Genomic DNA, 57671 nt, shown 5'->3' on the forward strand with positions numbered 1-57671 from the left:
ACCGTTTGTGAAGCTCTAATTCATGAATGTTTTTATTAGCTGATTCTACCTAATTGCTGGGATCTTGAGGAGTCCAATTTGACGAAGATGAATAGCAAAATGGTAAATGCCCAAAGAGAAGAACCTCCATAACTGAAGAAAGGTAATGGGATTCCTACAACAGGGAATAAGCCTATGGTCATGGCAATATTGATCATAAAGTGAAAAAGTAGAATCGATATCACACAATAGCCATAGATCCTTGAAAATCTATTTTTTTGCCTCTCAGCCATGATCACAAGTCTAATCAGTAGCGTTACAAATAGCCCAATTACAACTAAGCTACCTGTCCAGCCGAATTCTTCACCAAGGGTACAGAAAATAAAATCAGTATGTTGTTCTGGTACGAAATCAAACTTGGTTTGAGTGCCTTCCAGATAACCTTTTCCCATCAATCCACCAGAACCAATGGCGATTTTGGATTGTGTCACATTCCACCCCACACCCAATGGATCAATATTAGGGTTGAAAAGAACCATGATTCGGTTTTGCTGATGCTCAGGGAGCTTGGATACCACAAAGTCAATACTGTAGCTATAGGCTATCATTCCCAAACCAATCAAAGAAAAAGCCAGCACCCTTTGCCAGGTCTTTTTTCCCATTAGGATAAGAATAAGCATGATCACAGCAATTCCTAGGGCCAAATACAAATTGTTTTCGATACCAAGAGATAAGAGTGATAGTGCTATAAACCCAATTCCAAGGATGTAATATTTTTGAGGGAATCCCTCCCGATAAAACATCAGGAACATGGAAAAATAAACCATTGCTGTTCCTGTATCCGGTTGAAGTAGGATTAAGACAACAGGGAGGAAAAGTATACCAAATGCCTTTAACTGGTCATTGGTTTTAGTTAAGTCAAAAGTTGGCCTTTCCATGACCTTTGCGAGGGCTAAGGCAGTTGCCAATTTTGCAAATTCTCCTGGCTGGATTCTTAATGAGCCTACACCTATTGATAGAACCTGTCCATTGACTTCCTTCCCAATAAAAGGAGTGGCTATCAATATCAGGATAAACAACATGTAAATGTATAAAGAGAGATTTTCAAAAAATCTATAATCTGCAACCATGATCAAAATGATCAGGACTACCGAAATACCAATTCGCACCAATTGTTGACCTGAATTGATAGACATGTCAAACATGCTTTGAGGAGCTTGGCTATCATAAACCGCAGCATAGATGTTGAACCAGCCTATAAAGACCAATGCAAAATATATGACAACGACTAGCCAATCTACTCGGCTTATTTGTACATCTGTTGAACCCCTCATTTAATAAATAAAGTTGCCGGCTAATACGTAATCTTGAAGTTCTGGACGGGTGATATCACCCTTGATGTATTTTTCAATCATCAAAGAAGCGGTACTTGCTGCAGCACGTCCACCCCAGCCAGCATTTTCTACATAAACCGCGATGGCGATTTTTGGATCATCTTTGGGTGCAAAAGCTACGAATACAGAGTGGTCTTCACCATGTGGATTTTGAGCTGTACCAGTTTTACCTGCAATGACCAAATCTTTAATGATTGCTCTTGTTGCCGTTCCGTAAAGGGCCTCAGCCATGGCATCTTGCACCATGTCAAAATGATGTGCATCAACTCCTACCTCGTTTTTCACTCTATATTGAGCTGGAATCTGACTTGGATCCCCATCTACTGCTTTGATAAGGTGAGGGGTATAGTAATAGCCTTTATTTGCAAAAACAGCTGCCAAATTTGCCATTTGCAAAGGGGTCACCTGTAATTCTCCCTGACCTATCGATAATGAGTAAATAGTAGAATATTTCCAACGACCTTCTCCATAGAATTTGTCATATAATCGACTGGAAGGGACATCACCTCCTTTTTCACCGACAATATCAACTCCCAATCTACCACCAAGTCCAAACTTTAAGACCTTTTCTCTCCAGTCATCCAAACCAATCTCTGTGTCTTTGAAGGTATTGCTCGATACTTCTCTATTGATCATCCGACGAAATGCCTGATGGTAATAAGGATTACAGGAGTTTCTAATTGCCCCAAAAAGATTGACAGGGGAGGGGTGATTATGACAGGCGACTAATGATTTGTTGCAGGCAAATGTTGTTTCCGGAGTAAGAATTCCATCTTGAAGCCCAATAAGACTTTGAACGATTTTAAAGATAGATCCCGGAGGATACATAGCCATAATCGGTCTATTGAATAAAGGTTTTTGAGGGTCTTTGTTCAATCGGGTATAAGTTTTTCCAAATTCTGAACCGGTCAAATCATTAGGATCATAGAAGGGAGCAGAAATCATGGCCAGGATTTCTCCTGATTTAGGCTCAATTGCAACGACGGAGCCAGTTTTACCCTGCATCAGCATCTCACCGTAAAGCTGGAGTTCTCTATCAATCGTGGATGTAAGATTAATGCCTGCTACTGAAGCCGTATCATATTCACCGTCCTTAAAAGGTCCTTTGTCGATTCCTCGTACGTTGACCATTTTATATTTTACGCCTTTTTCTCCTCTTAAATCATCCTCATAAAATCTCTCCATTCCACTAAGACCAACATAATCTCCTTGTGAATAGTAGTGAGCGGAATCCCGTTCCAATTGACGGGCATTGATTTCACCAATATACCCCAAAGCATGAGCTGCAATTGGTTCCGGATAGGATCTGACAGACCTAGTCATGATGAAAAGACCTGGATAATCAATTAAAAAGTCCTGCATCTTTGCAAAATCCGTAGTAGAAATTTGCTTGATCAGGGGAGATGGTTTTACGGAAGAATATTTTTTGGCAGCTGTGTATTTTTCAATCAAATGCTCTTTGGTGATGCCAAATAGATTCAAAAATCGTGTGGTGTCCTCAACATTGAACTCCTTCGGTACGACCATCAGGTCGAAAATGGGATTGTTATAGACCAATAGCTTCCCATTTCGGTCATAAATCAAGCCTCGATAGGGATGATCCACTACCCGTTGGACAGCATTTCTTTCTGCCCTCTTCATAAAGCTATCGTCCAATACTTGGATGGAAAATAACTTGGTCAGAAGAACAAATCCTACCAATAAAATTAAAATGATGACAACAACCGGTCTTTGATCGTTCATTAAATCCCCCTCTTGCGTTTAAAGAACAGTAACTGTACAAGTATAGCCAAAACGAAGGTTAAAATCGAGGAAAAAAAGCTTTTGTTTAGTACGCCAAATAGACCAGCGGTTCCCCATTGATCTATAAGGAAAAAGGCCAAAGAAAATAAGAAGATCAGAGGCATGGCATAGGTGAAGTACCAGCCGATTCCCATTTCTTTCAAATCTGGATCTGTACTATCCACATACCCTCCTGTAGGGCTTATGATTTTTAACCAATAGGGTCTAATGAAGCCTATCAAAGTCGCTGCCGCAGTATGAATTCCTAAGGTGTCGTAAAAGATGTCTACGATAAAGCCTATTCCAAAACTGATCAAAATCAAAGGAATATGTGAAATTGTCACTGGAATGGATAAAATTATCAAAAGGTAGATAAAGCACAGTGCTACCCCGAACAATGCCAAGTTTTTCAACAGTAGGATTTGAACCAAAATAAGAACAAATGCCATCAGCAAGAAGGATATAATAACTCTAATATTCATTGATTACCTCCGCTTCTTGTTGAAGTGAATCTATTTCTGGTAGTTGTGTATTCTCTACCAAATAGACATAATTAATACTGCTGAAATCTGAGCTTAAAGTCACAGTGATATCCAAATGGTTTTGGTTTTCGCCAGGTCCCACAGCTTTAATGACTCCAATAGGAATTCCTTCAGGGAAAATAGAGCTAAAGCCAGAAGTTACCACCGTATCTCCAGCCTGGGCTTTCACATGACGGGGGATATACAGCATTTTAGCTTCATTGGCTAATCTACCATCCCAGTTGATGGAGCCGAATACCTCAGAAGTTTTAATTTTTGACGAAACCAACATTCCGGTATTCAATAAGGATATGGCAACCGAATAGTTTTCGGAAACGGTTTTGATTCTACCCACTACACCGTCCTGGTTAAACACACCCATTCCTACCTTTACACCATCTTTTGCTCCTTTATTGAGAGTTAGGTGGTTTTGTGAGAAGCGCAGTGTTTGACTGATGACTCTTGCACTTTTGAATTTAAATGTCGCTGCAAAGGCTGAATCTAATTCGAAAGTGACAGAATCTGTTGGAGGATTCAAATTGGTAAGCGCTTCCATCAAGGCTGCGTTTTGTTCAATCAATTTCTGATTGGCTTCAGCCAATGAGAAAAAGTCCACAACATCTGATTGGGTTTGAAGAATCGAACCGGTCACTGCGGTGGATGAATTGAAGAAAGCAGCACCCTGAGGAGAATTATTGGCGACAATCATCCAGATTGCCACCAATTCAAGCAAAACAAAAAGAAGAAAAGACCTTAGACTATAAAGGAATTGAAGGATGCGTAGCATTCAGGGTTTAGGTCATCAATACGGTTCTGAAATTTTGTACGTTTTTCAAGGCGGTTCCGGTTCCTCTCACTACCGCTCTCAATGGATCTTCGGCAATGTGAATTGGAAGCTTGGTCTTTTGATGAAGTCTCTTATCCAATCCTTTTAGTAAGGCCCCACCACCTGTTAAGTGAATCCCATTGTCATAAATATCAGCAGAAAGTTCCGGCGGAGCGATTTCTAATGCCTTTAGAACTGCTTCTTCGATTTTGGAAACAGATTTGTCTAATGCAAAAGCTATTTCTGAATAGGAAACCTTGATAACTTTTGGGATACCGGTCATCAAGTCACGACCTCTGATTTCGTAATCCTCAGGAGCCTCATCCAATTCAGTTAAAGCAGATCCAATCGCGATTTTTACTTTTTCAGCAGACCTTTCTCCAATCAAAAGGTTGTGCTGTCTTCTCATGTAATCCAAGATGTCCTTAGTGAAAGTATCACCAGCTACTCGGATAGATTGATCAGCTACGATTCCTGAAAGTGCAATCAAAGCAATCTCAGTAGTACCCCCTCCGATATCTACGATCATGGAGCCCATAGGCTTCTCAATGTCAATACCGATACCAATAGCTGCTGCGATTGGTTCGAAAATCATGTAAACCTCTTTTGCCCCAGCATGCTCCGCGGAATCACGTACGGCTCTTTTCTCTACCTCGGTGATGCCAGAAGGGATACAGATCACCATTCTATGGGACTGAGGAAACATTCCTTTTTTCTGACCAGGGATCATTTTGATCAATCCTCTGATCATTTGCTCAGCCGCGTAGAAATCTGCGATCACACCATCCTTTAGCGGACGGATAGTTTTAATGTTTTCATGGGTTTTCTCATGCATGTTCATCGCTTCACGACCAACGGCAAGGACCCGATTATTGGTTTTGTCTATTGCAATAATCGAAGGTTCGTCAACGACGATTTTGTCTTTGTGAATGATAAGGGTGTTAGCGGTACCCAGGTCGATGGCAATATCGCTTGAGAAAAAATCAAATAATCCCATTTTTTACTGATTGGAGTTTTGTATTTGAGGTTTAGGGTTTAATATAGCAAAGTTGAATGCTTATTAAACGGGGGTCGGCAAAATTATTATGTTCATCCCATAAAATGGAGTGATTGCCGATATTTTTTGAAGATTATTTTAATATAGAAATTCTCGGTGGCTGAGTTTTTGATATTTTAAACGAAAAGTCACAGATTTTACCCCTCAAGTGCTTTAAAGTCATTTTCTTGATTTTTTGGATCAATTGTTTTTAGAATAAAATTATTTTACCTTTGTGCCGTATTCGAAAGTTTCTAGAGGGGACACCAAGTCCCCTCTTTCATTATGCATACTATGTCGGGTTTAAAAGAAACATTGGCGGAACTAGTGGAAAAGCATCTTCCAGATGCAAGTCACTTCCTTGTGGAGTTGTCTATGGGCACCAAAGGTGAACAAACAACTCTTAATATTTTGATCGATGCAGACCAAGGTGTCACCATCGATACATGTGCCAAAGTCAGCCGTGCAGTATCTGATGAAATAGAGGCCAAAGAATTAATCGATAATGCTTACAGGATTGAGGTTTCCTCGCCTGGAGTGGATTATCCTTTGTCCAGCAAACGACAATATCAAAAGAATATTGGACGTACTCTGAAAGTAAGTTTGGAGGAGGGCAAAGAGGCCAAAGGGAAACTGACTAATGTGACGGACCAGGGAATCGTTTTGCTGGTCGCTAAAAAGGAAAAAGGTAAAAAGGCGACTGAGGAGGAAACCTCAATCCCTTTTGAAGACATAAAAAAATCAGTTGTACAAGTATCTTTTAAATAAATAAAATGGATGCCAAAGTCTTAATAGAATCCTTCGCTGAATTTGCGAGATCTAAAAATGTGGATCGACCTACAATGATCCGTATTCTGGAAGATGTTTTTAGAGCGATGATCCGTAAGAAGTTTGAAACTGATGAGAACTTCGACGTGACGATCAATGCTGATAAAGGAGACTTGGAGATTTTCCGTATTCGGGAAATTGTAGATGACAACTCTGAGGACATCTGGGATTTCGACAAGATCAGCTTTTCTGATGCTCGTAAAATCGAACCAGATTTCGAGATCGGTGAAGAAGTGTACGAAAAGATTGAGTTGGAAGAATTTGGAAGAAGAGCTGTGCAGATGGCTCGCCAGACTTTGATCCAAAGAATTAAAGATTTGGAAAAAGATATTCTATTCAACAAATACGAAGAGCAAGTAGGAGAGATCGTTTCAGCTGAAGTTTATCAGATTTTGGGACGTGAGATCCTTTTAATAGATGGAGAAGGTAATGAATTGATTCTACCTAAAGGAGAGCAAATCCCTAAGGATAGATTCAGAAAAGGAGATACCGTGAAAGCAATCGTTCACAAAGTGGACATGATGAACGGAAATCCAAAAATTATCCTTTCTAGAACATCTCCAGTATTTTTGGAGAGACTATTTGAAAATGAAGTTCCTGAAGTTTACGACGGTTTGATCACTATTGTGAAGATCGTACGTGAGCCAGGAGAGAGAGCGAAGGTAGCAGTTGAGTCCTATGACGACAGAATTGATCCAGTAGGAGCATGTGTGGGGATGAAAGGATCCCGTATTCATGCTGTTGTTCGTGAGTTGCAGAACGAAAACATTGACGTGATCAATTTTACAGACAATTTGGATTTGTATGTTTCCAGAGCTTTGAGCCCTGCAAAAGTGACTTCAATTTCCGCAAACGAAGAGACGAAAAGAATTTCTGTGTTCTTGAAACCAGATCAAGTGTCTCTAGCGATCGGAAAAGGCGGATACAATATCAAATTGGCAAGCCGATTGGTAGGATATGAAATTGACGTATTCCGCGAATTGAATGAGAATGAAGAAGAAGATGTGGATTTGATCGAGTTCCAAGACGAGATCGACGCATGGATCATCGAAGAGTTGAAGAAAACCGGTTTGGATACAGCCAAGAGCGTTTTGGCACTAGGTAGAGAAGATTTGCTTAGAAGAACCGAATTGGAAGAAGAAACCATCGATGAGATTTTCAGAATTCTCAGACAAGAATTTGAACAATAATGGGATAAATGCCCAGATAATTACCCAATTTTAAATAAGATTTCGAAAGAGGTTTTTGCTTATGTCAGAAGAAAAAATGATGCGATTAGGCGCTTTAGCTAGAAAACTCAACGTTGGTACGGCAACCATCGTGGAGACTCTGGCGAAAAAGGGCTTTGACGTGCAGGACAATCCGAATTCCAAAATCAGCATGGAGCAGGTAGGTATGCTGAACAAGGAATTTAAGTCCTCTGCACTTGAAAAGGAAGAGGCTTCCCACCTCTCCATAGGGAAAAGGCATGAAACTGTCTCCTTGGATCCAGAACCAAAACCTGAATCTAAGCCAGAGCCAGCTCCTGCTCCAGAGCCAGCTCCAGCACCTAAGCCAGAGCCAGCTCTAGCACCTGCGCCTGTACCTGAGGTCAAAAAAGAAGAACCAAAGCCTGCTCCTGCTCCAGAGGCTAAGAAAGAAGAGCCTAAACCTGCTCCTACTCCAGAACCTGAGAAAATTTCTAATGAAGCTCCTAAGCTTGGAGGAATCAAAGTTCTGGGTAAAATAGATTTGAATAAAAAGCCTAATCCGGCTCCTAAACCTGCGGCTCCTGCGAAGGCTCCAGAGGCAAAAGCATCACCAAAATTTGAGGGGAAAAAAGCTCCTCATGCTCCAAGACCTGAAGCAAAATCTGCCGATAAACCTTTCAAGCCGAAAGAAAAGCCATTTAATGCACCTAAAACTGAAAAACCTGCTCCTCCAAAAGAGGAAAAGCCGGCAGGCAATGAAGTAATTGCTGCTAAGGCTGATTCTTTGAAAGGATTGACAGTATTGGGTAAAATTGAGTTGCCGGTAGAAAAGCCTAAGAAAAAAGGTGGACCTGTGGCATCTTCTGATGAAAGAAACCGCGATAAGAAACGTCCTAGAAAACGTATCGATAAAGGTGGAAATCAAGGAGGAAACAGAAACCAAGGAGGAGGAAACCAAGGAAATCGCGGTGGAAATAACCGAGGTGGAAATAAAGGAGGTAATCAGCAGAGAAATCAGAAAGCTGAACCTACCCAAAAGGAAATCCAAGATCAAATCAAACAGACTCTTGCGAGACTTCAGGGTAAAAACTCAGGAGGGAAGAAGAGTAGAAGAGATAAAAAAGCTGAGCGTGAGCGCGAGGTTGACGTAGAAAACGAAGAAACAAAAATCCTTAAAGTAACCGAATTTATTTCGGCAAACGATTTGGCGGCCTTGATGGATGTGACTGTAAACCAGATCATTTCTGCATGTATGTCATTGGGTATGTTCGTTTCTATCAACCAGCGATTGGATGCTGAAGCGATTACGATTATCGCTGATGAATTCGGTTATGATGTTGAGTTTACCAAAGATATCGAAGAGGAAGCTGTAGCGGTTGAGGAAGAAAATCCAGAAGATCTTGAAGAAAGAGCTCCGATTGTTACGATCATGGGACACGTTGACCACGGTAAAACTTCCTTGCTCGATTACATCCGTATGTCCAAAGTTACTGCTGATGAAGCAGGGGGGATTACACAGCACATCGGTGCTTACGACGTAATGACCAAAACAGGACATAAAATTGCTTTCCTAGATACTCCAGGTCACGAAGCATTTACAGCGATGCGTGCCCGTGGCGCGAAGATCACTGACGTTGCGATTATCGTGATTGCAGCTGACGACAGCATCATGCCTCAGACGAAAGAAGCAATCAACCACGCTCAGGTAGCGGGTGTACCAATGATTTTCGCGATCAACAAAGTGGATAAGCCAAATGCTAATCCTAATAAGATCAAGGAAGAATTGGCAAATATGAACCTATTGGTAGAAGAGTGGGGTGGTAAATACCAATCTCAAGATATCTCTGCCAAGACTGGTCAAGGGGTAGATGAGTTGCTTGAAAAAGTATTGCTTGAATCTGAAATCCTTGAGCTGAAAGCAAATCCTAATAAAAACGCCGTTGGTTCCGTAATTGAAGCATCCTTGGATAAAGGACGTGGATATGTGGCTACCATGATGATTCAATCCGGGACTTTAAAAATTGGAGATGTGATGCTTGCTGGTCAGCATTATGGTCGTGTAAAGGCTATGTTTGACCACAAGGGTAAAAAATCGAAAGAAGCTGGTCCATCGACTCCAGTTCAGGTGTTGGGTCTAAGTGGTGCTCCTCAAGCAGGTGATACTGTGAAGGTTTACGATTCTGAAAGAGAAGCGAGAGAGATTGCAAACTCCAGAGAGCAAATTCAGAGAGAGCAAAGCTTGCGTACTAAGAAGCATATTACTTTGGATGAAATCGGTCGTCGTTTGGCAATCGGTTCATTTAAGGAATTGAATATCATTATCAAAGGTGACGTAGATGGATCCGTAGAAGCACTTTCTGATTCCTTGTTGAAGCTTTCTAAGGATGAAGTGAAAGTTAGCATTATCCATAAAGGTGTGGGTCAGATTTCTGAATCCGATGTCTTGTTGGCTTCTGCTTCTGATGCGATTATCCTAGGGTTCCAAGTTCGTCCTTCTGCAAATGCGAAGAGATTGGCTGAGCAGGAAGAAATCGAAATCCGTCATTACTCCATCATCTACGATGCGATCAACCAGATCAAGGATGCAATCGAAGGTATGCTTGAGCCAGAGTTTGAAGAAGTGATTACTGGTAATATCCAGGTGAGAGAAGTCTTCAAAATTTCTAAAGTGGGTACCGTTGCTGGTTCCTATGTGACTGATGGTTACATCACTAGAAAGAACAAGATCCGCGTGATCCGTGATGGTATCGTAATTCATGAAGGTGAAATCGATCAATTGAAGCGATTCAAAGATGATGTAGCTGAAGTGAAAGCTGGTTATGAATGCGGTATCTCTATCAAAGGTTTCAACAACATCCAAATCGAGGATACTATTGAAGGCTATGAAATGAGAGAAGTGAAGAAAAAGAAATAATTTCTTCAGATAAATTTAGAAGAGAGGAACGGTGAAAGCCGTTCCTTTTTTATTTTCATGCCATGATAGAAGCTGTTCAGGCGGTTTTGGTTTTTATGCTAGTTTTGGCAATCCTCAATCTGATATTAGGTTTGATTAAGCCTGTGTGGGTTCTATGGTTTTTAGATAGGTTTCATAGACTTAAAGTAATTCAAGTTTATGGGGTATCAATTATTCTGATAACTATAATTTTATTTTTCATAAGATTGATTTTTTGAAATTATATATGGTAAAAATTGTTTCTATCGATTATTTGTCTGTAATTTCAGCAAAATTGCCTTTTTGAGAAAACTGATTTCCATATCGCTTTTGCTATGTTTTGCCATCTATCACTTTGGCTATTATGCGTTTTACTATTCGCATCAATACCAAATTGAATCCAATTGGCATGATAAAATTTATAGCAGTTTGGGTGTTGGTTTGGAAGAGAGAATCATGGAAGTTCCTTTGGCAGCTCCTTACATGGCAAACCAAGAGGAGTTTCAAGCAACCAATACCCGTTTTGAAAAGGATGGAAAATACTTCCGTGCGATCAAGCAGCGATATCAAAATGATACGCTACAGATTGTTTACGTTCCGGATACCGCTAGAAAGACTCTGGAATCGACTGTTCAAAAATGGATTTCATTGGTTACTGAGGATGATTTCTCAGGAGAAAATTCCAATTCCATGCAATTAAAGGTATTTGTAAAAGACTATGTAGAATCACAGTTGATAGACTTCGTAGCTATTCAAGAAGTGATTTCAATACAGCATCAAGGGTTTATTTTTTCGTCTTACAAGAGTCCTGTTTTTCAACAAAATCCACCACCTCCGCAGGTAAGCTAATAGATTTCTGAGTCAAGCACTTTTCTGGATTCTTTGGATTCCAGCAAGGAGTGTATTCTATCTATTTCATTCAAGATTGATTCTTGGATGGTTATCTATTTCGCTTTATCAAATGAAAAAAATACTACTATCAGGTTTGGTAGCAGCAAGTTTAATGTTGCTTCCAGCACTTTCCCATGCACAAGGGTGTGTGGCTATTCGTCAATTTTCCGGCCTTGGAAATCCCTTAGGCCAAGGAAATATTCTTGAAAAAGGAGAATGGAATATTTCTGCCAATTACCGCTACTTCAAGTCATTCAGACATTTCAGGGGCTCACATGAAGAGCCCAATCGGATTGAAGATGGTACTCAGGTAATCAACCATCAACATGGAGTAGACTTCAATATTAGCTATGCTTTTTCCGAAAGGTTGTATGGAATTGTTTCACTTCCTTTCCAATACAATGAAAGAAGCTCTCTCTATGAGCATGGCCGAACCGAGCGCCATACCACCTATTCCAAAGGGTTTAGTGACATGAGAATCGGAGCTGGTTATTGGTTGCTGTCTGGTGAAAAGGCTAAAAAGGGAAATACTGCTATCGGTTTTGGTTTGAAGTTCCCAACCGGGGACTACGCTGCTACGAGTACTTTCTATAATCAAGGAGATGAAGGTGTGGAACAAATCAAAACAGTCGATCAATCCATTCAATTGGGAGATGGAGGTACTGGTTTAATCATTGATTTTCAAGGGTTGTGGAATATCACCGGTACTTATTTCTGGTATTATGATGGATTCTACATGTTCAACCCAAAAGAAACCAATGGTACTCCCACCAACAGAAGAAGAGAAAACGAAGCCATCATGAGTGTGCCAGATCAGTATGCCGTTCGAACTGGTGTTTTCAAGTCATTTGAAAAAATACATGGACTAGGGATCTCATTAGGTGGTAGAGTAGAAGGAATTCCAGTGCATGATGCATTTGGGGGTAGCGAAGGTTTCCGTAGACCGGGTTATATCATATCTGTCGAGCCAGGAATTAGCTATATGAAAGGAAATGTCACGGGTACTTTGAATGTACCGATCGCACTTTACCGAAATAGAACCCAAAGCGTGACGGATATTGAAAATTCAACTCCAGACGATGTGGTTCATGGAGATGCTGCTTTTGCAGATTATTTGATCAATTTCTCATTGGCTTGGAGAATCCCTAAGAAAGCTCCTAAAGTTTTCAATTCACTTTAAGAAAGGTTTGTCATGGCTTTGAAGGCCTAAAAAAATCAAAATGAAAAGATATTTAACGAACCTGACTGGTGTTTTAGGCATCATTCTCGGGTTTACTATAAATGCATCAGCCCAGTCTCCGACGGATGAATTGATGATGCCAAAGAATGAATTTTGCCTATTATTCAACTATGAATATGGAGAGTTTAATCAATACTGGGAAGGAGACTTTCTAAGAAAAAATGAAACCATAGCCACGGTTCAAAGAAAGACAGCTATGCTGATGGCAGCATATGGGATAACAGAAAAACTGGATGTATATGCTGGTTTGCCTTACGTTTCTACAAACTCCACTACACCAAACGGGGGAAAGTTTGCTGGAACTTTCGGAGTTCAAGACCTTTCCATCGGCTTGAAGTACAAAGCTTTGGGAAATTCATCTGACAAGGGAGATTTTTCCCTGTATGGTTCGGTTTTGTTTTCCTCCCCTGTTTCTAATTATCTGTCGGATTACCAGCCCTATAGTTTAGGGCTTGGCACTCCACAAATTGCTTGGAGAGGAATTGTCCACTATCAATTGAAAAATGGATTTTATGGTAGGGGAGCAATTGCTTATGTGTGGAAAGGCTATACTGAGGCAGAGAGAACCTATTATTATAATGATGGAAGCTACTACACTCCTTGGATGGATGTGCCTAGTTCCTGGAATTTTGATTTGGCTTTGGGCAAATGGTTTTTCCAAAATGCGCTTCGAGTAGAGCTTTCTGCAAGTAATCAGACATCCACATCAGGTGACGACATTCGACCTTATAATGCACCTCAACCTACAAATAAAGTTGACATGACACGGGTAGGAGCTTTTGCTCATTATTATTTTCCAAAAATCAAAGGACTTGGAGTTCTTACTTATTTCAATCAAAACGTAGCTGGAAGAAATGCGCCTAAAATGACCTCATTTGGAGTTGGAGCGACTTATCAGTTTGGATTTTAAACAACAAGTCATGAGAAAATTATACAATCTTATCTATATAATACTTCCCTTAGCGGTTTTGTTTTCTTGTTCGAAAGATCTTCGGACTGAGTTGGAATATGAAAATTATGTCTTTTCATCTTTGGATGAAAATGGTGGAGATTGGACTCCGATATTGATTTCCAGCGGTTCAGAAATAACAATTTCTGAACCGATGCCTATTAGTTCTTCGGAATACCAAGCAGAATTGAAAGATGTGAAAACCGCAATTGCAACAATCACCTCTCAACAGAAAAAGAACCTTGCTCATTGGACCAATAACCCCGTCGTTCGTTGGAATGAGATCGCTCTGGAATTAATTGCAAAGTATAATTTAATACCGGGACCAAATGAGGATGGATCCTATACTTTGCCAAATCCCAACAACCCAGAGGGACCACCTGTTTTCCCTTTTTCCCACCCCCCTTATGCAAGTAGGGCCTTAGCTTATATGTCAGTAGCTCAGTTCGACGGGTTGATTACAGCTTGGCACTATAAGTATCAATACAATCGAGCCTCTCCTTATTTGCAGGATTTGGAAATCGAGCATGCCTATGAGGAAAACCCTATTCCTTCCTACCCGTCAGATGGAGCAGTGGTTGCTGTTGCATCTGCTGAAATACTAAAAGCTATGTTTCCTTTAGAGGTTGAATATTTGAATTCTAAGGTGAGTGAACACTTAGAAACTTTAATCTTGTCTGGAGAAAATGTCCAGAGTGATATCGATGGGGGAGTAAAAATAGGTGAAGAAATTGCCGCTTTGGCATTGACAAGGGCTTCTACTGATGGGATGAAAAATGCCCAAACCTCAAAAGCTGTATCTGACTCTATTGCTAATGCTGCTTTTGAACGATTTGGTTGGAAATGGATCAATCAAGAGGCGCCCGTAAGGCCAGTGGGTTTGACACCGCTTTTTGGTAAAGTGAAAATGTGGAATGTTCCATATGTAGAAGCTATTCGGCCTCCTGTACCACCTACCCCTGGTTCACCAGCATACGAGGAAGATGTAAAAATTCTCAAGGGCTATTTGGCTGAGCATAGCGAAGAGTATAGAAGAATCGCCAATTTTTGGCAGGATGGTTTGGGAACCTATACGCCTCCGGGTCATTGGAATGAGTTTGCAAATGATTTCATAGTCAAAAATAAGTTCAATACGCTTCGATCTGCAAGGACGATGGCTTACATGAATATGGCCATTATGGATGCGGGAATTAGCTGTTGGGATGCGAAGTATTATTACCATTACCCACGTCCTATTCAGACTATTGAAGGATTTGAAACCATAGCGGGCACACCAAATTTTCCTTCTTATACTTCTGGTCACTCTGTGTTTTCGGCAGCAGGAGCTGAAGTTCTAGCATATATTTTTCCTGATGAAGCAGACAAAGTGAGAGGATGGGCCAAAGAAGCCGCTATCTCAAGAGTTTATGGAGGAATCCATTGGACCTTTGATGCCACAGTTGGTACTACTCAAGGAATCAATGCCGCACAATATTCTATCGATCGGGCAAAGATGGATGGAGCCGATAATTTTTAGTAATGTAATCAGAGATCAGAGAGCCTTTGCGGGTTCTTTGATCTCATTTTTTATACTTTTTGTAGCCAAGACCATTAGGGAAATAGCCAAAATGAATAAAAGAGCGGCTATTAGTGAAAGTACATAAACTTGATCTTGGAAGTTTTTCCAGGCAAAAAGCCCCAAAGAAGCCAAAGTTACGGTAAACATGAAAAACATAGGGATAGTCACAAATAGGGCGTTTTGCTTTTTGCGAATCATCCAAACTGCGATTGTTAAGAGAGCCAATGCCGCTAGGAGTTGATTGGCTGATCCAAATATCGGCCAAAGTGTGGTGAATCCGCCTGAAAGAAGTAGCAGGATTGAGAAGATGACTACCAAACTGGTAGAGATATACCTGTTTTGAGCGATTTTTTTTGCTGCTGGTTGAGGAAGGTCTTCGAAATATTCTTGTAAAGTAAATCGAGCAAGCCTAGTGCAGGTGTCCAAGGTAGTCAATGCGAAAGCAGAAACGGTCAAGGCAACGAATGCCACCGCAAATTCTTCCGGAATCCCAAGAGTAGAAATCATTCCGCCCAATCCGGTAGAAAAAAGAGCGACAGGCCCTTCTCCGGCAAGTCTTTCCATGTATTCGCCTTTTGTCAAAACCACCACAGCGCCAACGGAAATGATTGCCAAGAACGATTCAATTAGCATGCCTCCAAATCCGACAACTTTCGCATCGGATTCTTTATCCAATTGCTTGGAAGTGGTTCCTGATGCTACCAAAGAGTGAAATCCACTAATTGCACCACAGGCAATCGTCACGAAAAGAACAGGGAAAATATACCCGAGATTTTCTGTGGAAACCGTGATTTCATTGCTCATTTTGATTTCTGGATTGGCAATGAAAACTCCCAAAATGGCAGCGATCATCATCCCATAAAGCAAAAAGCTGTTGAGATAGTCGCGTGGTTGAAGCAATAAGCTTACAGGAGTTACAGATGCTATAAAGGCATAAGCGAGCAAAGCCAAAATCCAGATTTTATAATCTAGGACAAATGGAAGCTGCATTCCGAGATAGACAAAAAAGTACATCAAAACCACACCTATTATAGAGATGATAATAAATGCCACTTTTTTATCTCCTACCATTCGGTTGACAATTCCGAAACCGATGGCTAGGAAAATAAACAAAATAGAAGCTGAAGCTACACCTGGATTTGCAACAAATGTCTTAGCTATGATGTCAGCAAATACTCCAATTACCAGGATAAGGGTAGAAAAGCTAAAAAGGATAAATAACTGTTTCCCTTTCAAGCCGATTTGATTTCGGATAATCACCCCAATGGATTTACCATCTGCTCTGAGTGATGCAGCCATACTTCCCAAATCATGTACAGCACCAAAAAATATTCCGCCTACCAAAATCCAAATTACAGCCGGAATCCATCCAAAAGTCACCGCGATAATAGGTCCTACGATCGGTCCGGCACCTGCAATTGATGCAAAATGATGACCCAAAACCACAATTGGCTTACTGGGTTCATAATCTACGCCATCTCTATGAGTATGTGATGGAGCTACATTTTTATCCGAAAGACCAAATTTTTTATAAACAAATGTCCCATAGAATCTATAGGCTAAAATCAATATGATAGCTGATATGATTAATAGAATAGCAAGATTCATAGATGATTATTTGGGTATTATATAATTTGGTACAATGATCGAAAACAAATCTAAGGCTATTTTCATGCCCTTCAAAAGGAATTTAAAATACAGGATTGAGCGGAAAACTTGGGGTTGTTCGGTCAGCTTTAAATTTGGGTGGTTTTATTTAACGGATTTTAGGTCTAAATTTGTAACCTTTGACTCGTCAAAAATCATTTTAAAAACTCAATATGGCTTGGTTTAAAAGAACTGACAAAGGGATCAAAACCTCCACTGCAGAGAAGAAAGATGCACCGGATGGATTGTGGTTCAAAACGCCCAATGGCAACATCATCCATACGCGAGAGCTGAAAAACAATGCTTTTGTTTGCCCTGATGATGATTTTCATGTGAAAATCGGATCCAAAGAGTACTTCGAAATCCTTTTTGATAACAATACTTTCACGGAGCTTGACAAGGATATGAAGTCTGGGGATCCGTTGAAATTTACTGATACCAAACCTTACACTTCCAGAATCAAGGCTACCATCGAAAAGACGGAATTGAATGATGCCGTTAGATCTGCTTATGGAAAAATGAATGGGTTAGATATCGTTGTAGCTTGTATGGATTTCAATTTCATTGGCGGATCTATGGGGTCTGTTGTTGGTGAAAAAATTGCAAGAGCTATTGATCACTCCCTGAAAAACAAGATGCCTTTCTTGATGATCTCCAAATCTGGAGGAGCTAGAATGATGGAGGCAGGATTTTCCTTGATGCAAATGGCAAAAACTTCTGCGAAGTTGGCACTTTTGGGTGAAGCTGGTATTCCTTACATCTCACTTTTGACCGATCCTACCACAGGGGGGGTTACTGCTTCCTATGCAATGCTAGGAGATTTCAACATTGCTGAACCGGAAGCTTTGATTGGTTTTGCCGGTCCTCGAGTAATTCGCGAAACAATTGGGAAGGATTTGCCTAAAGGTTTCCAAAGTTCTGAGTTCGTTTTGGAACACGGATTTTTGGATTTTATCATTGATAGAAGGCAATTAAAAAACAGGTTGACAGTATTGTTGAACCTCTTGAACAATTAATCACAAGTTTTAAATAAATCTAAAGATCAAAGAAGGCAAATTTGAGAAGCTTTTTAGCCTGTTTTATTGATTAATAGATATATTTGTGCACCCAAAAAGGGAATCAATCCATAAGAAAAGTTAAACCAAAATTTCATGGGTTCTGTAATTATTACGTCCATTGTAGCATTTACTGTTATTATTCTGCTACTGGTATTTATTCTTTTGTTTGCCCAATCTAAGCTGGTCAATTCAGGAGATGTGAAAATTGTTATCAACGGAGACGAAAGCAATCCAATTGTCACTGCAGCTGGAACTAGCTTACTTTCTACTCTAGGTAACCAAAAAATCTTCCTTCCTTCTGCCTGTGGTGGAGGTGGTACTTGCGCAATGTGTAAGTGCGTAGTGGAAGATGGAGGTGGAGAAGTTCTTCCTACCGAAGTTGGTCACTTAAGTAGAGCTGAGCAGCAAGGCCATGTAAGATTGGCTTGCCAAGTGAAGGTGAAGCAGGATATGAAAATCCGCGTTCCTGAAGAGATCTTCGGTATCAAGAAGTGGGATTGCGAAGTTATTTCCAATTACAACGTATCAACTTTCATCAAAGAATTTAAAGTGAAACTTCCAGAAGGTGAAACTTTGGATTTTGAAGCTGGTGGATACATTCAGATCGACGTTCCTTCTATCACAGTAAACTTCAAGGAAATGGATATTACTCCACATCCTGAGTTGGGGCACCCAGCTGATGTTTATCAAAGTGATTGGGATAAATTTGGTCTATGGGATCTTGTCATGAAAAATGATGAGGAGATTTTCCGAGCTTATTCAATGGCTAATCACCCAGCGGAAGGTAATATCGTGATGTTAACTATTCGTATCGCGACTCCACCATGGGACAGAGCTAATAATAGATGGATGGATGTAAATCCAGGTATTTGTTCTTCTTATGTATTCTCTAGAAAGCCAGGTGATAAAGTGACCATTTCAGGCCCTTATGGTGAATTCCATATCAATCCAACCGAAAGAGAAATGATCTATATCGGTGGTGGTGCTGGTATGGCTCCTTTGAGAGCTCAGATTTTCCACCTATTCCATACAGAAAAGACGCATAGAAAAGTGTCTTACTGGTATGGTGGTAGATCTAAAAAGGAATTGTTCTATGTGCCTCACTTCAGAGCTATCGAAGAAGATTTCCCTAATTTCAGCTTCAATATTGGACTTTCTGAGCCACTTCCTGAAGATAATTGGAAGATCAAAAAGTCTTTGGAAGACAAAGAAGGTGATGGTTATGTAGGATTCATTCACCAAGTATTGTATGACAATTACTTGAAAAATCATCCTGAGCCAGATGAGGTAGAATTCTACCTATGTGGTCCTCCATTGATGAACGCAGCTGTTTTGAAAATGCTCGAAGATTTGGGTATTCCAGACGAAAATATCAGATTTGACGACTTCGGTGGTTAATCTAAAAATACAAGTCCCGCTTCGGCGGGATTTTTTTTTGCTCTATTTTTTTGATACACAAGGTGGATTGAATTTGAGTTCTTTCAAATTTTGGCTTAATTTTTGGCTCTTTTTTGATTATTTTTACCCTAGATCACACCCATATGAATATTCAATCTTTTTTCGAACCAGTACCTGAGTTTCTTTGGCAAAAGAAGTATCCTGACAATTCATTCTTCAAGCAAATCCATTGGTATGGAGAAGAATTCCCTGATTTAAAGGGTATTCAAATTGCCTTGGTAGGTTTGAAGGAAGCAAGAGGGATAAAGAAGTCTGAAAGCGTAGAAAGGGCCTCTCTGGAAATTCGTGAGAAGTTATTTGATTTAAAAAGAGGAGTAGGACCCTATCGCGTTGCTGACTTGGGGGACTTGATTCCCGGGGATACTTTGGAAGAGACTTATGAGCGGATCCAAAAAGTTGGAGAAGCACTCATGAAGCAACAAATACTTCCTATTTACATAGGGGGTACTCATGATTTGGATTATGGACAATATCTGTCTTACCAAAAAATGAAAAAATTGGTGAGTTTGCTAACAATAGACTCCAAGTTGGATATGGAGGAAGACGGACCCCTTTCTGATCAGCATACTCAAGAGATTATTCTCCACCAGCCAAATTTCTTGTTTTCTTATTCTCATTTGGCTTATCAAAGTTTTCTGGTTGATCCAAATTTGATTAATGTGATTGAGAAATTATACTTTGATCATATGAGATTGGGTGTGGTGAGGAAGGAGTTCAAAGAAATCGAACCTCTTATAAGAAATGCAGATTTCCTTAGTTTTGACCTGTGTGCGATTCAATCTTCTGATGCTCCGGGTGCGATAGACCCTCAGCCATTTGGATTGACGGCGGAAGAAGCTTGTCAGATTTGTTGGTTTGCAGGAATGAATGAAAAATTGAGCTCTATCGGTATTTATGGATATGATCCCTATTTCGATGATGCTTCCAACAAAACTGCGAAAGTGACAGCAGTGATGATCTGGTATTTTATTGAAGGCTTTTATTCGAGAAAGGATAGTCTTTCCTTCAAAAGCAGTGATTATATCAAGTACAATGTCTCATTAGATACTCAGCCTAACACCCTGGTGTTTTATAAAAGTAAAAGGAGTGGTAAATGGTGGATGGAAATCCCCCATAATGAAACAGAAAAATTTGATCGGGTAAGTACTGTTCCATGTAGCTATTCTGACTATCAAGTAGCTCAAAAAGGGGAGATTCCTGAGAGGTGGATCAATGCCCAGATCAAATTGCTTTAATGAAAGAGATTACACGCCAACAGCTTGCACTTCGTAATGGGCAAGATAAACCCGAAGTTTGGATAGCATACAAGGGGATTATCTATGAGGTGACTCAATCCAGATTATGGAAAACAGGCAAACATTACGAGCATTGGGCAGGTCAAGACCTGACCGAGGAACTGAAAGATGCTCCTCATACAGAAAAAGTATTTGAAAAATTTTCGCCCATAGGACGATTGATTTAGTATGATTTTAATTGCAGACAGCGGATCTAGTAAGACAGACTGGAGAGTTATTCATCAGGATGGAAAGATTTCTCAGCATAGGGGAGTAGGGTTTAATCCTTATTACCAAACTTCTGAAGAAATGGCTATTCAGATGAGACATGACTTCTTAGTGAATATTGAAAGTGAAATTTCAGAGATCCATTATTATGGTGCAGGTTGTTCTTCCCCCGAAAGAAAGTTGGAAGTAGAACAAGCACTAAGAACTATTTTTTCAAGTGCCAAAATCACTGTGGACCATGACTTGGCCGCTGCAGCACATGCAACTTGTGGACATAAGGCAGGGATAGCGTGTATTCTTGGAACAGGATCCAATAGCTGTGACTATGATGGGCAAAACATCATAGATTCAAGACCAGCTCCGGGGTATATATTGGGAGATGAAGGTGGAGGAGGATATGTTGGGAGAAAATTTCTACGTGATTTTATCAACGGAGATATGCCGTCTGAAATAAAGGAGGAATTGGTTGATAAATTTCACTTGACTGCTAATACCATTCAGGAACATGTATATAGAAAGCCTTTTCCAAATAGGTATATGGCAAGTTTCTGTAGGTTTATCACAGAACATAAAACCAACCCCTATTGCTATGGTCTCTTTTATGACTCTTTTCAGGATTTCTTTGACACGCATGTTTGTCGATATCAAAATCACCATGAAAAACCGGTCAATTTCGTAGGTTCAATTGCTTATTATAATTCTGATATACTTCGAAAGGCCGCGATTGATCGAGGCTTGAATGTAAATATCATCATCGAAAGTCCGATTGCTGGACTTACACTCTACCATCAAGAAAAACTATGAATTCATTGAAGGATAATGCATTTCGAATTGGAATGAAGTTATTTCTTAAATGAAGTTTTTAGAGCTATTACAACAAAACAAAATCAAATGAAAGTAACAGAGAGTACCTCTCATTATGACAATTTGGACGAAATGAGCGTCCAGGATTTGTTGGAAAACATCAATAAAGAAGACCATAGGGTGCCTGAAGCTGTAAAGCTGGTAATTCCTAGAGTTACTGCTCTCGTTGAGGAGATTGTACCTAGAATGCAACGAGGTGGAAGATTGATTTATATAGGAGCCGGTACATCTGGAAGATTGGGTATTTTGGACGCGTCCGAGTGTCCACCTACTTATGGTGTGCCACATGATTGGGTTTTGGGATTGATTGCCGGTGGAGATTCAGCGATCCGAAAAGCTGTAGAAAATGCAGAAGATGATCCCAACCAAGCTTGGGTGGATATTCAGGAATATGGGTTCAATGAAGATGATACCATTATTGGAATAGCTGCTTCTGGTACGACTCCTTATGTTATTGGAGGTGTCAAAAGAGCAAAATCAGAAGGTTTGTTAACAGGATGTATTACGTGTAATCCTAATTCTCCATTAAGCAAAGAGGTAAAACATGCAATTGAGGTTGTGGTAGGTCCTGAGTTTGTGACAGGAAGTACTCGAATGAAGGCAGGTACAGCCCAGAAGCTTGTCTTAAATATGATCTCGACTACTGTTATGATTAAGTTAGGTAGAGTGAAGGGGAATAAAATGGTAGATATGCAACTTTCTAATGCGAAGCTTGTAGATAGAGGAACAAGAATGATCATGGAAGCCACAGGCCTTGACGAGCAGACAGCGAAGAAATTATTGCTATCAGAAGGTTCTGTGAGGAAGGCCACAGAGTATTATTATAAAAACAAGTAATTTTTGAACGGACTGAATATAAATCCGTAGAATCCCTGTATCTTTGCAGCCCAATTAAGCGATTGAATTCCAATTGTTTATTTTAACTAACTAAATACAGCAGTGATGCTGCATACTTATGAAAAAGCACAATTCCAAAAGGCCTTTTTTCAACAATGATTCTCAGGAATCAGGAGATTCCAAGAAGTTCGAAAAAGGTAAATTTTCCAAATCTAAGGATTCAGGAAAGAGTTCATTTGGAGAGAAAAAGGACTGGAAAAAAGGTGGTCCTTCTAATAAGTTTGAAAAAGAGAATCGATTCGAGAAAAAGACCTCTCGTTTTCAGGATGATTCTAAAAAGCCTTTCAACAAATCCTTTGATGGAAAGAAGAAGTTTTTTTCATCTAAAAATGAGGAATCTGAAGAATCCAAAGGATTTGAAAGGGGGAGAAAATCTTTCGGAAAAGGGAAAGGTGATTCATTTTCTTCCAATTCTGGAGGTGACAAAAAGAGAACTTATTTAGGTCGAGGTAAGGATCAAAAGCCTATATACGGCGATAAAGAAGTAAAATCTTTTTCAAAAGGTCCAGCTAAAAGAGGGTTTGGAAAAAACCGACCTGTGAAAATGGATCAGGATCAAGATAGGCCTGATTATAATTTTGATGCACTTCCATCCAAGAAAGTAAAAGGGGCAGAGACTTCTGACTTGATTCGATTGAATAAATACATCGCCAATTCAGGTATTTGTAGCAGAAGAGAAGCTGATGATTTGATTGCGCAAGGCTTGGTTACTGTCAATAATGAGGTGATCACAGAGCTTGGCTACAAAGTGAAAAAGGCCGATAGAGTGGTTTATCAAGGGAAAAGAATCAATCCTGAGAAGCCAGTTTATGTCCTTTTGAACAAGCCCAAGGATTTTATCACCACTACTAATGACCCAATGGAAAGAAAAACGGTCATGAAATTGGTAGAAAATGCCTGTGAGGAGAGAATATTCCCAGTGGGCAGATTGGATAGAAATACAACAGGTCTATTACTATTTACAAATGATGGGGAATTGGCAGCAAAGCTTTCACACCCATCCAATGAGATCAAAAAAATCTATCAGGTAACATTGGATAAGCCATTGACCAAAAAGGATGAAGAGGCGATTTTGGAAGGGTTGACTTTGGAAGATGGTCCAGCAAACGTCGATGACATGCAGGTTCTTTCTAAAGACAGAACCATCCTTGGTCTTGAAATCCATATCGGTAGAAACCGAATAGTAAGAAGGATCTTCGCTCATTTAGGCTATGAAGTGACCGCATTAGATAGGGTGATGTTCGCAGGATTAGATAAAAAGGATTTGAAACGAGGTAATTTCCGATTCCTTTCTGAAAAGGAAGTAATCAAATTGAAATTCTTCGTTTAATAAATAAGAGCTCCCAAATTGGGAGCTCTTATTTTGCTAATAGAAACATCTTGTTATCAATAAGAATTTGCTTTTTGAACTGAAAACCTACAACTAACTTATCAAAAAGAGAGCTCATACTAATTCAATTTTTCTGGAGAAAATTCACTTCAATACTTTAAATAATATAATAAAACAAAGAAAAAATATTTTTTAAAATAGCTTTTTGGTAAAAAGCATGAATTTCTCTCGAAATCGATTGCGAAGATAAATAGGGCCACGCGGCCTATTTTTTATAAATTAAGATGTTAAGAATTCTTAATAGGACAATTAACAACTTTATCCAATTTAACATGTCTAACCATTTTCTTATGAAAAGAAATTTTTACACTAAAATCTGGTTATTTGTATTTTTCTTTTGTTTTTGGTCATTGACCACTATAGCTCAGGATGTACAAATTTCCGGAACCGTTGTGGATGAGACAGATACTCCAATGCCTGGGGTAACTGTTTTATTAAAAGGAACTACATCAGGCACAACCACAGATTTGGATGGGAGGTTTTCTATCCAGGCCCCTAAATCTGGAGTTTTGGTATTTTCATTTATAGGATATGATCCTATAGAGATGGAAATCGGCAATCAAACAGTTATTGATCTTAAACTAACCCCCAATACTTCCGATTTGGAAGAGGTAGTTGTGATCGGTTATGGTAGCGCGAAGAAAAGAGATGTCACAGGAGCTGTATCTACTGTAAATCCAGTCAAATTAGAAAATGAAAATCCGAACTCAGTTCAGGATATCCTTCGTGGAAATGCCGCGGGACTAAACGTTGGAATGAGTACTTCAGCAAAAGGTGGTGGTTCATTGCAAATACGTGGTAGGACTTCCTTAAATGCAGGTACCAGCCCATTATTGGTTTTGGACGGTGCTATTTACTATGGCCAACTCGCCGATATCAATCCAAATGATATAGAAAATATAGAAGTATTAAAAGATGCTAGTGCGGCGGCTGTTTTTGGGGCGAAAGCCGCCAATGGTGTAATTCTTATTACAACTAAAAAAGGAACCATTGGTAAACCTACAATCAAATTCAATGTGAATGCTGGGCTGGCAACCATGGCTACATTTCCCGATGTATATGGTCCAGATGCCTTTATTAGTTGGAGAGAGGATGTTTTTAAAAGTATAAATGCTGGTGGTTATGAGCCTTACGAATTTTCTGATCCTAGAACTTTACCTTCTGATATATCTCTAGAGCAATGGATGGCCTATGATGGTTCTTCTGGAGACCCTGTTACTGTTTGGTTACAGAGATTGAATTTGCAACCTGAAGAAATAAAAAATTATAAGGCTGGAAACTCTGTAGATTGGAGAGATAAAATTTTTCAAACAGGTTTCAGACAAGATTATACTGTCAGCCTTTCGGGAAGGACCGAAAATGTTAATTACTATTGGTCAGTTGGCTATTTGAATAACGAAGGGATTATCATAGGTGATGAATATGAAACAATCCGAACGAGATTCAATTTGGAAGGAAAAGTAAATAAATGGCTTTCTGTTGGGATCAATGCTCAATTTGCCGCCAATGACGATAGTCATGTGCCAATTAGTGATGATCCAGCACCCCTATATACCAGTTGGGGATTGTATAGAACATTATCGCCTTGGGGATCAGAGTATAACGAGGATGGAACCTATAAATGGAGACCAAACGATGAGGCCAGTGGGGGAAATCATCCCTTTTATAATATGAGTTTTACCGAAAGAGATGAAAAGTCTTATACTATCAATACAACAGTTTTTGCTTCCATAAAGCTACCTTTTGGTTTTAATTTCAGGACAAATTTTACACCAAGACTGCAATTTAGTGATCGGTTTATTCATAGGTCTGCTGAGCATGCAGAATGGGGTGCACAAGGTGGAGTTGCTTCCAGAAGAAACTACAAGCAATATTATTGGCAAATAGATAATATTCTTACTTGGCAAAAGACTTTTGGTGAAAAACACGATTTCAATGCAACATTCTTAGCCAATGCTGAAAAATTCCAATCTTGGGACAATACCATGTCAAATAATGGTTTTGAACCTCACGATCGATTAGGGTTTCATAATGTAGGGGGAGGAATTAACCCCATTGTTTCGAGTAATGACCAATATAGCACTGGTGATGCTTTGATGGGTAGATTGATTTATTCCTATGATGGCAAATACTCCACTACTCTTTCTGTAAGAAGGGATGGCTATTCAGCTTTTGGACAGAGTAATCCGCGCGCATTGTTCTATTCAGCCGCTGTAGGATGGGTATTTTCTGATGAGGATTTTGTTAATATCGATTGGATGGATTTCGGAAAATTGAGATTATCCTGGGGTAGTAATGGGAATAGAGACATTGGTAGGTATGTAGCCCTTTCTGATCTTAATACTGGCAAGTATTTTTACCAAAGACCTGACGGAGAGCTTTATTTGGTTAATCAACTCTATGTAAACAGGATGCAAAACTCCAATCTTCAATGGGAGAGAACTCAATCATTGAACTTGGGGATTGATTTTTCTTTGCTTAAAACCAGGCTTTCTGGTACTATCGAGATGTACACCATGTCTACAACAGACTTGCTGGTGGAAAGAAGTTTGCCTGATTTCCTCGGGTTCAATTTCGTGTATGACAACTTGGGGCAAGTGGATAATAAAGGGTTCGAGTTGACATTGAATTCATCCAATTATGAAAGAGAAAACTTCGTATGGAGGACAACTGCCAATTTCCAATTGAACCGGAATGAGATAGTAAGTCTTTACGGGGATTTAGATGAAAATGGAGAGGAGTTAGATGATATTTCAAATGGATGGTTTATTGGTCACGCTATTGATCAAATTTGGAATTACAAAACATTAGGGATCTGGCAATCAGATGAAGAAGAAGCTGCCGGAGAGTATGGTGTGAAGCCGGGTGATTTTAAAATTGAGGATGTGGATGGTGATGGTCTTTTTTCAAATGCTGACAGGCAGTTCCAGGGATATACAGAGCCTAGGTATAGATGGAGTTTGAGAAATGAATTTACATTTTTCAAAAACTTTGATCTTTCATTTATGATCTATTCTTACTGGGGACATATGGGATCCTTCAATCAGATGAAAAATAGAGATGGGTTTTTGGACAGAACCAGTTCTTATGTCACACCCTATTGGACCGAGGAAAATCCGAATAATGAATGGGCAAGATTGTATTCAAGTGAAGGGAGCGCATCAGGCTTCAATGTTTACCGTAAACGATCTTTCATCCGTCTGGAAAACATTTCTATGGCATACAATTTCCCCAAACATATGGTGGAAAAGGCTAGTATGACCAATGCAAGAGTATACTTCAATATCAGAAATGTAGGCTACTATGCTCCTCAATGGGATTTTTGGGATCCTGAAAATTCAGGACCTATCCCGGAATATTTCACTCTTGGACTTGACGTAACATTCTAAGCCAAACTACTCAGAAAATGAAAAAACGAAATAATATACTATCTATAAGAAGCTTATTGGCTGGGATGCTTTTCTTCTCAATTTCAGCTTGTAGTGAAGATTGGTTGGAACCAAAGCCACTGTCATTTTATTCCCCCGAAAACACATATAATGAAGCCAGTGGACTGTGGGCTGCTCTTGTGGCGTGTGAAAGGAATATGCGCCATGAATACACCGGAGATGGATCGCCGATACTTACTGAGCATATTTTTACCGAGGTGGCGGTAGAAGGGACCACGGATAAGTCTGGACCAGCTCAGGATATGAATCTTTTGATTACTCCAGATGCAAACCTCAACTCTACCAATACTAACCGAATTGGATGGTACTGGTATGAAGGATTTAAAGGAATCAAATATGCAAATACCGTAATTTCTAGGATTGACCAACCTGAAGATTATGAATCAGTAGAAGAAAGAAACCATCTTTTAGCTACTGCTTATTTTCACAGGTCTTTGCGGTATTATAGATTGACTCAGCAATTCGGAGATGTCCCATTGATTTTAAATGAAATCACAGAACCAAAGTTGGATTTTTATTCAACTGAAAGAAAAGTGATTTTGAGAAAAATGAAGGAAGATTTGGAGTGGGGAGAAGAGTGGATTCCTGAGGTAATGGATAGAGGTCGCGTTCCTAAAGGCGCTCTCCAGCATTTATTAATAAAAGTAAATCTCGCTTTGGGAGAATTTCAAGATGCTCTCGATGTTGCCAATAGGTTAATTGACGGTGGTACCTATTCACTGATGACCAATAGATTTGGAATTGATGCTGATGATCCTACAAAGAATGTGATTTGGGATCTGCATAGACCTGCAAACAAAGCTCCCTTTACAAATACCGAAGCTATCTTGCTGGTAATGGATAGAATTGATACTGACGGTAATTCTGGCGGAATTATCACGATGAGAAATGCCGTTCCTTTTTGGGGCTCAAATATCAATACCCCTGCAGGAAATAAGGGGACATCTGACCGATCTGGAATCGAAATCGATGAAGTAACCGCTTTTGGCAGAGGAATCGGAAGATTGAGAGGTACGTGGTACCATCAAAGTATGATATGGGATGATGAAAATGATTTGCGACATGCTCCGGGTAATTGGATGGATATGTCTGATTTGGTGTACAATAATCCCGACATCAAAGATACAGATCCTTATTACGGTCAAAATCTTCAATTTAGAAATGAAGAAGGTGCCGTTTTGGTGGTTGATACAATCAGAAGCTGGTTCTCTTGGCCACATTATAAGCTTTATATTCCTGACCCTCAAAGAAACCAGCCTCAGGGAGGTCATACCGATTGGTATATTTTCAGACTTGCAGAATCTTATTTATTAAGAGCAGAGGCTAAGTTCTGGATGGGAGATTTGGCTGGAGCAGCTGAGGATATTAATGCTGTTAGAACTCGGGCTGGCGCCTCACCTTATGATGCCTCAGAAATTAATATAGGTACTATTTTGGACGAAAGAGCAAGAGAGTTGTACTATGAAGAGCCAAGAAAAACTGAGTTGACCAGAATAGCTAGGATTTTTGCCTTGACTGGAAAAACTGCTTATAATGGTAAAGCCTATAATGAGGAAATGTTCTCTCAGGATAATTTCTATTATGATAGAATTATGGAGGTTACGGATTACTACAATAAGGGAGTCTTTACTCGTCATGGAGATACTTATACCCTCAGTCCTTATCATGTTTTATGGCCTATTCCTCAAGGGGCCATCAATTCTAACACAAAAGGACATTTGAATCAAAATGAAGGGTATTTTGGCTTTGAGAATAATGTTCCTCCTTTAACTACAATTGAGGAAGAGGAATAAAAAGTGAATAAATAATTCTTAGAAAAATAATGGGCTGATATAATTATCAGCCTATTTTTTATTCCAAAACCTCAACAACCGGAAACTCAGTAATCCTTAATGTACTACAGCCATAAGGAATCAAAGTCAATAGCTGATTTTGGTTTTTCCATTCGGACAATGGGATATTTTTTCTCAAATTTTCTGGAAGAAGAGGTGCTCCATTTACGGTTTTCCATTCCTCCAATTGAATCCCTTTTACTTTTAATTCGATGGGTGCATTTTCCAGATTCCAAGGGTATGATCCATCCCAATTGTTTTCTACAAACTCGATAGATCGAAGTGGGTTGGCTAATTCAGATTTAGCAAGCGCAAAGTTCCATGAAGAGTTCGCTTCGTGCTCAAAGAAAGGTTTGAATCGATCATTTCTATCCTTTTTAGTAGGAATAGACTCGATTTTTAGACTATAGACCAATGGGCCTTTTTCGATGGCTGCCATTCCTTTGTACCAAGTTGAAATTGTTGCCTCACTTGGAAGAGTTAGAATAATTTGATCTCCATGTTTCCAAGTTTTGTTTAGGATTGCTATTCCGTTATTTATTTCTAACGCTACTTTTTCTCCATTTACTGAAAAGGAAGGGGAGCTTGCCCATGCCGGGATTCTTAAATGAAATGGGAATTGTGAACTCTCTGAAAGCTCCATTTCGAATGAAATCTGATCTCTAAATGGATATCCTGTTGATTCTTTCAAAGTCAAATCAACATTGTTTCCAACTTTCATTTTTACCGTACTTGGGGCATATTGGATGGCGGCAACACCTCGATCAGGTGTGGCATAAAATAGATTTTGAACAAATTTGGGCCAGCTTTGATGCATATTAGTAGTGCAGCAAGGGTACCCTGTCAAAGTTCCAAAGACGAAATCTGTTCCCCCATGATGCTCAGTTTCATAGGAAGTATCCATTTGATCAGTAAGAGAGACTTGATTGGCAGCCTGGAAGTATTGACGTGAACTGTAATCATCGGAGGCTTGCGTTGGTAAAGCATTGTAGGCTATCTTTTCCAATAGATCAGCAAATTCCATATCTCCTGAAATCTTAATCAGACTTTCTAAGGAGAACATTTCCTCAGAAATGGAGCAAAACTCTATTCCCTGAGTGGGAGCATTTCCATGAAGAGGCTCATCTCCTCCATACATACCCTGAGCTTGTCCATGATGTTTTTTCAAGGTTGCCAAGGCAGTTTTTATGGATTCGATGGCTAATGGATCTCCACTTTTTTGATAGTAAATACCGGGCTGTTTTAGTCCTTGTGCGACATTGACTGTATGTAATCCTGGAATTTGAGTCAGGGTTAGGTTTTCAATTTCTTTCGGATCAAATGGAAAACCCTTCACTTGATTATAGTGCCAGATGTTATCGAAAACATGGTCATTTTCGGGGTTGTTATAAATGGTTTGCCAAGGAAAGGTTTGCTCTTGTATGATTTCACCTAATTCAATCAGCTTAGGATCATCGGTTATATTATAAAGCCAATAAACAACCTGTAAATTGTCTCCAGCTCGTCGATTTGCCCAAAAGGACAAGTGATCCATCGGCATGGAAGGCAATTCCTCCAATTGGAAATGAAAGTATTTGGTTAATGCTGAGATTACTCTTTCATCTTTCGTCGCCTGATAATACTGCTGCAAAACTTTTAACATGACCATTTTGGGCCACCAGTCTTTTCTTAGACCTTTTTGGATTCCAGCTTCTGGCTCGGGGTCATTTTCAAATGGGATTGGTCCAATATATCCTGATTCTGCCTGGTTGTCCAAAGTCCAATTCACCCATTTGAGCGCTTTTTCTTTCAGTTTTTCATCTTCCAAGATATACGCCAATGGCAAAAGGCCATCTATCCAATAGGGGCCTCTTTCCCAACCATCACCATCACCACCTAGCCAACCATTTCTTTCTCCAACTACTTCCGGATAGATTTCATCTAAATGTCCTGTCATCCCATTGGCCATTCGCTGCAATTGATCTTTCAACCAACCCTCTGGTTTGATAGCTCCTAGTGGGAGTTCTAAATAGGATTCCTGGATTAATGGGGCTTGGTTTGAAAGATAAAGTGGTTCTTGTGCAGTTTCCGGAGATGAGCAGGAAAAAGAAATAAAGATTAGCAAGAGCGTAGCAATTCGGTTTCTCATAGTTTGGACATTTGAGCCCCAACAAAATAGGAAATCAATTTTTTGGAATGCTACCTTTCAGAGAAAAATCAAATAAAGCCTTTCAGGGATTTAGCAAGGTCTCTTTTGGTGATGATTCCTCCTTTGCGCCAGAGTATTTTTCCTCTTTTAAAAAGCATGTAATGCGGAATGGATCGAATGCCAAATTGCTGAGCCAATTGAGGATGCTTGTCTACGTTCACCTTAAGTAATTTGACTTTTCCATCCAATTCATTCATTACTTCTGAAATGACAGGATCCATGCTATGACAAGGTCCACACCAGTCTGCGTAAAAATCAACGAATATTGCCTCTTGGCTTTTGCTAATTACTTCTTTGATTGATTTCTTTGCCATAGGTTAAAAATAAAAAAACCGGTCTTTCGAACCGGTTTTCAATGTGTTTATTTCAAAATTACTGTCCTCCTGTTGGAGTAGTTGGCATTTGAAGGCCTAGTTTAGCCAATACCAATTCAGTGAATTTGTCCTCTTCTTTCGTATAAAGCAAGATTGGAGCTTGTCCAGCAGTTTCAGCAAATACATGAGTATAGTTGTTTTCAGCAGCTACAGCATTGATCGCATTGATCACTTTAGTTTGAACTGGCTCTAGCAACTCACCCAATTTTCTCTGGTAAGAGATTTGAGCATCATTTTGGTATTTCTGAAGATCCTCATCCAATTTTCTCAATTCTTGCTCTTTTGCAGCTCTAGCATCTTCAGTCATAGTCTGCATAGCTTGCTGATAAGATTGAACTTGTCTTTGGAAATCAGCTCCTTTGGTTTGGATATTGGTTTGAAGCTGTGTCTGGTAATCTTGCAAGTCGGCACCGATTTGCTCCATTTCAGGCATCAAGTCCATAATAAATTCTACATTGGTATAACCAATTTTTAGGTCTTGCGCTTGGGCGACAAATCCTACGCAAAACAACGCGATTGCGGAAAGGATAACTTTAACTTTCATCATTCTTAGGTTTCTATTTTTAATTGTTGTCTTCTATTCCTAATTCGTCCAGGACAAATTCAGAATAATCATGTCTTGGATCTGTATAAATAATTCCCGAAGGTACTGAAGCCTTGTCAAATAACATGGCCAAATTATTTTTTCGGGATACCCGCTCTATGGCATCATATATTTTCGATTGCAGGGGTTGTAATAGTTCTGCTTGCTTCTGGAAATATTGACCTTCAATCCCAAATATCCGGCTATTGAATTCTCTAGAAGCCTGTTCTTTTTTAGTAATCTCCTGCAACCGACTTTGATACATTTCCTCAGTCAAAAGGACTTCTTCCGCTTTGAGCTGAGTGTACATGTCTTTGATCTCTTTATCCAAACTTTGTGCCTCTTTCTTCCAGGCATCACTTAGCTTTTCGAGTTCCTGCTGTACAATTTTGTAGTCAGGATGCTTATTCAAAATGTATTCAGAATCAATATAACCGAACTTTTGTGCTGTCAGCGTACCTGAAATCAGCATAAAGAGGAACAAAAGTACAATTTTTGGCGAGTTATTCATGTCTTTATCAAATTGATGGTTGCCTCTTAAACGAGAAAGCCTCTATTAAAATTTTGACATAAATTAACCATTCCCCTGCCAATTTCAAGTTTATCTCAACTGCTGACCAATTGTGAAGTGGAATTGAGCACCACTTCTTTGAGTACTTCCAGGAATTGCGTCGAATCCATACCCCCAGTCAACACCTAGCAAACCGAATGCTGGCATAAAGATTCTGGCACCAACCCCAGCTGATTTTTTCAAATCATAAGGGTTGAAGTCTTTGTAAGATCCCCAGTTGTTACCTGCCTCAGCAAATGTTAACAAGAAGATAGTAGCAGATGGATTAGGAGATACCAAGAATCTCAATTCCATCACATACTTATTATAGACAATACCTCCATATGGATCAGGGTCCGCTGTTCCTCTAGTATCTCTACCAGGAGTGATTGATTGGTTTTCATAACCTCTCAAACCAATAATTTCTTGACCGAGTGCGAAGTTGTTGAAGGTCATACCATCACCACCCATTACAAATCTTTCCAAAGGAATCATCCCAATCTTGTTACCATAAGATCCCAGAAAGCCCATGTGAGCTCTTGCACTGGCCACGAATTTATTGGAACCAAATAGTGGTGTATAGATGGAAGCATCAAACATCCACTTATGGTATTCCAGCCATTTGAATTTCTCCTCATCAGAAGATTCTGAATTCAAATTCTTGTTCAAAGAAGCATAAGGAGGCGTGAAGGAAGTCGATAAGATAATATTGGATCCGAATCTTGGGAAAGTAGGGTTATCTACGTTACTTCTTGAAATAGTATTATTGATAGTGATACTATTAGATCTACCAGTAGGATAGCTCAAACCAAAAGAAGTCCCGAATTGATCAAATTCATATATCTGGAACTGCAATGAGTTAGAGACAAAGAAATAATCATCTGGCCAGGTAACCCTTCTAGACAAACCAACAGTCGCACCGGTGATTTTGAAGAATCCAAGTTCATTTCCAAAGTTGTTGGCATTGTAGAAATCCACTTGTCGCTGTACAGAGTGGTTGAAGCTGAAACTCAAAGCATTTGGTTTCTTTCCTCCAAACCACGGCTCTGTCAAGGAAACAGAGTAATTCTGGAAGGATCTACCATTTGCCTGAACTCTCAAAGAAAGCTTTTGGCCATCTCCTACAGGAAGTGGATCCCACTTGTCAAAGTTTCCAATGTTTTTAATTGAGAAGTTGTTGAATACCAATCCGACAGTACCTACAAAGCCGTAGAAACCTCCCCAACCACCTGATAGCTCGATCTGGTCGTTAGGTCTTTCTTCCAATTCGAAAGTAATATCAACTGTTGCTGCCTCGAAGTTTGGTCTTAAGTCAGGGTTGATTGTCTCTGGGTCGAAATACCCCAGTTGAGAAAGTTCTCTAATGGTCCTTACAAGTAAGGATCTGTCAAATTTTTGTCCGGGTAAAATTCGGATTTCTCTCATCACGACGTGATCGGAAGTCCTTTCATTACCAGTAATGCTTACAGAGTTTACAGTTACCTGAGGTCCTTCAAAGATCCGCATTTCCATATCTATGGAATCACCTACTACATTTACTTCGACTGGGTTGATATTGAAGAAAAGGTAACCGTTGTCTTGGTAAAGTGAGGAAACATCATCGCCTCTTTGAGGATCATAATTCAGACGCTTATCCAGTTTTTCTTTATCATAAACATCGCCTTTCTGAATCCCTAATCTAGCTTGTAGCACTGCATCAGGATGGATGAAGTTTCCAGAAAATTCAATATTTCGGTAATAATACTTTTTACCCTCTTCGATTTCGATGTCAATATTGATTTCATCATCATCGAAGTTGTATATGGAGTCAGTTAGGATTTTAGCATCCCTGAAGCCTTTACTTTGATAGAAATTGATGACATTATCTTTGTCGTTTCTATATTCTTTAGGAATGTATTTAGATCCAGCAAAGAAATTCAGCTTGAAATTCTTATTGATGTATTTTTGCACATCTTCCTTAGAAGCAGAATCTGTATGGGCAATTGAATTCGCAATATCAGAAGCCGAAGCATCAGTTAATCTGGAATAAACGTCCTTAAATACACTTACTCTGGCATGCTCTTTTGTCTTTTTGAGTTTCTTTTTAACTCTGGAATCAGCGATTTCTTCGTTTCCAAAAATTCTGATTTCATTGATTTTCACCTTGGACTTGGTGTCTACATCAAATCTTAATTTTACAGAATTTGGAAGGGTAGTGTCCCTTTCTTGAGCCACCTTTACCTCTGTATTCAGGAAGCCTTTATCGATAAAATACTTTTGAATATTTCTTTGGGAAGAGTTCAAAACATCCTCTCTTACTACCCGTCCACGAATATTTACTTTATCTTTCAATTCGCCTTCCTGAGTTTTGGTCACGCCAGTAAACTCTACTCTTGAGAATCTAGGACGTTCGGTCAAATCCAAGAGAAGTGAGATGTCTTCACCTTCTACCTTGGTGACCAAAATTTTCACATCTCCTATGATACCTTGATTCCAAAGCTTTTTCAAAGCTCCGGAAATTGCATCTCCAGGGACCTCGATTCGATCGTCTACTTTCAGCCCAGAAAGGGACAGGATAGCAGTCTCATCCAAGGTGGTCAGTCCCACCGCTTTGATTTCAGCGATTCTATAGGTCTGTGGTTTGGAATAATTCAATTCCATGATATCCACCGGTTTGGACGTATAGCGACTTTGCCCCAGACGTATCTGAGCCATTGCTGAACTTGCCCAAACCAGACAAAACAGAATCAGTAAACTTCTTTTCATCAATTACTTAAGATTTAACTTGCTCACCGGTTTTACCAAATCTTCTTTCTCTTTTCTGGAAATCCAAAATGGCTGTAAATAGGTGCTCTCTTCTAAAATCCGGCCATAGAACTGGTGTAAAATACAACTCAGTGTAGGCCGATTGCCATAGCAGGAAATTGCTGATCCGATATTCTCCACTCGTCCTGATCATGAGTTCAGGGTCTGGGATTCCAGCGGTTTCTAAATGGTCGGCAATCACATCTTGGGTGATTTCTTCCAATTTCAATTTCCCTTCAGAGACTTTTTGAGCAATGCGCTTGGTTGCTTGGGTGATTTCCCACTTACCACTATAGCTGAGAGCTAAAATCACGGTAAGCCCGGTATTGACAGAGGTGGTTTTTTTTGCCTCCATCAGCTTGTTGTATGCAGAACTAGGAAGACTGTCTACATCTCCGATACTTTCCAACTGGATGTTGTTTTTCATCATCATTGGAACTTCATCGGTAATAGTCTTTACCAATAATTCCATGAGTCCATTGACTTCCTCTTGGGGTCTAGACCAGTTTTCAGTGGAGAACGAGAACAGCGTGAGGTAATCTACACCTAAATTTTCAGCTCCTTCGATTGAATCTTTGACAGCCTGAATGGCATGTCTGTGACCGAATATCCTCATGGCGCCTTTTTTCTTGGCCCAACGGCCATTGCCGTCCATGATAATTGCAATATGTCTGGGGATCCGATCTGGGTTGAGTACTTCCTTCATTACTTAGGGTTTCCGAATACCTTACATTTTTGGAGGTACAAAAATGCTATTTCTTTTCCAATAATTAAGCCTATGGCTCAATTAATTAATAGGCGTAGCATTTTGTAGTCGCAAATGTGTAGCTAATCGTCACACCCAAAAAGTAATACCAATCTTTATCGTAGGGGTTGCCATAATTTATTCCCCAAGGTTGATCAGGATTATTGGCGTCTGGGAACCTTGGAATAGCTGGAGTACTACTATCTATCTTATCCAAATAGTCTGTAAAAGTGGCTCTTATTCCAGCTTCTAAGGCTAAAGTCCATCGGTCATTGAGGCGATATTTCATACCGCCACCAAACGGAATGACCATAGTCCCGACATTGTATCTTTCGGAAGTGTTGTAAGCATAGGTATTTCCTTTTCCAATGAAGTGGGAATAACCTACCCCAAAGAAAGCGTAGGGAGACCAGAAGAATTCGGAATCATTTCTTAGAAAATCCAAGAAATTGAACTCCATTACTGCTGAGCCTTCAATTATACCTCCTCTGAATCGAGCATCCCTTCTCTGGGCAGCCAAATCCAAGGGCCTTACACTATCTGTAGCTCTAAGGGTACCGGCGGTGATTCCGACCCGAAGCGTCCATACATTATCAAAATTTCTCTTGCCAAACAACGTGCCGTGAAGACCTAAATGGTCCAGATCTATTTTCCTAAGGATATCTCCTGTATATGCAGTAGTTCCTAATCCTCCGCCGATTTCATAAATCTGAGCCTTTGATTCTGCAATGAAGAAAAGCAGAAAAGCAAAAATTCCAATCAGGGTTTTGGTATGCTGAAAATTGACCTTTTTCAAGACGTTGCAAGTTATGAAGTGTCTAACGTTTAAAAAACGCAGACTAGTATTTACGCGGTTAATATTTGTTAAGCTCAAAATGCCTGTTTTTAGCTTTAAAAGCCTTAATTCCTCATATCGAAGCCCCAATTTAGTTTATACCTAAGAGTATCAAAAAAATTGTAGGTAGGTAGTTTGACCAATCTTGCGTGAAAGCGCTCTTTTTTGACCATCAACTTCAAATCTGATGAAATGGAGGTCGACCTTGAATCTAACGAAATCAAGAATTTTTCAGCTCTTCCTTCAATTTCAAATGTTATCTCACTTTCATCCGAAACAATGATCGGTCTTACATTTAAATTGTGTGGACTAACTGGAGTAATTACTAAATTTTTTGCTTCTGGAGAGATCAAAGGACCTCCACAACTCAAAGAATACCCTGTTGATCCTGTTGGGGTGGCTACGATCAATCCATCTGCCCAATAACTGTTCAGGTATTTTCCATCAATATAGGTATGAACTGTAATCATGGATGAGGTATCTCTTTTATGAATTGTAAACTCATTCAAGCCAAAGTTGATGCCATTGAAAAGTCTTCGATTGCAATTTAATGAAACGAGTGTTCGCTTTTCTATTTGGTAATTATTTTCACTTAAGTGAGCAACTGCCTCATGAATCATGTCGGTTGCAACAGTAGCCAAAAATCCCAGCCTACCTGTATTCAATCCTAAAATGGGTGCTTCCAATTCTCCCACTTGACAAACCGAGTCCAATAAGGTTCCGTCTCCCCCTATTGAAATCAAGAAATCCATTTGACCCATATCATCAGTCCCATCAAGGAGCCAATAGCTTAGTCCGATATTTCCATGCATTCTGAGCTGCCTGTCAAACTGCTCGGTGACAAATACATCGAAATTGTGATTATGTAGGGCGGTAAATAGTGTCCTGACGTCTTCTAGAAATTCTATTTTCAGAGTCAAGCCATGCAATGCGACTTTCATTCCTTAAATATCTAAAAATCTCAGCAAGTTACCGATCCGGTCTTCTTCACTGCTGATTCCAGTTTCTTCTTGGTAGTGGTCCAGTATTTTATATCCGAAGCGCTCAAAAGTAGCCTTGATATGTCGAGGTTCTGGTTGGTCTAATTTTAAGGTCAATTTGATTTTCGCATCATCCAAAGGATCACTTGTCATGAAAGAACTCAAAATTTTTGTGTTTTCAGACTCTACGATCCGTGCGATTTCGGCCAAAGAATAATCCGTCATATTCATTGATAATATCATGACGGATCCTTGGGATTGAATGGATAAGCTATCGGCAAAAGCTGCAATCGCATCCTCCATCGTCACTACCCCTAAGTAGGTCAATTCTCGATCAACAACAGCAACGATATTGGAATCAAACTCCGAGCTGGCCTTCAAAACATCATAAATATGCTTATCGCTGAACACCCAGCAATCGGTCTGATCCGGCTCGATTTCACCAATTGATTTCTCTGGATCGTTGATCTCGTAAATCATTTCTTCACTCAAAAGTCCTAAGAATTTACCTTGATCCACCACAGGTAATCTATCTGTGCGAATTTCTTCCATCCAAGCCAATGCCATCTTGGTTTTGTCCGTCAGTTTAAGAGGTGGTATAAGGTTATTGATAAATTCGAAGGCCTGCATTGAAGAAAGATAGCGAATGATTTAGATTTATAAAACGTCAAATGGCCCTTTCTTGTTCCTGTTGTTGCAAAGTGCTCTTGTAGTGGAGGGTATTTAAAAGAAATAATTGAAAATAACTCCTAAGAATATACCTCCGACAATAATCCAAGGCGAGGCGATTTTGGTAAACTGGAGAATGCTGTAAGTTCCCAAAATCATAAAAATATTGAGCAAGTTTGCCTCTAAGGGCTCAAATAATAAATAGGCTGCTGCGATCAACATTCCGCAAGAAACCGCATTGATTCCCTCCAAAGCTGCTCTGACTGGACGGTATTTTTTTAGCTGATCCCAAAAGCGAATTACAAAGAATATCATGAAAATACCGGGAAGGAAGATTCCTGCTGCTGCTATCAAACCTCCGGTCAGGAATCCAACCAGTCCAAATTCTTTCATAGAAAAGGCACCAACATAGGATGAAAATGAAAATGTGGGTCCGGGAACTCCTTGGGAAATGGCATATCCAGTCAAGAATTCTTCCGAGTTGAGAAAATGCTTAAAATCTACAAACTCGGTGTATAAATAAGGAACTAAAACCTGTCCTCCCCCAAAAATCAAACTTCCATTTCTGTAGAAGTTCTCAAATAATATGACCGGCTGATACATGGTTGATGCACCTAAAATCGCAGCAAAAGCCAATACGCCTCCCCAGAGGTAGAAGTTGGACCATTGGATGACCAAAGGTTCATCTTTTTCCAGTTTGGGTTGTTTTTTATACTTGATTGAGGTGCTGAGTCCTCCAATAATCAACAGAGCCGGAAACACATATGGAGAACTATAGAAAAATGAAACAAATGTAGAGATCAAAACCAGTACCATCGCTTCGGTGGTTTGGATCATTTTTGAAATGGTTTTTTGAGCTGCGTAAATAATAAAGCCAATTGCCATGGGTTGAATAAACTTGGCGAAATTCAGTGCTCCGGGGGTGTTTTCTTCCAAAAAGTAAATGACTGCTGCCGCCGCTGTCATGATTAAGGTTGCCGGAATAATCCAGACCAATAGAGCTAAATATGCCAAATTAGGACCTCCAACCCGAAAACCAATGGCAGAAACCAACTGGGTGGAAGAAGGGCCGGGAAGCATATTGCAAAGTGCATTGAGCTCCCAAAGTTCTTCTTCTGTAATGTAATTTCTGGCTTTGACCATTCGGTCTAAGAGCATTGCCAAAAAAGCTTGAGGTCCACCAAAAGCAGTCAAAGAAAGGGTCAGAATGTCCCTTAGAAATAGGTAGTATCTGACCCTTTTTATAGACATATTATTTACGAAGTCCTAGTTCGCGAAGTCTTTCTTCCAAAAACTCACCAGCTGTGGCATCTTCAAATTGTTTAGGATGCTCAGCATCAATGCAGCTTTCCAGACAAGTCAGATCCATCTCAGATCTGGGATGCATGAAGAATGGAATAGAATAGCGACTTGTATTCATCAATTCGCGTGGTGGGTTTACTACTCTGTGAATGGTGGATTTCAATTTTTTATTCGTCAATCTCTCCAACATATCGCCCACATTCACGACCAATTGATCAGGAAGTGCAGTGATCGGGATCCATTTGCCATCTTTTCTCAAAACTTGAAGTCCATCAGCACTTGCACCCATCAAAAGGGTGATCAAATTGATGTCTCCATGCTCCGCGGCACGTACTGCATCTTCAGGGACTTCATCAGGATTGGTGATAGGGAAATAGTGAATTTGTCTCAAAATGGAATTTCCGTAGGCTACTTTATCCTCAAAGTAATCTTCTGGCAATTCTAAATTCAAAGCGATAGCCTGAAGCATGGCTTTTCCTGCTTTTTCCAAAGTTTGGTAAGCTTCCACAGCATCATTTTGGAATTGCGGGATTTCGGAAGGCCAAACGTTTGCCGGGTATTCGGACTTCACAGAATCGGTATCTGGTATAAATTCCAGTTCTTGTCCTACGTGATAAAATTCCTTAAGATCTCCGGTATTTCTACCTTTTGCATGCTCTTTACCTTTGCCGGTGTAACCTCTTTGATACCCTATCTCCGGCTTTTCATAGTTGGCCTTGGTCTCATCATCCAACGCAAAGAATGATTTGATTGAAGCATAAAGTCTGTCTTGTAGGTCTTGTGTCAAACCATGGTTTTTGATTGCCACAAAACCGATGTTTTGATAAGCTTCGCCCAATTTTTTGACAAATTCGGCTTTTTTAGATGGATTTCCCGCCGTGAAATCAGCCAAGTCCAGGCTAGGTATCTCATCAAATAGAATGTCCATGATTATTTCTGTTAGCTATGAATCCGAAATTTTGTCTAAAAATAATACCTTTAGTTTCAAAACCCCGCACTATGAAAAAAAACCTGATTTGGACCATAGCTCTTCTTCTTATAATTGGAGCCTGTAGTGAGGAGCGCAAAAAAATTAATGAAAGTGTCGTTGATTTGCCAGGGGATTCACTGACAGTAAATCCTGAAAAACCCAAGGTGAGTTTTTACCAATATGAAGATGTTGATTCCTACCCTGATGCGATATTGGAATTGTATACACCTTTAGGGAATCAGATTTTTCGTCCGGGTAAGGTGCCTTTTGAATTTAATATCAAAAATTATCCATTTGAGGAAGAGGTATCAGATCGATTTTTATTATTCAATATTTTGAATGGTAGTGATCCAGCAGGATTTCGTACTCCTATTTTTCAGAGAGAACTAGAAGAAGGCAGCTATAGAGTGGTTGCCTATTTGGTAGATGAGGAAGGTCTTGCCTTAAAGAATTTTGGGAATTATGTGGATAGAGACTTTCAGGTAGGGGAGTCCAGGCCCTTCCCATATTCAGCAGAGCCTTATTTGGCGGTCAATTTTCCCAGAAACAATCAAATAGTGGATGCAGAACATGAGTTGATTGTAGACTTTTTGGTAGTGGGAGGAGATATGAAATTGGATGGACTGAAGGTTCATATTCAAATAGGAGATTATTCCTACGAAATAGATCATATGGCACCTGTTCGAGTAGCAAACCTTCCTACTGGAAACTATCAAGCCCATATCAAATTGCTTAGAAGTAATGGAGAAGAATTAGAAGGGCCATTCTCTTCTGTTTCGAAGTCCATCATTGTAAGATAAGTCCCTATCTTTGCAGCTTTCTAAAGTATAATTATTCTCATGCTATTAGTAAATCAAATCCGAGAGAACTTCGAGACCATATTAGCAGGTCTTCAAAAACGAAATTTCCCAAATGCTGAAACAATCCTTCAGGAAGTGATCCAGCTAGATGATCAGCGTAAATCATCCCAAACTCAAAGGGACCAGATTCAGGCTGAATCCAATTCGATTTCGAAGCAGATCGGCATGTTGATGAAAGAAGGTAAACGAGAGGAAGCCGAGCATGCAAAAGCAAGAACGGCAGAGATTAAATCTCAAATCAAAGAGCTAGATGAAGAAAATTCTCAGGCTGAAGAGTCTTTGAAGGCTTTGTTGTACACAATTCCAAACGTTCCACACGCATCAGTTCCAGTTGGAAAAGCTGCGGAGGACAATGAAGTTGTATTAGAGCATGGCTCTATACCTACACTTTCCGATGATAAATTGCCGCATTGGGAATTGATCAAGAAATACGATATCATTGATTTCGATCTTGGTGTGAAAATCACAGGAGCTGGATTTCCAGTCTACAAAGGAAAAGGAGCAAGATTGCAGAGAGCGCTGATCAATTTCTTCCTTGATGAAGCCATTGCGGCAGGGTATTATGAGGTGCAGCCTCCGATCTTGGTCAATGAAGATTCTGGATATGGAACTGGACAGTTGCCGGACAAAGAAGGGCAGATGTATCATGCAACTGCTGATAATTTATATTTGATCCCCACCGCTGAGGTACCCATCACTAATTTGTATAGAGATGTAATTCTTTCTGAGGAGGAATTGCCTGTCAAAAATGTAGGCCATACTCCATGCTTCAGAAGAGAAGCAGGTTCTTGGGGAGCGCACGTGAGAGGCTTGAACAGATTGCATCAATTTGATAAAGTAGAGATCGTTCAGATTACCCATCCTGATAAATCTTATGAGGTGTTGGAAGAAATGAGCCAGCACGTTCAAGGGCTTTTGAAAAAGCTAGAGCTTCCTTACAGAGTATTGAGATTGTGTGGAGGAGACATGGGCTTTACATCTGCCTTGACTTTTGATATGGAAGTATTCTCAGCGGCGCAGGAAAGATGGTTGGAGGTGAGTTCAGTTTCTAATTTCGAAACTTATCAATCCAACCGATTGAAATTGAGGTTCAAAGGAGCGGATAAGAAAACTCAATTGGCACACTCCCTGAATGGCTCAGCTTTGGCTTTGCCTAGGATTGTAGCTGCGATATTGGAAAACAATCAGACTCCTGAGGGAATCAATATGCCTAAGGTACTTCATCCGTACTTAGGTTTTGATAAAATATAAGTTTCAAGAAATACGATTAGGCCCCCAAGAGTTCTGAACTCTTGAGGGGCTTTTTTCTTTCATATACGACTATTCTTTTGGAGAACTTTACCATTTACTTTTTGCCGAAGAGCGCCTTGAACGCTAGACCAATTTGCCTCAAACCTTCTTTGAATAGACCTTTGGACTCTTGGAATTTTGGTTCAAATTCTTCCTTCTTCTCTTTAAATTCCTTTTCCAACAACTCTTTCCCCTTTTTCAGCTCCTCTTCAAGAGTTGTCTTGTTGGATTTGAGGTCCTCGATTTTCTTTTCGATTTCCTCTTTTACATCGGCACCTGCATCAGCGCCCTTTTTGATTAATTCCTCGATTTTATCTCCTATTTCTTGAAGAGTCTCCTCGATATCGCTGATTCCTTTTTTACTTGTGGTCATAGCTAAAAATCTGATTTTAATTGAATTATCAAGTTAAAGAAATAAAAAATTAGAAATCAACAACTTACAGATTAAAGATCATTGTCAACTGATTCTCCGGCCTGCGTTTGTTTTTCATAAAGCTCAGCATAGACACCCTTTTGACTCATTAAAGTTTCATGGTTTCCACGTTCGATAATCTTTCCATCATCCAGCACAATGATCTGATCAGCAAGCTTGGCAGAAGATACCCTATGAGAAATAATCACAGAGGTTCTATCTTTCATGATCTTCTTCAAAGCTTCCAGAATGACATTTTCAGTCTTTGTATCCACAGCTGACAAACAATCATCCAAAATCAGAATCTTAGGCTCCTTAGCAATTGCTCGGGCAATAGAAACTCGCTGCTTTTGTCCACCAGATAGCGTAATTCCCCTCTCCCCTAACATGGTTTCAAAGCCCTTCGGAAAATCAACAATATTTTGGTAGACATCTGCATCCTTAGCTGCCTGATGAATGATAGACTGATCAGGCTTATCCAAACCAAAAGCGATATTATTTCCAATTGTGTCTGAAAACAAAAATACATCTTGAGGAACGTACCCAATACTTTTTCTCAAATGTGATATATTATAAGCCTGGATATTTTTACCATCAATTTTAATTTCACCATTTTTTGGGTCATACATCCTCATCAGTAAGTTGGCAATAGTTGACTTACCAGATCCGGTAGTCCCGATGATTCCCAATGTTTGACCTGCTTTGATTTCGAAACTCACATCATCCAGAGCTTTAATACCAGAATCAGGATAAACAAATGTCAAATCTTTTACCTGAATTCCACCATCAATCGAAGTTTTTATATTCTCTGTACTGATGATATCATTTTTCTCATCCAAAAATTCATTGATCCTAGTCTGAGAAGCAGCTGCTCTTTGCACGATACTCGTTACCCATCCCAACGAAGTCACAGGCCAGGTAAGCATATTCACATATAGAATAAACTCCGCTATTACACCGTAACCAATTTCTCCATTGATTACTTGAATTCCTCCGACATACACAGTAATGATGGTCGAGATTCCTACTAATGCCATGATCAGTGGAAAGAATAAAGCATTTACTCGGGTCAAGCGAATAGACTTTTCTTTGTAGTCTTCGCTGGCATCTGCAAAGTCTCTGACACTGTCATTTTCTCTGACAAACGCTTTTAGAACACGAATCCCTGAAAATGCCTCCTGTACAAAGGTGCTCAATCCGGAAAGGCTTCTCTGGATCTTTTCTGATCGTTCATTGATCAGGTTGTTTACGAAATAAATACTGATAGAAAGTACCGGCAAAGGCAACAAGGCATAAAGAGTCAATTCAGGATTGACCATAACCATGTAACTTATCACCAAAGGAAATAGAATCAGTAGATTCAATCCGTACATAATGGCTGGACCCAAATACATTCTAACCCTACTCACATCTTCTGTGATTCGGGCCATCAGGTCTCCTGTACTATTTTTTCTATAAAAGCTTAAAGGGAGACTTTGATACTTTTCATAGATCTCGTTTTTGATGTCATATTCGACTCTTCGGGACATGATGATGATAGTCTGGCGGATAAGAAAAAGGAAAAAACCTCTTAAAAGAGCCATCACCAGAATCAAAACACCAAAGACCAAGACATATTTTAAGAAATTATCTCGGGCCAAATCACCCATTCCGCCTTGCTCTAATGGCTTAAAAATGGAAAAACTCTCCACCACATAATCTATGGCAAGCCTTACCAGTTGAGCTGGAATTATTACGAAAATGTTTGAGATTACCGTAAAAAGTATTCCCAACAGCAACAATCCCTTGTACTTGTACAAATATTTATTGAGTCTCCAGAGTGGCTTCACCAAATAAAAACTTTAAAATCGAGGAAATAGATTGATTATTCTAGGTATATTAATCCTTTGTAGGCCAATAAAAGTATTTAATTTTGTACCGGCCTTTTTATTAAAGGAGCAACCCAAATATAACACATTCTAAAAAGCGAAGTTCACATGTTAGAGATTAAAGCTTCAGAAACCGTGAAAGAAGGATCCATATTTGGTCAGATCACCCAGATGGACCATGAGCAATTAGTTATTTGCCATGATGAGGCGACCGGCCTCAAAGCATTGATCGGAATCCATAATACTACTTTAGGTCCTGCCCTTGGCGGAACCCGCATGTGGCCTTATGCTACCGAGGAAGAGGCAATTACCGACGTTTTAAGACTTTCCAGAGGAATGACATTCAAAAATGCATTGGCTGGATTGAATCTTGGAGGTGGTAAAGCCGTCATTATCGGTGACCCTAAATTGAAAAACGAAGCCTTCTTGAGAAGATTCGGGCGATTTGTTCAAAGCTTGGGTGGAAGATATGTAACCGCAGAAGATGTTAACATGAAAACATCTGACATGGAATACATCGGGATGGAAACCAAGCATGTAACAGGTCTACCAGAAATCAAAGGTGGAGGTGGAGACCCTTCTCCTGTGACAGCTTTTGGTACCTATATGGGAATGAAGGCGGCTGCCAACAAGGCTTTCGGATCAGACTCATTGGAAGGAAAGAAAATCTGCGTTCAAGGTGTTGGGCAAGTTGGTCAATACCTTATCAAGCATTTGGTAAAAGAAGGTGCAGAAGTGATGATCACTGACATCTTTGAAGACAAACTGAAGTCCGTTGCTAAAGAAACTGGTGCCGTAGCCATCGACCCAAACGTCATTTATGATTTGGATATGGATATCTATGCTCCATGTGCTTTGGGAGCTACTATCAATGATGAAACAATTGATCGCCTGAAGTGTGCTGTCATAGCTGGTGGCGCAAATAACCAATTGAAAGACGAAGCCAAGCATGGTCAAATTCTTTTGGAAAAAGGAATTATCTATGCTCCTGACTTCCTAATCAATGCGGGTGGCGTGATCAATGTCGGCGCTGAATATTTTGGCGGATACAATAGAGATATCGTTTACAAGCAAACTGAAAAGATTTATGACACCTGCTTGAGTATTTTGAATAAATCTGAAAATGAGCAAATCCCTGCTCAACAAGCTGCAATTGCAGCTGCTAAAGAAAGAATTGAGGCGATTGGAAGAGTAAAACTTCCTTTCTAAACCTAGTCATAACAAATCCTTAAACCACCAGGGGCTACTTCTGGTGGTTTTTTTGTCCATATTCGGGTGGGAGAAGCCCATCCAAATTGTCTATATTTGCAGCTAGTTCTTAGACTTATGCTAAACAGAAGAATCCTCAGGGTCAAAGCTTTTCAAAACCTTTATGCCTATGAGCAGTGCAAGGGGTCCAATTTCAACCTTGCAAAAGATTTCATACGGGAATCATTTCTACCTGACCTCAACAGTATGGAGGTCCAGGATAAAGCCGCCCTCAACCGAGATGCTGACGCTACTATTCAATTATTTGAAAGAGGCGTAGACAGCAAAGACTTGATCAAAGACGCAGAGACAAATCCAAAAATCAAGAAAGTAGCATTGGAAGCTATTCAGCAGTTCCACAATGCCAACAAAAAAGACCAAGAGTTTTTGTTGAAAAACATGGTGGTCTCTGCAGAAAGAATCCCTCAACTCTATATCCTTCCCATTGAGCTGCTTCAGGCTTTCGCTCAACACGTCTCTAATGAATTTGAGAAAAAGAAGAAATTTCAAGGAGGCGGAGCAGTAGGATTCTCAAGTGATTTGAACCTGGCAAATAATCAAGTTCTTAAAAATCTAAGAGAATCTAATGCCTACCAAGCAGCTGTTGCCATCAACAATGTGGACTTGGAAGAAATCGAGCTGGAGATCAAAGAATGGTTTAGAGACTATATCAAGCCATCTGAAACATATCAAGAGTATTTAAAAATCACAGATCCTACAATAGAGGATGATTTAAATGCCGCAGATGAACTTTTGAAGAAGATTTTGTTCAAAAACGACGTAATTTTGAACTACTTCTCAGAAAAAGACCTTAATTGGACAGAGAATAAGTCTGTAGTTAGAAGTTTGGCTTCCAAAGTATTGAAAAATGCAGCCAATCTGAATGAAGAATCTGATGGTCAACTTCCTGAGATCGCAATGAACTGGGATGAGGATAAGGAGTTTTTTCAAAATATCTTTAACTTCACCATTGAGAGTAACAAAGAAAACAAGGCTTTGATTTCTCAAAAAACGAAAAACTGGGATATTGACCGTCTGGCATTTACTGACAAAATAATCATTTCTATGGCGATTACAGAAATGCAGCGTTTCCCAAGTATTCCTGTAAAAGTGAGTATCAATGAGTATATTGATATCTCAAAAACATACAGCACTCCAAAGAGTAAGCAATTTGTCAATGGGCTGCTGGATGTGATGGCCAAGGAGTTAACCGACAGCGGAAAAATCCGTAAGAGTGGACGAGGACTTTTGGACAATAAATAAAAATACTATGAGCAAAAACAGTAATTCACTCCTTGCATTTGTTATTGGCGCTGGTGTAGGCGCAGCAATGGGTGTACTTTTCGCACCAGATAGCGGTTCAAATACCCGAGACAGACTTTCTTATAGACTTTCCAAGTACAAAAAGGAATTGGAAGATCTAATCGAGGAATTAGTCGAAGGAAAAGAATTACACCTAAATGAAGCTAAAACTGAAGGCAAGCGTGTCATTAGCGAAGCTAAAAACAAAGCAGAAAACCTGCTGAATGATGTAAACAAACTAATCGACCAAATAAACAAAGACAATTGATATGAAGGCGAGACTATTAAGTGTAGCTGCATTGACCCTAATGATCGGATTGGGATCTGCCTGTAGCCAAAAAACAGATCAGGATGCCAAAATCCAAGCTCTAGAGGATAAAATCGCTCAACTAGAGTCAAAAGGTTCTTCCATCACTCCAGTAAATGCCCAAAGTACTGCAGCAGCTGATCCTAGCACATTGGGAGCATTTGGATTTTCAGAAATGGAATATGAATTCGGAACAATCAATGAAGGACAGGTAGTAGAACATGTCTTCAACTTTACCAATAATGGCGAAGCTCCATTGGTGATTTCAAACATCACTGCTTCTTGTGGATGTACTAGTCCTGACTGGACCAAGACTCCTATCAATCCAGGGGAAGAAGGTTTTGTAAAAGTAGTATTCAACTCTACTGCAAAATCTGGTGCTCAAGCACCAACAGTAACAATTCAGGCTAACACAAACCCTACTGTAACTCGATTGAGAATGCGCGGTACTGTAACACCTAAAGTTGGTGGTGCTGCAAATCCAGTTGGTCCAGTAAAAAGATAATCAATGACAGCAGTAATTTTGGCGCAAGCTTCGGCTGGCGGTGCAGGCATTATGGGCCAGGTATTTCTCTTCGGATCCATCATATTGATCATGTATTTCTTTATGATCCGTCCACAGCAGAAAAAACAAAAGGAAACAAAGAAATTTATTGAGGAAATCAAAAAAGGAGACGATGTCGTTACCATCGGCGGAATCCATGGAAAAGTTAGCTCTGTAGAAGGAGACGCTGTTTTCCTAGAATTGGACAGAGGCCTCAAGGTAAAAGTTGAAAAATCAGCCATCTCTCTGGATTTCTCCAAAAAACCAACCAAATAAGATTGAATTTTGCCGGAAACTAAAAAGTCCCCGACGGGGATTTCTCCAAAAAAACTCTCTAATCTAAAAGTGGTAGTCCTCTGTGTAGCAGCGGCTACCACTTTTTGGATTTTAAACGCCCTAAATAAGGACGATTATACTACTATTGTCGATTTTCCGGTAGAGTTCGAATACAATCAGGAAAACTTCATGGCAGTGAAAGACCTTCCCAAAACCGTTGAAATAGAAATCTCTGGAAATGGTTGGGATCTTTTGAGGAAATATTTCAATATCAACAACACCCCATATACCATAGAATTGGAAAACCCTTCTTCACAGTCGTATATGCTGACAGCAGATCTAAAAAGAGGGCTTTCTGAATTCCTTTCTCCTACTCAGCTAGTCTCCATGGTTCAGGATTCTCTGGATTTTGAAATTGATAAAATCCAGACCATTCGACTTACTCCAGTTTTGGACTCAATGAGCTATACACTGGGCAAAAATTACCGAATGTTGGAAAAACCAACCTTTGATCCTAGCCAAATCACCGTCACAGGCCCTACCTCTCTTCTTGAAGTTTTAGAGGGTAAATATCCCGTGAAATTAAATGAAAGTAGGATCGAGCAGGACTTGAGCAAGGAAGTTAACTTGGAAGTCCCGAAAGAATATGAAGACCTTATCTCAATTAAAGAGAGCACTATCGTAGTCACCCTGGACGTAGTTGGATTTTTTGAGGGGAATAAAAGACTGAGAGTCAGGAAAGAAAACTTCCCTAAAAATGTGAGTCTGGAAATCGAAAACCCTACCATCATGATGTATTATTTGGTAGATGAAAGACGAACAGATGAATTGAAAGAAATTGAATTTGAAGCAGTATTGGATTACTCCAAAAGAAACAAACAAGATTCAACCATTTCAGTCCAAATCAAACCACTTCCGGAATACCTTGATCAGGTTCGTATTGAGCCCTCTCTTTTAAACCTCAAATATGAGTAATCCAAAATTGGTGGGATTGACCGGTGGCATTGGATCAGGAAAATCTACAGTTGCCAAAATTTTTGAAATCCTCCACATACCAGTCTATTACGCAGATGACAGAGCCAAATGGCTCATGAGCTTTGACGAGAAATTGAAATCCAAAATAAAGGAGGCATTTGGACCTGAAAGTTATGATTCTGAAGGCTCCTTAAATCGAAGTTATCTCGCTTCCACCGTATTTTCTGATCCCGAAAAAGTAAAGCAAATCAATAGCCTTGTACATCCGGCAGTTGGAAAAGACTTTGAAAATTGGGTATATGAGCAGAAAGGACCTTATGTACTCAAAGAGGCGGCTCTGATTTTTGAAACCGGTGGTGAAAAAAAATTGGATGCAGTCATCAATGTCAGTTCCCCTCTCAAAATTCGGATTTCCCGGGTATTGATGCGAGACCCTCATCGATCTTTGGATCAAATTAATCAGATTATTGACCAGCAAATGCCTGATGAAGAGAAAAATGAAAAAGCTGATTACGTTATCAAAAATACGGACACCAAAATGTTGATCCCTCAAGTGTTGTCCATTCACCAACAGTTGACTACCTGAAAATTGTTGAAAGCAATTTCGACCTAGGTCATATTGTCTAATTATGCTTTATATCTTAGGGGTTCAATTAACATTGCCCCCTATGAACATGCTTTTAAAGAGGCTTTTTATTTTTGGCCTTTCCTTCTTACCTGTTCTTTGCACATTTGCACAATCGCAAGATCAAACACTTTATTTTAAAAACCCAGCCAAAAACTTTACAGAATCACTTCCAATTGGAAATGGGAGGTTAGGGGCTATGATTTTTGGAAGTACCAATCGGGATAGGTTGGTCTTGAATGAAAAATCCCTATGGTCTGGAGGAATGCAAGATGCTGACAGGGAGGATGCAAATCAATATTTGGAGCAAATCCAAAACCTACTTCTCGAAGGAAAAAATAAAGAGGCTCAAGATCTACTTCAAGCCAATTTTGTAAGCAAAGGTGTTGGGTCAGGCTATGGGACTGGCGCAAATGAACACTATGGAGCCTATCAAACTTTGGGTGATTTATGGATCACTTGGAAAGACACTCTTTCTGAAGTCAACAATTATTCAAGAACCCTTAATCTTGAAGAGGCCATTGCATCAGTTAGTTGGACGAGGGGCGGAAATCAAATTTCCCAAGAATTCTATTCCAGCATTCCTGATCAGGTAATAGTCATTAGGTACCAATCAAATCAACCCAACGGATTAAACTTTTCAGTGAGGCTCTCCCGAAAGGAAAATGCAACGGTCAAGATTGAAGGAAAAGATCAGCTTCTGATGGTTGGGCAATTGCCAAACAAAGACCTTCCGGGAATGAAGTTCGCCAGTATTGTCCAAGTCATCGCACCTAATGGAAAGATTTCCCAAAACGAAAATCAGCTGACGGTTTCAAATGCCAATGAAACTTACCTGATTATAACAGCTGCGACAGATTACAATCTTCAGGATCCCAACTCAAGAGCGGGAGATCCACTTCAATTGGTCAAATCCCGTATCGGTTCTTTTCAGAAAGATGGAGCGAAAGAAAGACACCTGAAGTCTTATCAAGCTTGGTATCAGAGAAACTCTCTAAAGATGGGAACACAAAATTCAGAAGTAGAAAATTTGAGCACTCCTGAAAGGCTCCTTCGCTATTCCCAAGGAGGTAAAGATGCCCAATTACCGGTTTTGTATTACAATTTCGGGAAATACCTTTTGATTTCGTCCTCACAACCGGGAGAGCTCCCCTCCAACCTGCAGGGAATTTGGGCTCAGGAATATCAGACCCCCTGGAACGGAGACTATCATATTGATATCAATGTTCAAATGAATTATTGGTTGGCCGAGCCGATGGGCTATGGTGATTTGGCAGAGCCACTTCATCGCTTTACCTATAATCTGATGGAAAATGGAGCCAAAACTGCCAAAGCCTATTACAATGCACCGGGCTGGGTTGCCCATGTGATATCAAATCCCTGGCTTTACACTTCTCCTGGTGAAGGGGCCAGTTGGGGCTCAACGATGACTGGAGGTGCCTGGATGACGGAGCATATTTGGGAGCATTTCAGATATACTGGCGATACTGTTTTTCTTCAAGAGTACTACCCGGTATTAAAAGGAGCATCCGAATTCCTCGCTGCTGTCTTGATCAGAGAACCGAAAAATGGATATTATGTAACTGCTCCATCGAATTCACCGGAAAATTCTTATTTGATGCCCAATGGCTTCAGAGGATTTACCACCATGGGCCCAACAATCGATATGCAGATTGCCCGAGAGCTTTTTGGCAATACCATTCAGGCTGCAAAAATACTTCAAGTTGATCAGGATCTGGTCAATAATCTGGAGGAAAAGCGGGCGAATTTGGCTCCAAATACCATCGGTGCAAAGGGGGATTTGAATGAATGGCTAGAAGATTGGGAAGATGCAGAACCTCAGCACCGCCATGTTTCTCATCTATACGGATTACACCCCTATGATGAAATCACCCCTTGGAACACTCCTGAATTAGCAGAGGCAGTCAAAAAAACACTTGCAATAAGAGGTGATGATGGAACAGGCTGGAGTCGAGCTTGGAAGATAAACTTTTGGGCTAGATTGGGAGATGGAAATCACGCCTTGATTCTCCTCAAAAAGCTTTTGGAACCAGTCGGTGATGATGGTGAAAAAATAGTCATGCACAAAGGAGGAACTTATAGCAACCTATTCTGTGCACACCCACCTTTTCAGATTGATGGTAACTTTGGCGGAACGGTCGGAATCATAGAAATGTTATTCCAAAGTCATGGCAAGGAAGAAACCATTCGGCTTTTGCCGGCTCTGCCTGAAGATTCAGATTGGCAATCTGGAAGCATGAAAGGGATGCACGCCAGGGGAGGTTTTGTAGTTGATTTTTCTTGGGAAAATGGAAAAGTTTCATCTGGAAAAATCACCTCAAACTTGGGCAAATCATGCAGTTTTCTTTTGCCAAATGGCATGAAGATTCAGGACTCAAAAGGAAATTTGATAGTAGCAAACACCGGATCCAGGCCTGAAATTTTTAATTTTCAAACCCAGGCCGGTTCTTTCTACCAACTTTTACGATAATGATTTGAACTAGTGGAGGTTTATAAAGCCACTCAAATTTTGCTATCCTTCATGGCAGTTAATCCAATTATTAATTGCCCAAAGATGATTTCATTGTATCTTCCCAAAGATTTAATATTTGACTTTTAGAAATGGCATCAGGAATATTTGCACTGTTGGATGATATCGCCACTTTGATGGATGATGTCTCAGTAATGAGTAAAGTAGCAGCAAAAAAAACTGCAGGAATCTTAGGAGATGATTTGGCAGTAAATGCAGAAAAAGCATCAGGTTTTGTTTCAGACAGAGAACTTCCCGTTTTATGGGCAATTACCAAAGGCTCCCTCCTCAACAAGATAATAATCCTTCCTGTTGCATTCCTGCTCAGTGCATTCGTACCCATTGCTGTCACTATCATCTTGATCTTTGGAGGGCTTTACCTTGCCTACGAAGGGGCTGAGAAAGTTTATGAATATTTTGTCCCTCATCATCATGAAAATAAGGTGGATTTAGATGAAAAATTGAGTAAGGACGAGATACTCAAAAGGGAAAAAGTAAAAGTAAAATCAGCCATTGTAACCGACTTTATCCTTTCTGTTGAAATTATCATTATAGCTTTGGGAACAGTCGAAGGCTCCCCAATCACCACACAAATTGTGGTTGTAACTATTATAGCTCTCTTGGCAACTGTTGGTGTTTATGGAATCGTAGCACTAATCGTCAGGATGGATGAATTTGGATACAAACTCATTGATTTGAATGAGGAAACAGATAGCTTCTCGGATAAAGTAGGTCGCATGCTGGTGAATGCACTACCTTTGGTAATCAAAGCTTTGGGGTTTATTGGAACAATCGCCCTCTTTTTGGTATCAGGAGGTATTTTTGCCCACAAAATTGATTTCTTTCATCACATTCTACCTGAATCCATCCCCTCCTTTATCCAAGAGTTCATTTTTGGGTTGGTTATAGGATTTGTTGTGTTGGTAATTTTGAGTTTAGCTAAAAAAATTTTTAAAAAGTAAAACGTCATTATATCTGAAATCATCTACACTAATTGAAAGAAAACAAAAAAGGAACCCCGATTGGAGTTCCTTTTCTCAATTAACATTAGACCCAAATTGTATTATCTATTTATCTATCGATAGAGCCCAATACTTTTTTCATAAAGGTATTTCCGGCGTCTTTTTCAGACATGCCTCCAGCTACTAATTCATGAACCTCCAAAGCACCACATAGGTTGGAGATTAGCTCTCCAATCACATCGATTTCCGGTTCCTTCAAAGATGGAGCTTCAGAGATATTTTCCAATACCTCCAATGCGGTCTCGATCTGCTCAGGAGTACAGTTTCTTTGGATGGTTTTAATTACTGGCAACTTCATTAATCAAAGCTTTTAATTGGTCCTCTTTGTTCGTTTGAATTTGGTTGACCAACTGTCCTCCTTTGAAAGAAGCGAAAGTTGGCAAGTTATTTACCTGAGCCAATTTTCTAGACTGAGGGAATTTTTCAGCGTCCACGATGACAAATACTTTGTCTGCGTTTTCACCAGCCAGTCTTCTAAACTTTGGCTTCATGATGCGGCAATTGCCACACCAGCCAGCAGAGAATTGAACGATCACTTGATCATTAGAATCCACTAGCTCCTGTAGAGTATCTTCAGTTAGTTCAATCATTTTCTAATTAATTATTGGATAGGTAGTTAGCAACACCTTCGTTGGTAGCTTGCATGGCTTCTTTTCCTTCCTCCCAGTTAGCAGGACATACTTCGCCAAACTTCTCAACGTGAAGTTGTGCATCTAGAATTCTCAAATATTCATCGATATTTCTTCCCAATGGAAGATCGTTGATAGACTCATGACGTACGATTCCTTCTTTGTCGATCAAGAAAGTACCTCTGAATGCGATAGGAGCACCAGAGAAAGACCAAAGACGAGTTTCAGCATCGAAAGAATATTCCCCAGCCAAAACGCCATAGTTCAAAGAGATAGTTTTAGCAGCATCTGCCAAGATAGTGTAAGTCACACCTTCGATACCGCCTTCATTTTTTGGAGTCATCAACCAAGCAAGGTGAGTCTCTTCAGTGTCAGTAGAGCAACCCAATACCACAGTGTCTCTCTTTTCGAACTCAGCCAATTTAGCTTGGAAAGCGTGAAGCTCAGTTGGGCAAACAAAAGTAAAATCCTTTGGATAGAAGAAAAGGATGACGTTCTTCTTACCTAGGAATTGCTCCAAGTTGAAGTTTTCTACGATTTCTTCTCCATTGATTACTGCTCCTACAGAAAATGCTGGAGCTTTTTTTCCGACTAATGCCATGTTTCGTTGTTTTTATTAAAATTTGATAGAACAAAGCTAGCTCAGGAAATAGTATTTTAAAAAAGTAGAAGCTTCCGAATTCTACTTTCAAAAAGGCTATATACAGAATATAAACTCATATAAAATAAAAAAAAACGAAATAAAATATTAATATTTTATAATTCCCGTTTTTTTAAATCACCCGCAATCCGTTGCATACAGAAGAAAAAAATAATGATTGAAAGATTCTATTGATCATTTGAAAAAGCTATCGTAATCAGTGATCAGTTGGCAGTATCAGTATTCAGAGGTATAACCCAAATAGTTATAGGATGTTGAGTTTGCTGGAAAAAAGAAGAACCCTTGTTTGGATCTTCATGAACATTCCTCTACCTCAAATTCCAATCAGTCATAGTAAGACAGAAAAAATCTCCAAGAGTTTTAAACTCGTAAAGGGTTGAAATAAATTGATCAAAAAAAGCCCTGATAATTCAGGGCATTTTTCGTTTATTTTTCTTGAAGAGCATTACACCTATCATAGGATGGATCAATGTCGATAAAAACGTCTTCCTTCGCTGTCACAAACCAAGTGCTCAAGATTTCATCTTCTTTTCGTCGAAGGGTCGCTGCTTTCATTTTTTCATAATCATCATTCAAATTAGCACGATGAGCTGGATATTTAGCTTGATAGAAAAGTATTCTGACCTTTGTGCCTTCTCTTGGGTCTTCAAATCTCATTGGTTTTGAAATCGATCCGACTTCCATACTGTCCAATGTGAAATACAAAACTGGATCTTCTAGTGTTCTAAGCGTCAATCTATTGGAGCTAGTGCCTGGGTCAGTGAAGAAGCCACCGTTATCAGAAGTATTTCTATCGTCAGAATACTCCTTAGCCGCTTTTGCAAATTCAATGGTACCAGCTTGAATTTCATTTTTCAAACTATCCAAATAGCGCTCAGTTTTCAGGATGTCATCTTCATTAGCCTTTGGAATAATCAAAATGTGACGTGTATTGTAGGTGTTATTTTTAATTTCCAGAAGTTGAATCATGTGAAAACCAAACTGCGATTCTACTGGATCAGAAATTTCTCCTTGTCTCAGGCCTAGTGCAGCTCCTTCGTATTCTGGTACCATTTGTCCTCTAGCTGAGAAACCCAAATCGCCTCCATTCGCGGCAGAACCAGGGTCCTCAGAGTATTGTCTCGCCAATTCAGCAAAATCAGCTTTACCTGCTTCGATGTCCGCCTTAAATTGCTTCAATTGATTGTAGATGTTCTCCTTAGTCTGGGCATTTACTTCAGGTTTCCTTACAATCTGACCTACTGTAACTTCTGCTGAAAAGAATGGTAAGGAATCAGTAGGGATACTTTCATAAAAATTTTTCACCTCAGCAGGAGAAACCGCAAGTCCTTCAGTGATTTTACCTCTCATCCTTGTAACGACCATTTGTTCTCTGATCATTTCTTCCATTTCTGCTTTCAACTGATCGGCAGTTTTTCCATACATCTGAAGAATCATGTCTTCATTACCGCCAAACTGCTGCAAAACCATGTTGAATCTGTTTTCAGTTTCCAACATAACTTCCGGATCGGTTACGGTCACTGAGTCAATCTCTGCTTTTGCTACCATCAGTTTGTTAATGATAAGCGTTTCAAAAATTTCACAGCGAGTAGGCGGAGTCATTCCTTGCTGAGTTTGAGCAATGGCCTCCAAGAAAGTCTGCTGTACGTCTGATTCTAGTAAAATATTGTTGTCAACTTTTGCGACTATTTTATCCAACACTTGACCAGATACAGGGTTTTCTTGAGCAATGCTCTGGTGGAAGACCAAAAGGCTTAGAAATGCGGCTACTAGTAGGTTTAGTTTATTCATTGGGTGTAAATCCGGAATGATCCGGTAATTAATTTCATTGATTTATAGCAACAAAAGCTTCTTCCTTGGCGCTATTGTTGACTTTGACTGGATATTTTTGCTTGAGTGTTGCGATCAGTTGTTGATCA

The 57671-nt window shown here is 39.8% G+C and carries 51 protein-coding genes (1 of these 51 running past the window's edge); 27 read left to right on the top strand and 24 right to left on the bottom strand.

What is annotated here, in order from left to right; genetic code table 11:
* Window positions 1-35: 35 nt before the first annotated feature.
* From rodA to O0V13_RS13640, 5 genes are read right to left on the bottom strand one after another with little or no spacing between them, the layout of a single operon-like run.
* The gene (gene rodA / locus O0V13_RS13620) at window positions 36-1313 is read right to left on the bottom strand and encodes a rod shape-determining protein RodA (protein ID WP_268035519.1); all 1278 of its coding nucleotides are present in this window, start codon (window positions 1311-1313) and stop codon (window positions 36-38) included.
* Complete coding sequence (gene mrdA / locus O0V13_RS13625) at window positions 1314-3116, bottom strand: penicillin-binding protein 2 (RefSeq protein ID WP_268035520.1); 1803 nt, start codon at window positions 3114-3116, stop codon at window positions 1314-1316. It lies immediately after the preceding gene.
* Window positions 3116-3637 (bottom strand): rod shape-determining protein MreD, encoded by a 522-nt coding sequence (locus tag O0V13_RS13630; protein ID WP_268035521.1) that lies wholly within the window; start codon window positions 3635-3637, stop codon window positions 3116-3118. Before O0V13_RS13630 ends, mrdA begins: the two co-directional genes overlap by 1 nt.
* Window positions 3627-4463: a rod shape-determining protein MreC gene (mreC, locus tag O0V13_RS13635; protein WP_268035522.1), complete on the bottom strand. Its 837-nt coding sequence runs from the start codon at window positions 4461-4463 to the stop codon at window positions 3627-3629. The genes O0V13_RS13630 and mreC overlap by 11 nt, the downstream gene beginning before the upstream one ends.
* 7 nt (window positions 4464-4470) lie before the next feature.
* Window positions 4471-5499 carry a rod shape-determining protein gene (locus O0V13_RS13640; protein ID WP_073572495.1) on the bottom strand — a complete coding sequence of 343 codons (1029 nt, stop codon included), beginning with the start codon at window positions 5497-5499 and terminating at the stop codon, window positions 4471-4473.
* Window positions 5500-5832: 333 nt separating this feature from the next.
* Between O0V13_RS13640 and rimP the strand changes: the two genes are divergently transcribed.
* The 7 genes from rimP to O0V13_RS13675 all read left to right on the top strand — a co-directional run bounded on the left by rimP (window position 5833) and on the right by O0V13_RS13675 (window position 15084).
* Window positions 5833-6306, top strand: coding sequence for a ribosome maturation factor RimP (gene rimP / locus O0V13_RS13645; protein ID WP_268035523.1), 474 nt, complete (start codon window positions 5833-5835; stop codon window positions 6304-6306).
* 5 nt (window positions 6307-6311) lie between these two features.
* The gene (gene nusA, locus O0V13_RS13650; RefSeq protein ID WP_268035524.1) at window positions 6312-7556 is read left to right on the top strand and encodes a transcription termination factor NusA; all 1245 of its coding nucleotides are present in this window, start codon (window positions 6312-6314) and stop codon (window positions 7554-7556) included.
* A 61-nt stretch (window positions 7557-7617) separates the two neighbouring features.
* Entirely contained in the window at window positions 7618-10470 is a 2853-nt protein-coding gene (infB, locus tag O0V13_RS13655) for a translation initiation factor IF-2 (protein WP_268035525.1), read from the top strand.
* Window positions 10471-10791: 321 nt separating this feature from the next.
* Complete coding sequence (locus O0V13_RS13660; protein ID WP_268035526.1) at window positions 10792-11337, top strand: hypothetical protein; 546 nt, start codon at window positions 10792-10794, stop codon at window positions 11335-11337.
* Between the two features lie 112 nt (window positions 11338-11449).
* Complete coding sequence (locus tag O0V13_RS13665) at window positions 11450-12559, top strand: hypothetical protein (protein ID WP_268035527.1); 1110 nt, start codon at window positions 11450-11452, stop codon at window positions 12557-12559.
* Between the two features lie 40 nt (window positions 12560-12599).
* Complete coding sequence (locus O0V13_RS13670; RefSeq protein ID WP_268035528.1) at window positions 12600-13529, top strand: transporter; 930 nt, start codon at window positions 12600-12602, stop codon at window positions 13527-13529.
* 10 nt (window positions 13530-13539) lie between these two features.
* Window positions 13540-15084 carry a phosphatase PAP2 family protein gene (locus O0V13_RS13675; protein WP_268035529.1) on the top strand — a complete coding sequence of 515 codons (1545 nt, stop codon included), beginning with the start codon at window positions 13540-13542 and terminating at the stop codon, window positions 15082-15084.
* A 15-nt stretch (window positions 15085-15099) separates the two neighbouring features.
* Here O0V13_RS13675 and O0V13_RS13680 read toward each other — a convergent pair whose 3' ends face one another.
* Window positions 15100-16734: a carbon starvation CstA family protein gene (locus O0V13_RS13680; RefSeq protein ID WP_268035530.1), complete on the bottom strand. Its 1635-nt coding sequence runs from the start codon at window positions 16732-16734 to the stop codon at window positions 15100-15102.
* A 212-nt stretch (window positions 16735-16946) separates the two neighbouring features.
* On the opposite strand from O0V13_RS13680, the gene accD reads away from it, so the two are divergent.
* The 9 genes from accD (at window position 16947) to O0V13_RS13725 (ending at window position 29184) form a co-directional block, all read left to right on the top strand.
* The gene (gene accD, locus O0V13_RS13685) at window positions 16947-17789 is read left to right on the top strand and encodes an acetyl-CoA carboxylase, carboxyltransferase subunit beta (RefSeq protein WP_073572504.1); all 843 of its coding nucleotides are present in this window, start codon (window positions 16947-16949) and stop codon (window positions 17787-17789) included.
* A gap of 135 nt (window positions 17790-17924) precedes the next feature.
* Entirely contained in the window at window positions 17925-19229 is a 1305-nt protein-coding gene (nqrF, locus tag O0V13_RS13690; RefSeq protein WP_268035531.1) for an NADH:ubiquinone reductase (Na(+)-transporting) subunit F, read from the top strand.
* A 143-nt stretch (window positions 19230-19372) separates the two neighbouring features.
* On the top strand, window positions 19373-20524 hold the full coding sequence (locus tag O0V13_RS13695; RefSeq protein ID WP_268035532.1) for a formimidoylglutamase: 1152 nt from the start codon (window positions 19373-19375) through the stop codon (window positions 20522-20524).
* Window positions 20524-20751, top strand: coding sequence for a cytochrome b5 domain-containing protein (locus tag O0V13_RS13700; protein WP_073572507.1), 228 nt, complete (start codon window positions 20524-20526; stop codon window positions 20749-20751). Before O0V13_RS13695 ends, O0V13_RS13700 begins: the two co-directional genes overlap by 1 nt.
* Window position 20752: 1 nt before the next feature.
* Window positions 20753-21595, top strand: coding sequence for an N-acetylglucosamine kinase (locus tag O0V13_RS13705; RefSeq protein ID WP_268035533.1), 843 nt, complete (start codon window positions 20753-20755; stop codon window positions 21593-21595).
* A gap of 87 nt (window positions 21596-21682) precedes the next feature.
* Window positions 21683-22492, top strand: coding sequence for an N-acetylmuramic acid 6-phosphate etherase (gene murQ, locus O0V13_RS13710; protein ID WP_268035534.1), 810 nt, complete (start codon window positions 21683-21685; stop codon window positions 22490-22492).
* Window positions 22493-22610: 118 nt separating this feature from the next.
* The gene (locus O0V13_RS13715; RefSeq protein ID WP_268035535.1) at window positions 22611-23882 is read left to right on the top strand and encodes a pseudouridine synthase; all 1272 of its coding nucleotides are present in this window, start codon (window positions 22611-22613) and stop codon (window positions 23880-23882) included.
* Between the two features lie 350 nt (window positions 23883-24232).
* Complete coding sequence (locus tag O0V13_RS13720) at window positions 24233-27331, top strand: SusC/RagA family TonB-linked outer membrane protein (RefSeq protein ID WP_268035536.1); 3099 nt, start codon at window positions 24233-24235, stop codon at window positions 27329-27331.
* A 17-nt stretch (window positions 27332-27348) separates the two neighbouring features.
* Window positions 27349-29184 (top strand): RagB/SusD family nutrient uptake outer membrane protein, encoded by a 1836-nt coding sequence (locus tag O0V13_RS13725; RefSeq protein ID WP_268035537.1) that lies wholly within the window; start codon window positions 27349-27351, stop codon window positions 29182-29184.
* 58 nt (window positions 29185-29242) lie between these two features.
* Here O0V13_RS13725 and O0V13_RS13730 read toward each other — a convergent pair whose 3' ends face one another.
* The 11 genes from O0V13_RS13730 to O0V13_RS13780 all read right to left on the bottom strand — a co-directional run bounded on the left by O0V13_RS13730 (window position 29243) and on the right by O0V13_RS13780 (window position 41164).
* A complete protein-coding gene (locus O0V13_RS13730; RefSeq protein WP_268035538.1) occupies window positions 29243-31351 on the bottom strand; it encodes a beta-L-arabinofuranosidase domain-containing protein in 2109 nt (702 codons plus the stop codon).
* A gap of 68 nt (window positions 31352-31419) precedes the next feature.
* Window positions 31420-31725, bottom strand: coding sequence for a thioredoxin (trxA, locus tag O0V13_RS13735; RefSeq protein ID WP_268035539.1), 306 nt, complete (start codon window positions 31723-31725; stop codon window positions 31420-31422).
* 58 nt (window positions 31726-31783) lie between these two features.
* Window positions 31784-32332: an OmpH family outer membrane protein gene (locus O0V13_RS13740; protein WP_268035540.1), complete on the bottom strand. Its 549-nt coding sequence runs from the start codon at window positions 32330-32332 to the stop codon at window positions 31784-31786.
* 16 nt (window positions 32333-32348) lie between these two features.
* On the bottom strand, window positions 32349-32879 hold the full coding sequence (locus tag O0V13_RS13745; protein WP_268035541.1) for an OmpH family outer membrane protein: 531 nt from the start codon (window positions 32877-32879) through the stop codon (window positions 32349-32351).
* Between the two features lie 90 nt (window positions 32880-32969).
* A complete protein-coding gene (locus O0V13_RS13750; protein ID WP_268035542.1) occupies window positions 32970-35663 on the bottom strand; it encodes a BamA/OMP85 family outer membrane protein in 2694 nt (897 codons plus the stop codon).
* Window positions 35664-35670: 7 nt separating this feature from the next.
* Entirely contained in the window at window positions 35671-36408 is a 738-nt protein-coding gene (locus O0V13_RS13755; RefSeq protein ID WP_268035544.1) for an isoprenyl transferase, read from the bottom strand.
* 85 nt (window positions 36409-36493) lie between these two features.
* Window positions 36494-37243 carry a type IX secretion system protein PorG gene (gene porG, locus O0V13_RS13760; protein WP_268035545.1) on the bottom strand — a complete coding sequence of 250 codons (750 nt, stop codon included), beginning with the start codon at window positions 37241-37243 and terminating at the stop codon, window positions 36494-36496.
* A 104-nt stretch (window positions 37244-37347) separates the two neighbouring features.
* Window positions 37348-38223, bottom strand: coding sequence for an NAD kinase (locus O0V13_RS13765; protein WP_268035546.1), 876 nt, complete (start codon window positions 38221-38223; stop codon window positions 37348-37350).
* Window positions 38224-38226: 3 nt separating this feature from the next.
* The gene (locus O0V13_RS13770) at window positions 38227-38892 is read right to left on the bottom strand and encodes a CBS domain-containing protein (RefSeq protein ID WP_268035547.1); all 666 of its coding nucleotides are present in this window, start codon (window positions 38890-38892) and stop codon (window positions 38227-38229) included.
* 93 nt (window positions 38893-38985) lie between these two features.
* Window positions 38986-40182 (bottom strand): chromate efflux transporter, encoded by a 1197-nt coding sequence (chrA, locus tag O0V13_RS13775; protein ID WP_268035548.1) that lies wholly within the window; start codon window positions 40180-40182, stop codon window positions 38986-38988.
* 1 nt (window position 40183) lies between these two features.
* Window positions 40184-41164: an isopenicillin N synthase family dioxygenase gene (locus tag O0V13_RS13780; protein WP_268035653.1), complete on the bottom strand. Its 981-nt coding sequence runs from the start codon at window positions 41162-41164 to the stop codon at window positions 40184-40186.
* 68 nt (window positions 41165-41232) lie between these two features.
* Here O0V13_RS13780 and O0V13_RS13785 point away from each other — a divergent pair, with 68 nt between their 5' ends.
* Both O0V13_RS13785 and serS read left to right on the top strand, forming a co-directional pair.
* Window positions 41233-42003, top strand: a complete 771-nt coding sequence (locus tag O0V13_RS13785; RefSeq protein WP_268035549.1) for a hypothetical protein — start codon at window positions 41233-41235, stop codon at window positions 42001-42003.
* A gap of 39 nt (window positions 42004-42042) precedes the next feature.
* Window positions 42043-43314 (top strand): serine--tRNA ligase, encoded by a 1272-nt coding sequence (serS, locus tag O0V13_RS13790; RefSeq protein ID WP_268035550.1) that lies wholly within the window; start codon window positions 42043-42045, stop codon window positions 43312-43314.
* A gap of 94 nt (window positions 43315-43408) precedes the next feature.
* On the opposite strand, the gene O0V13_RS13795 is transcribed toward serS, so the two are convergent.
* On the bottom strand, window positions 43409-43726 hold the full coding sequence (locus O0V13_RS13795; protein WP_268035551.1) for a hypothetical protein: 318 nt from the start codon (window positions 43724-43726) through the stop codon (window positions 43409-43411).
* A gap of 71 nt (window positions 43727-43797) precedes the next feature.
* On the bottom strand, window positions 43798-45594 hold the full coding sequence (locus O0V13_RS13800) for an ABC transporter ATP-binding protein (RefSeq protein ID WP_268035552.1): 1797 nt from the start codon (window positions 45592-45594) through the stop codon (window positions 43798-43800).
* A gap of 147 nt (window positions 45595-45741) precedes the next feature.
* Between O0V13_RS13800 and O0V13_RS13805 the strand changes: the two genes are divergently transcribed.
* From O0V13_RS13805 to O0V13_RS13845, 9 genes are all read left to right on the top strand, one after another.
* Window positions 45742-46842: a Glu/Leu/Phe/Val dehydrogenase dimerization domain-containing protein gene (locus O0V13_RS13805; protein ID WP_326492731.1), complete on the top strand. Its 1101-nt coding sequence runs from the start codon at window positions 45742-45744 to the stop codon at window positions 46840-46842.
* A gap of 117 nt (window positions 46843-46959) precedes the next feature.
* A complete protein-coding gene (locus tag O0V13_RS13810; RefSeq protein WP_268035553.1) occupies window positions 46960-48144 on the top strand; it encodes a transcription antitermination protein NusB in 1185 nt (394 codons plus the stop codon).
* Between the two features lie 7 nt (window positions 48145-48151).
* Window positions 48152-48451: a YtxH domain-containing protein gene (locus O0V13_RS13815; RefSeq protein ID WP_073572534.1), complete on the top strand. Its 300-nt coding sequence runs from the start codon at window positions 48152-48154 to the stop codon at window positions 48449-48451.
* Window position 48452: 1 nt separating this feature from the next.
* Window positions 48453-48995, top strand: a complete 543-nt coding sequence (locus O0V13_RS13820) for a DUF1573 domain-containing protein (RefSeq protein ID WP_268035554.1) — start codon at window positions 48453-48455, stop codon at window positions 48993-48995.
* Between the two features lie 3 nt (window positions 48996-48998).
* Window positions 48999-49310, top strand: coding sequence for a preprotein translocase subunit YajC (gene yajC, locus O0V13_RS13825; protein WP_268035555.1), 312 nt, complete (start codon window positions 48999-49001; stop codon window positions 49308-49310).
* A 9-nt stretch (window positions 49311-49319) separates the two neighbouring features.
* Window positions 49320-50285, top strand: coding sequence for a YbbR-like domain-containing protein (locus O0V13_RS13830; protein ID WP_268035556.1), 966 nt, complete (start codon window positions 49320-49322; stop codon window positions 50283-50285).
* Window positions 50278-50871: a dephospho-CoA kinase gene (gene coaE / locus O0V13_RS13835; protein WP_268035557.1), complete on the top strand. Its 594-nt coding sequence runs from the start codon at window positions 50278-50280 to the stop codon at window positions 50869-50871. The genes O0V13_RS13830 and coaE overlap by 8 nt, the downstream gene beginning before the upstream one ends.
* An 82-nt stretch (window positions 50872-50953) precedes the next feature.
* Window positions 50954-53401 carry a glycosyl hydrolase family 95 catalytic domain-containing protein gene (locus O0V13_RS13840; RefSeq protein WP_268035558.1) on the top strand — a complete coding sequence of 816 codons (2448 nt, stop codon included), beginning with the start codon at window positions 50954-50956 and terminating at the stop codon, window positions 53399-53401.
* Between the two features lie 131 nt (window positions 53402-53532).
* Entirely contained in the window at window positions 53533-54402 is an 870-nt protein-coding gene (locus tag O0V13_RS13845; RefSeq protein ID WP_268035559.1) for a DUF808 domain-containing protein, read from the top strand.
* 109 nt (window positions 54403-54511) lie between these two features.
* Here O0V13_RS13845 and O0V13_RS13850 read toward each other — a convergent pair whose 3' ends face one another.
* The 5 genes from O0V13_RS13850 to O0V13_RS13870 all read right to left on the bottom strand — a co-directional run.
* On the bottom strand, window positions 54512-54760 hold the full coding sequence (locus O0V13_RS13850) for a DUF6952 family protein (RefSeq protein WP_268035560.1): 249 nt from the start codon (window positions 54758-54760) through the stop codon (window positions 54512-54514).
* Window positions 54741-55052, bottom strand: coding sequence for a thioredoxin family protein (locus O0V13_RS13855; RefSeq protein ID WP_073572525.1), 312 nt, complete (start codon window positions 55050-55052; stop codon window positions 54741-54743). The genes O0V13_RS13850 and O0V13_RS13855 overlap by 20 nt, the downstream gene beginning before the upstream one ends.
* Window positions 55053-55059: 7 nt before the next feature.
* Window positions 55060-55692, bottom strand: coding sequence for a peroxiredoxin (locus tag O0V13_RS13860; RefSeq protein ID WP_268035562.1), 633 nt, complete (start codon window positions 55690-55692; stop codon window positions 55060-55062).
* Between the two features lie 486 nt (window positions 55693-56178).
* Entirely contained in the window at window positions 56179-57543 is a 1365-nt protein-coding gene (locus tag O0V13_RS13865; protein ID WP_268035563.1) for a peptidylprolyl isomerase, read from the bottom strand.
* Window positions 57544-57577: 34 nt separating this feature from the next.
* A protein-coding gene (locus O0V13_RS13870) for a peptidylprolyl isomerase (protein WP_268035564.1) crosses the window boundary here: on the bottom strand, window positions 57578-57671 show its 3' portion. The gene runs 1895 nt beyond the window's last position; 94 of the gene's 1989 nt are visible here — the last part of the coding sequence; its start codon lies off the right edge, out of view — the gene reads right to left on this strand; it ends in the stop codon at window positions 57578-57580.

It is taken from the genome of Algoriphagus sp. PAP.12 (genome assembly GCF_026652115.1).
Taxonomy (GTDB): domain Bacteria; phylum Bacteroidota; class Bacteroidia; order Cytophagales; family Cyclobacteriaceae; genus Algoriphagus.

Excerpts from the sequence above, each read along its gene's own strand:
- rodA (WP_268035519.1), bottom strand. The coding sequence starts at position 1,313 with ATGAGGGGTTCAACAGATGTACAAATAAGCCGAGTAGATTGGCTAGTC.
- mrdA (WP_268035520.1), bottom strand. The coding sequence starts at position 3,116 with ATGAACGATCAAAGACCGGTTGTTGTCATCATTTTAATTTTATTGGTA.
- O0V13_RS13630 (WP_268035521.1), bottom strand. The coding sequence starts at position 3,637 with ATGAATATTAGAGTTATTATATCCTTCTTGCTGATGGCATTTGTTCTT.
- mreC (WP_268035522.1), bottom strand. The coding sequence starts at position 4,463 with ATGCTACGCATCCTTCAATTCCTTTATAGTCTAAGGTCTTTTCTTCTT.
- O0V13_RS13640 (WP_073572495.1), bottom strand. The coding sequence starts at position 5,499 with ATGGGATTATTTGATTTTTTCTCAAGCGATATTGCCATCGACCTGGGT.
- rimP (WP_268035523.1), top strand. The coding sequence starts at position 5,833 with ATGTCGGGTTTAAAAGAAACATTGGCGGAACTAGTGGAAAAGCATCTT.
- nusA (WP_268035524.1), top strand. The coding sequence starts at position 6,312 with ATGGATGCCAAAGTCTTAATAGAATCCTTCGCTGAATTTGCGAGATCT.
- infB (WP_268035525.1), top strand. The coding sequence starts at position 7,618 with ATGTCAGAAGAAAAAATGATGCGATTAGGCGCTTTAGCTAGAAAACTC.
- O0V13_RS13665 (WP_268035527.1), top strand. The coding sequence starts at position 11,450 with ATGAAAAAAATACTACTATCAGGTTTGGTAGCAGCAAGTTTAATGTTG.
- O0V13_RS13670 (WP_268035528.1), top strand. The coding sequence starts at position 12,600 with ATGAAAAGATATTTAACGAACCTGACTGGTGTTTTAGGCATCATTCTC.
- O0V13_RS13675 (WP_268035529.1), top strand. The coding sequence starts at position 13,540 with ATGAGAAAATTATACAATCTTATCTATATAATACTTCCCTTAGCGGTT.
- O0V13_RS13680 (WP_268035530.1), bottom strand. The coding sequence starts at position 16,734 with ATGAATCTTGCTATTCTATTAATCATATCAGCTATCATATTGATTTTA.
- accD (WP_073572504.1), top strand. The coding sequence starts at position 16,947 with ATGGCTTGGTTTAAAAGAACTGACAAAGGGATCAAAACCTCCACTGCA.
- nqrF (WP_268035531.1), top strand. The coding sequence starts at position 17,925 with ATGGGTTCTGTAATTATTACGTCCATTGTAGCATTTACTGTTATTATT.
- O0V13_RS13695 (WP_268035532.1), top strand. The coding sequence starts at position 19,373 with ATGAATATTCAATCTTTTTTCGAACCAGTACCTGAGTTTCTTTGGCAA.
- O0V13_RS13700 (WP_073572507.1), top strand. The coding sequence starts at position 20,524 with ATGAAAGAGATTACACGCCAACAGCTTGCACTTCGTAATGGGCAAGAT.
- O0V13_RS13705 (WP_268035533.1), top strand. The coding sequence starts at position 20,753 with ATGATTTTAATTGCAGACAGCGGATCTAGTAAGACAGACTGGAGAGTT.
- murQ (WP_268035534.1), top strand. The coding sequence starts at position 21,683 with ATGAAAGTAACAGAGAGTACCTCTCATTATGACAATTTGGACGAAATG.
- O0V13_RS13715 (WP_268035535.1), top strand. The coding sequence starts at position 22,611 with ATGAAAAAGCACAATTCCAAAAGGCCTTTTTTCAACAATGATTCTCAG.
- O0V13_RS13720 (WP_268035536.1), top strand. The coding sequence starts at position 24,233 with ATGAAAAGAAATTTTTACACTAAAATCTGGTTATTTGTATTTTTCTTT.
- O0V13_RS13725 (WP_268035537.1), top strand. The coding sequence starts at position 27,349 with ATGAAAAAACGAAATAATATACTATCTATAAGAAGCTTATTGGCTGGG.
- O0V13_RS13730 (WP_268035538.1), bottom strand. The coding sequence starts at position 31,351 with ATGAGAAACCGAATTGCTACGCTCTTGCTAATCTTTATTTCTTTTTCC.
- trxA (WP_268035539.1), bottom strand. The coding sequence starts at position 31,725 with ATGGCAAAGAAATCAATCAAAGAAGTAATTAGCAAAAGCCAAGAGGCA.
- O0V13_RS13740 (WP_268035540.1), bottom strand. The coding sequence starts at position 32,332 with ATGATGAAAGTTAAAGTTATCCTTTCCGCAATCGCGTTGTTTTGCGTA.
- O0V13_RS13745 (WP_268035541.1), bottom strand. The coding sequence starts at position 32,879 with ATGAATAACTCGCCAAAAATTGTACTTTTGTTCCTCTTTATGCTGATT.
- O0V13_RS13750 (WP_268035542.1), bottom strand. The coding sequence starts at position 35,663 with ATGAAAAGAAGTTTACTGATTCTGTTTTGTCTGGTTTGGGCAAGTTCA.
- O0V13_RS13755 (WP_268035544.1), bottom strand. The coding sequence starts at position 36,408 with ATGAAGGAAGTACTCAACCCAGATCGGATCCCCAGACATATTGCAATT.
- O0V13_RS13765 (WP_268035546.1), bottom strand. The coding sequence starts at position 38,223 with ATGAAAGTCGCATTGCATGGCTTGACTCTGAAAATAGAATTTCTAGAA.
- O0V13_RS13770 (WP_268035547.1), bottom strand. The coding sequence starts at position 38,892 with ATGCAGGCCTTCGAATTTATCAATAACCTTATACCACCTCTTAAACTG.
- chrA (WP_268035548.1), bottom strand. The coding sequence starts at position 40,182 with ATGTCTATAAAAAGGGTCAGATACTACCTATTTCTAAGGGACATTCTG.
- O0V13_RS13785 (WP_268035549.1), top strand. The coding sequence starts at position 41,233 with ATGAAAAAAAACCTGATTTGGACCATAGCTCTTCTTCTTATAATTGGA.
- serS (WP_268035550.1), top strand. The coding sequence starts at position 42,043 with ATGCTATTAGTAAATCAAATCCGAGAGAACTTCGAGACCATATTAGCA.
- O0V13_RS13795 (WP_268035551.1), bottom strand. The coding sequence starts at position 43,726 with ATGACCACAAGTAAAAAAGGAATCAGCGATATCGAGGAGACTCTTCAA.
- O0V13_RS13805 (WP_326492731.1), top strand. The coding sequence starts at position 45,742 with ATGTTAGAGATTAAAGCTTCAGAAACCGTGAAAGAAGGATCCATATTT.
- O0V13_RS13810 (WP_268035553.1), top strand. The coding sequence starts at position 46,960 with ATGCTAAACAGAAGAATCCTCAGGGTCAAAGCTTTTCAAAACCTTTAT.
- O0V13_RS13815 (WP_073572534.1), top strand. The coding sequence starts at position 48,152 with ATGAGCAAAAACAGTAATTCACTCCTTGCATTTGTTATTGGCGCTGGT.
- O0V13_RS13820 (WP_268035554.1), top strand. The coding sequence starts at position 48,453 with ATGAAGGCGAGACTATTAAGTGTAGCTGCATTGACCCTAATGATCGGA.
- yajC (WP_268035555.1), top strand. The coding sequence starts at position 48,999 with ATGACAGCAGTAATTTTGGCGCAAGCTTCGGCTGGCGGTGCAGGCATT.
- coaE (WP_268035557.1), top strand. The coding sequence starts at position 50,278 with ATGAGTAATCCAAAATTGGTGGGATTGACCGGTGGCATTGGATCAGGA.
- O0V13_RS13840 (WP_268035558.1), top strand. The coding sequence starts at position 50,954 with ATGAACATGCTTTTAAAGAGGCTTTTTATTTTTGGCCTTTCCTTCTTA.
- O0V13_RS13845 (WP_268035559.1), top strand. The coding sequence starts at position 53,533 with ATGGCATCAGGAATATTTGCACTGTTGGATGATATCGCCACTTTGATG.
- O0V13_RS13850 (WP_268035560.1), bottom strand. The coding sequence starts at position 54,760 with ATGAAGTTGCCAGTAATTAAAACCATCCAAAGAAACTGTACTCCTGAG.
- O0V13_RS13855 (WP_073572525.1), bottom strand. The coding sequence starts at position 55,052 with ATGATTGAACTAACTGAAGATACTCTACAGGAGCTAGTGGATTCTAAT.
- O0V13_RS13860 (WP_268035562.1), bottom strand. The coding sequence starts at position 55,692 with ATGGCATTAGTCGGAAAAAAAGCTCCAGCATTTTCTGTAGGAGCAGTA.
- O0V13_RS13865 (WP_268035563.1), bottom strand. The coding sequence starts at position 57,543 with ATGAATAAACTAAACCTACTAGTAGCCGCATTTCTAAGCCTTTTGGTC.